Source organism: Mycobacterium sp. Root135 (assembly GCF_001426545.1).
In the GTDB taxonomy this organism is placed as follows: domain Bacteria; phylum Actinomycetota; class Actinomycetes; order Mycobacteriales; family Mycobacteriaceae; genus Mycobacterium.
Window position 1 is genome coordinate 283397 of sequence record NZ_LMEZ01000009.1, and the last position, 54533, is coordinate 337929.

General features: G+C 67.5%; 61 protein-coding genes (2 of these 61 running past the window's edge). 32 read left to right on the forward strand and 29 right to left on the reverse strand.

The window, feature by feature from the left end; all coding sequences use genetic code 11:
* The 3 genes in view from ASD37_RS27035 to ASD37_RS27045 are tightly spaced (at most 52 nt apart) and all read right to left on the reverse strand, a layout consistent with a single transcriptional unit that may run on beyond the window.
* Nucleotides 1-269 carry the 5' end (the start) of a penicillin-binding transpeptidase domain-containing protein gene (locus ASD37_RS27035; RefSeq protein WP_056559075.1) on the reverse strand. Its footprint begins 1525 nt before the window's first position, so only the first 269 of its 1794 coding nucleotides appear in the window; the start codon lies at nt 267-269; its stop codon lies beyond the left edge, outside the window.
* A 52-nt stretch (nt 270-321) separates the two neighbouring features.
* Nucleotides 322-1179 (reverse strand): LLM class F420-dependent oxidoreductase, encoded by an 858-nt coding sequence (locus ASD37_RS27040; RefSeq protein ID WP_056559979.1) that lies wholly within the window; start codon nt 1177-1179, stop codon nt 322-324.
* A 33-nt stretch (nt 1180-1212) separates the two neighbouring features.
* Complete coding sequence (locus tag ASD37_RS27045) at nt 1213-1533, reverse strand: hypothetical protein (protein ID WP_056559077.1); 321 nt, start codon at nt 1531-1533, stop codon at nt 1213-1215.
* 417 nt (nt 1534-1950) lie between these two features.
* Between ASD37_RS27045 and ASD37_RS27050 the strand changes: the two genes are divergently transcribed.
* Entirely contained in the window at nt 1951-2370 is a 420-nt protein-coding gene (locus ASD37_RS27050; RefSeq protein ID WP_235568571.1) for a DUF732 domain-containing protein, read from the forward strand.
* Nucleotides 2371-2380: 10 nt separating this feature from the next.
* Here the strand turns inward: ASD37_RS27050 and ASD37_RS27055 are convergent, their stop codons facing one another.
* A complete protein-coding gene (locus tag ASD37_RS27055) occupies nt 2381-3154 on the reverse strand; it encodes a DUF427 domain-containing protein (protein ID WP_056559080.1) in 774 nt (257 codons plus the stop codon).
* Nucleotides 3155-3212: 58 nt separating this feature from the next.
* Between ASD37_RS27055 and ASD37_RS27060 the strand changes: the two genes are divergently transcribed.
* Nucleotides 3213-3992, forward strand: coding sequence for an SDR family oxidoreductase (locus ASD37_RS27060; RefSeq protein WP_056559084.1), 780 nt, complete (start codon nt 3213-3215; stop codon nt 3990-3992).
* Here the strand turns inward: ASD37_RS27060 and ASD37_RS27065 are convergent.
* The gene (locus tag ASD37_RS27065) at nt 3989-4357 is read right to left on the reverse strand and encodes an SgcJ/EcaC family oxidoreductase (protein WP_056559087.1); all 369 of its coding nucleotides are present in this window, start codon (nt 4355-4357) and stop codon (nt 3989-3991) included. The two genes, ASD37_RS27060 and ASD37_RS27065, sit on opposite strands and share 4 nt — an antisense overlap.
* A 1-nt stretch (nt 4358) precedes the next feature.
* On the reverse strand, nt 4359-5072 hold the full coding sequence (locus tag ASD37_RS27070) for an SDR family NAD(P)-dependent oxidoreductase (protein WP_056559091.1): 714 nt from the start codon (nt 5070-5072) through the stop codon (nt 4359-4361).
* A gap of 154 nt (nt 5073-5226) precedes the next feature.
* Here ASD37_RS27070 and ASD37_RS27075 point away from each other — a divergent pair, with 154 nt between their 5' ends.
* Nucleotides 5227-6162: a LysR family transcriptional regulator gene (locus ASD37_RS27075; protein ID WP_056559094.1), complete on the forward strand. Its 936-nt coding sequence runs from the start codon at nt 5227-5229 to the stop codon at nt 6160-6162.
* Here ASD37_RS27075 and ASD37_RS27080 read toward each other — a convergent pair.
* Complete coding sequence (locus tag ASD37_RS27080) at nt 6138-7307, reverse strand: YbfB/YjiJ family MFS transporter (protein WP_200960007.1); 1170 nt, start codon at nt 7305-7307, stop codon at nt 6138-6140. The two genes, ASD37_RS27075 and ASD37_RS27080, sit on opposite strands and share 25 nt — an antisense overlap.
* 144 nt (nt 7308-7451) lie before the next feature.
* On the opposite strand from ASD37_RS27080, the gene ASD37_RS27085 reads away from it, so the two are divergent.
* The 3 genes from ASD37_RS27085 (at nt 7452) to ASD37_RS27095 (ending at nt 10142) form a co-directional block, all read left to right on the forward strand.
* Nucleotides 7452-8210 (forward strand): DUF3060 domain-containing protein, encoded by a 759-nt coding sequence (locus ASD37_RS27085; protein ID WP_162253322.1) that lies wholly within the window; start codon nt 7452-7454, stop codon nt 8208-8210.
* 525 nt (nt 8211-8735) lie between these two features.
* Nucleotides 8736-9752 carry a YncE family protein gene (locus ASD37_RS27090; protein WP_156721130.1) on the forward strand — a complete coding sequence of 339 codons (1017 nt, stop codon included), beginning with the start codon at nt 8736-8738 and terminating at the stop codon, nt 9750-9752.
* Between the two features lie 162 nt (nt 9753-9914).
* Nucleotides 9915-10142 (forward strand): hypothetical protein, encoded by a 228-nt coding sequence (locus ASD37_RS27095; protein ID WP_156721131.1) that lies wholly within the window; start codon nt 9915-9917, stop codon nt 10140-10142.
* A 64-nt stretch (nt 10143-10206) separates the two neighbouring features.
* Here ASD37_RS27095 and ASD37_RS27100 read toward each other — a convergent pair whose 3' ends face one another.
* Nucleotides 10207-10896, reverse strand: coding sequence for a response regulator (locus tag ASD37_RS27100; RefSeq protein WP_200960008.1), 690 nt, complete (start codon nt 10894-10896; stop codon nt 10207-10209).
* Nucleotides 10893-12464 (reverse strand): sensor histidine kinase, encoded by a 1572-nt coding sequence (locus ASD37_RS27105; protein WP_056559112.1) that lies wholly within the window; start codon nt 12462-12464, stop codon nt 10893-10895. Before ASD37_RS27105 ends, ASD37_RS27100 begins: the two co-directional genes overlap by 4 nt.
* A 135-nt stretch (nt 12465-12599) precedes the next feature.
* Here ASD37_RS27105 and ASD37_RS27110 point away from each other — a divergent pair, with 135 nt between their 5' ends.
* Nucleotides 12600-13967 (forward strand): cation:dicarboxylate symporter family transporter, encoded by a 1368-nt coding sequence (locus ASD37_RS27110; protein ID WP_056559114.1) that lies wholly within the window; start codon nt 12600-12602, stop codon nt 13965-13967.
* A gap of 62 nt (nt 13968-14029) precedes the next feature.
* Here ASD37_RS27110 and ASD37_RS27115 read toward each other — a convergent pair whose 3' ends face one another.
* Entirely contained in the window at nt 14030-14338 is a 309-nt protein-coding gene (locus ASD37_RS27115; RefSeq protein WP_056559117.1) for a hypothetical protein, read from the reverse strand.
* 40 nt (nt 14339-14378) lie between these two features.
* Nucleotides 14379-14708, reverse strand: coding sequence for a hypothetical protein (locus tag ASD37_RS27120; protein ID WP_056559120.1), 330 nt, complete (start codon nt 14706-14708; stop codon nt 14379-14381).
* A gap of 93 nt (nt 14709-14801) precedes the next feature.
* Here ASD37_RS27120 and ASD37_RS27125 point away from each other — a divergent pair, with 93 nt between their 5' ends.
* The gene (locus ASD37_RS27125) at nt 14802-16436 is read left to right on the forward strand and encodes a long-chain fatty acid--CoA ligase (RefSeq protein WP_056559123.1); all 1635 of its coding nucleotides are present in this window, start codon (nt 14802-14804) and stop codon (nt 16434-16436) included.
* Between the two features lie 79 nt (nt 16437-16515).
* On the opposite strand, the gene ASD37_RS27130 is transcribed toward ASD37_RS27125, so the two are convergent.
* Both ASD37_RS27130 and ASD37_RS27135 read right to left on the reverse strand, forming a co-directional pair.
* Complete coding sequence (locus ASD37_RS27130) at nt 16516-17715, reverse strand: lipid-transfer protein (RefSeq protein ID WP_056559126.1); 1200 nt, start codon at nt 17713-17715, stop codon at nt 16516-16518.
* A 48-nt stretch (nt 17716-17763) separates the two neighbouring features.
* The gene (locus ASD37_RS27135; protein ID WP_056559129.1) at nt 17764-19494 is read right to left on the reverse strand and encodes a serine/threonine-protein kinase; all 1731 of its coding nucleotides are present in this window, start codon (nt 19492-19494) and stop codon (nt 17764-17766) included.
* Nucleotides 19495-19678: 184 nt separating this feature from the next.
* On the opposite strand from ASD37_RS27135, the gene ASD37_RS27140 reads away from it, so the two are divergent.
* Complete coding sequence (locus ASD37_RS27140) at nt 19679-20734, forward strand: dihydrodipicolinate reductase (RefSeq protein ID WP_056559985.1); 1056 nt, start codon at nt 19679-19681, stop codon at nt 20732-20734.
* On the opposite strand, the gene ASD37_RS27145 is transcribed toward ASD37_RS27140, so the two are convergent.
* Entirely contained in the window at nt 20731-21774 is a 1044-nt protein-coding gene (locus ASD37_RS27145; RefSeq protein ID WP_056559132.1) for a zinc-binding dehydrogenase, read from the reverse strand. The two genes, ASD37_RS27140 and ASD37_RS27145, sit on opposite strands and share 4 nt — an antisense overlap.
* 77 nt (nt 21775-21851) lie before the next feature.
* Between ASD37_RS27145 and ASD37_RS27150 the strand changes: the two genes are divergently transcribed.
* Entirely contained in the window at nt 21852-22706 is an 855-nt protein-coding gene (locus tag ASD37_RS27150; protein ID WP_056559134.1) for a patatin-like phospholipase family protein, read from the forward strand.
* Here the strand turns inward: ASD37_RS27150 and ASD37_RS27155 are convergent.
* The gene (locus ASD37_RS27155) at nt 22695-23669 is read right to left on the reverse strand and encodes a patatin-like phospholipase family protein (RefSeq protein WP_056559987.1); all 975 of its coding nucleotides are present in this window, start codon (nt 23667-23669) and stop codon (nt 22695-22697) included. The two genes, ASD37_RS27150 and ASD37_RS27155, sit on opposite strands and share 12 nt — an antisense overlap.
* A gap of 52 nt (nt 23670-23721) precedes the next feature.
* Between ASD37_RS27155 and ASD37_RS27160 the strand changes: the two genes are divergently transcribed.
* Nucleotides 23722-24090, forward strand: a complete 369-nt coding sequence (locus ASD37_RS27160) for a VOC family protein (protein ID WP_056559137.1) — start codon at nt 23722-23724, stop codon at nt 24088-24090.
* Here the strand turns inward: ASD37_RS27160 and ASD37_RS27165 are convergent.
* Together ASD37_RS27165 and lpqV are read right to left on the reverse strand one after the other, a co-directional pair.
* Entirely contained in the window at nt 24087-24296 is a 210-nt protein-coding gene (locus tag ASD37_RS27165; protein WP_056559140.1) for a hypothetical protein, read from the reverse strand. The two genes, ASD37_RS27160 and ASD37_RS27165, sit on opposite strands and share 4 nt — an antisense overlap.
* Before the next feature lie 118 nt (nt 24297-24414).
* The gene (gene lpqV / locus ASD37_RS27170; RefSeq protein WP_056559143.1) at nt 24415-24849 is read right to left on the reverse strand and encodes a lipoprotein LpqV; all 435 of its coding nucleotides are present in this window, start codon (nt 24847-24849) and stop codon (nt 24415-24417) included.
* Nucleotides 24850-24974: 125 nt separating this feature from the next.
* On the opposite strand from lpqV, the gene ASD37_RS27175 reads away from it, so the two are divergent.
* Nucleotides 24975-25514 (forward strand): cysteine dioxygenase family protein, encoded by a 540-nt coding sequence (locus ASD37_RS27175; protein WP_056559146.1) that lies wholly within the window; start codon nt 24975-24977, stop codon nt 25512-25514.
* Entirely contained in the window at nt 25514-25927 is a 414-nt protein-coding gene (locus ASD37_RS27180) for a rhodanese-like domain-containing protein (protein ID WP_056559151.1), read from the forward strand. The genes ASD37_RS27175 and ASD37_RS27180 overlap by 1 nt, the downstream gene beginning before the upstream one ends.
* Here ASD37_RS27180 and ASD37_RS27185 read toward each other — a convergent pair.
* The 3 genes from ASD37_RS27185 to ASD37_RS27195 are packed head-to-tail and all read right to left on the reverse strand — an operon-like array spanning nt 25898 to nt 29426.
* Nucleotides 25898-27592 carry an alpha/beta-hydrolase family protein gene (locus ASD37_RS27185; protein ID WP_056559989.1) on the reverse strand — a complete coding sequence of 565 codons (1695 nt, stop codon included), beginning with the start codon at nt 27590-27592 and terminating at the stop codon, nt 25898-25900. The two genes, ASD37_RS27180 and ASD37_RS27185, sit on opposite strands and share 30 nt — an antisense overlap.
* A gap of 9 nt (nt 27593-27601) precedes the next feature.
* Nucleotides 27602-28375 carry an enoyl-CoA hydratase gene (locus tag ASD37_RS27190; protein WP_056559154.1) on the reverse strand — a complete coding sequence of 258 codons (774 nt, stop codon included), beginning with the start codon at nt 28373-28375 and terminating at the stop codon, nt 27602-27604.
* A gap of 7 nt (nt 28376-28382) precedes the next feature.
* Nucleotides 28383-29426 (reverse strand): enoyl-CoA hydratase/isomerase family protein, encoded by a 1044-nt coding sequence (locus ASD37_RS27195; RefSeq protein ID WP_056559157.1) that lies wholly within the window; start codon nt 29424-29426, stop codon nt 28383-28385.
* A gap of 171 nt (nt 29427-29597) precedes the next feature.
* Between ASD37_RS27195 and ASD37_RS27200 the strand changes: the two genes are divergently transcribed.
* Nucleotides 29598-30449 (forward strand): Bax inhibitor-1/YccA family protein, encoded by an 852-nt coding sequence (locus tag ASD37_RS27200; protein ID WP_056559991.1) that lies wholly within the window; start codon nt 29598-29600, stop codon nt 30447-30449.
* A gap of 229 nt (nt 30450-30678) precedes the next feature.
* Entirely contained in the window at nt 30679-31533 is an 855-nt protein-coding gene (locus ASD37_RS27205) for an endonuclease domain-containing protein (protein ID WP_056559159.1), read from the forward strand.
* Nucleotides 31534-31590: 57 nt separating this feature from the next.
* Here ASD37_RS27205 and ASD37_RS27210 read toward each other — a convergent pair whose 3' ends face one another.
* Nucleotides 31591-32808 (reverse strand): acetyl-CoA C-acetyltransferase, encoded by a 1218-nt coding sequence (locus ASD37_RS27210; RefSeq protein ID WP_056559162.1) that lies wholly within the window; start codon nt 32806-32808, stop codon nt 31591-31593.
* 36 nt (nt 32809-32844) lie between these two features.
* Nucleotides 32845-33810 carry an SGNH/GDSL hydrolase family protein gene (locus ASD37_RS27215; protein WP_056559165.1) on the reverse strand — a complete coding sequence of 322 codons (966 nt, stop codon included), beginning with the start codon at nt 33808-33810 and terminating at the stop codon, nt 32845-32847.
* A 194-nt stretch (nt 33811-34004) separates the two neighbouring features.
* On the opposite strand from ASD37_RS27215, the gene ASD37_RS27220 reads away from it, so the two are divergent.
* The 7 genes from ASD37_RS27220 to ASD37_RS27250 all read left to right on the forward strand — a co-directional run bounded on the left by ASD37_RS27220 (nt 34005) and on the right by ASD37_RS27250 (nt 39882).
* Nucleotides 34005-35057 carry an alpha/beta hydrolase gene (locus ASD37_RS27220; protein WP_056559993.1) on the forward strand — a complete coding sequence of 351 codons (1053 nt, stop codon included), beginning with the start codon at nt 34005-34007 and terminating at the stop codon, nt 35055-35057.
* Between the two features lie 29 nt (nt 35058-35086).
* Nucleotides 35087-36481 carry a cystathionine beta-synthase gene (locus tag ASD37_RS27225; protein ID WP_056559168.1) on the forward strand — a complete coding sequence of 465 codons (1395 nt, stop codon included), beginning with the start codon at nt 35087-35089 and terminating at the stop codon, nt 36479-36481.
* 176 nt (nt 36482-36657) lie between these two features.
* On the forward strand, nt 36658-36993 hold the full coding sequence (locus tag ASD37_RS27230; protein WP_056559171.1) for a CD225/dispanin family protein: 336 nt from the start codon (nt 36658-36660) through the stop codon (nt 36991-36993).
* Between the two features lie 11 nt (nt 36994-37004).
* Entirely contained in the window at nt 37005-37433 is a 429-nt protein-coding gene (locus tag ASD37_RS27235; protein ID WP_056559176.1) for a DUF2752 domain-containing protein, read from the forward strand.
* A 59-nt stretch (nt 37434-37492) separates the two neighbouring features.
* Complete coding sequence (locus ASD37_RS27240; protein ID WP_056559180.1) at nt 37493-38539, forward strand: hypothetical protein; 1047 nt, start codon at nt 37493-37495, stop codon at nt 38537-38539.
* Between the two features lie 87 nt (nt 38540-38626).
* A complete protein-coding gene (locus ASD37_RS27245; RefSeq protein ID WP_056559182.1) occupies nt 38627-39313 on the forward strand; it encodes an RDD family protein in 687 nt (228 codons plus the stop codon).
* Between the two features lie 68 nt (nt 39314-39381).
* A complete protein-coding gene (locus ASD37_RS27250) occupies nt 39382-39882 on the forward strand; it encodes an RDD family protein (RefSeq protein WP_056559185.1) in 501 nt (166 codons plus the stop codon).
* Here ASD37_RS27250 and ASD37_RS27255 read toward each other — a convergent pair.
* Nucleotides 39866-41032: an acyl-CoA dehydrogenase family protein gene (locus ASD37_RS27255; RefSeq protein WP_156721132.1), complete on the reverse strand. Its 1167-nt coding sequence runs from the start codon at nt 41030-41032 to the stop codon at nt 39866-39868. The two genes, ASD37_RS27250 and ASD37_RS27255, sit on opposite strands and share 17 nt — an antisense overlap.
* 56 nt (nt 41033-41088) lie before the next feature.
* Here ASD37_RS27255 and ASD37_RS27260 point away from each other — a divergent pair, with 56 nt between their 5' ends.
* Nucleotides 41089-42267 (forward strand): cystathionine gamma-synthase, encoded by a 1179-nt coding sequence (locus ASD37_RS27260; RefSeq protein WP_056559188.1) that lies wholly within the window; start codon nt 41089-41091, stop codon nt 42265-42267.
* Here the strand turns inward: ASD37_RS27260 and ASD37_RS27265 are convergent.
* From ASD37_RS27265 to ASD37_RS27275, 3 genes are all read right to left on the reverse strand, one after another.
* Complete coding sequence (locus ASD37_RS27265) at nt 42253-42915, reverse strand: GPP34 family phosphoprotein (protein WP_056559191.1); 663 nt, start codon at nt 42913-42915, stop codon at nt 42253-42255. The two genes, ASD37_RS27260 and ASD37_RS27265, sit on opposite strands and share 15 nt — an antisense overlap.
* Before the next feature lie 13 nt (nt 42916-42928).
* The gene (gene greA / locus ASD37_RS27270; RefSeq protein WP_056559194.1) at nt 42929-43417 is read right to left on the reverse strand and encodes a transcription elongation factor GreA; all 489 of its coding nucleotides are present in this window, start codon (nt 43415-43417) and stop codon (nt 42929-42931) included.
* A 217-nt stretch (nt 43418-43634) separates the two neighbouring features.
* A complete protein-coding gene (locus ASD37_RS27275; protein WP_056559997.1) occupies nt 43635-44057 on the reverse strand; it encodes a DUF4307 domain-containing protein in 423 nt (140 codons plus the stop codon).
* A 133-nt stretch (nt 44058-44190) separates the two neighbouring features.
* On the opposite strand from ASD37_RS27275, the gene mca reads away from it, so the two are divergent.
* From mca to ASD37_RS27295, 4 genes are read left to right on the forward strand one after another with little or no spacing between them, the layout of a single operon-like run.
* A complete protein-coding gene (mca, locus tag ASD37_RS27280; RefSeq protein ID WP_056559197.1) occupies nt 44191-45057 on the forward strand; it encodes a mycothiol conjugate amidase Mca in 867 nt (288 codons plus the stop codon).
* Nucleotides 45054-45338: a hypothetical protein gene (locus tag ASD37_RS27285; protein ID WP_056559200.1), complete on the forward strand. Its 285-nt coding sequence runs from the start codon at nt 45054-45056 to the stop codon at nt 45336-45338. The genes mca and ASD37_RS27285 overlap by 4 nt, the downstream gene beginning before the upstream one ends.
* Nucleotides 45328-47313: a thioredoxin domain-containing protein gene (locus ASD37_RS27290; RefSeq protein ID WP_156721133.1), complete on the forward strand. Its 1986-nt coding sequence runs from the start codon at nt 45328-45330 to the stop codon at nt 47311-47313. Before ASD37_RS27285 ends, ASD37_RS27290 begins: the two co-directional genes overlap by 11 nt.
* A gap of 10 nt (nt 47314-47323) precedes the next feature.
* Entirely contained in the window at nt 47324-47698 is a 375-nt protein-coding gene (locus tag ASD37_RS27295; RefSeq protein ID WP_056559999.1) for a nuclear transport factor 2 family protein, read from the forward strand.
* A gap of 23 nt (nt 47699-47721) precedes the next feature.
* Here the strand turns inward: ASD37_RS27295 and ASD37_RS27300 are convergent, their stop codons facing one another.
* Complete coding sequence (locus ASD37_RS27300; RefSeq protein WP_056559206.1) at nt 47722-48603, reverse strand: DUF559 domain-containing protein; 882 nt, start codon at nt 48601-48603, stop codon at nt 47722-47724.
* Between the two features lie 101 nt (nt 48604-48704).
* A complete protein-coding gene (locus ASD37_RS27305; protein WP_056559209.1) occupies nt 48705-49439 on the reverse strand; it encodes a hemolysin III family protein in 735 nt (244 codons plus the stop codon).
* Nucleotides 49440-49495: 56 nt separating this feature from the next.
* On the opposite strand from ASD37_RS27305, the gene ASD37_RS27310 reads away from it, so the two are divergent.
* From ASD37_RS27310 to ASD37_RS27325, 4 genes are all read left to right on the forward strand, one after another.
* A complete protein-coding gene (locus tag ASD37_RS27310; RefSeq protein WP_082570477.1) occupies nt 49496-50293 on the forward strand; it encodes a (2Z,6E)-farnesyl diphosphate synthase in 798 nt (265 codons plus the stop codon).
* Nucleotides 50294-50313: 20 nt separating this feature from the next.
* Nucleotides 50314-51681, forward strand: a complete 1368-nt coding sequence (locus tag ASD37_RS27315; protein ID WP_056559212.1) for a hypothetical protein — start codon at nt 50314-50316, stop codon at nt 51679-51681.
* A gap of 101 nt (nt 51682-51782) precedes the next feature.
* Nucleotides 51783-52193, forward strand: a complete 411-nt coding sequence (locus ASD37_RS27320; RefSeq protein ID WP_056559214.1) for a hypothetical protein — start codon at nt 51783-51785, stop codon at nt 52191-52193.
* Between the two features lie 104 nt (nt 52194-52297).
* A complete protein-coding gene (locus ASD37_RS27325) occupies nt 52298-52708 on the forward strand; it encodes a hypothetical protein (RefSeq protein ID WP_056559217.1) in 411 nt (136 codons plus the stop codon).
* Between the two features lie 73 nt (nt 52709-52781).
* Here ASD37_RS27325 and coaA read toward each other — a convergent pair whose 3' ends face one another.
* Nucleotides 52782-53720 (reverse strand): type I pantothenate kinase, encoded by a 939-nt coding sequence (gene coaA, locus ASD37_RS27330; RefSeq protein WP_056559220.1) that lies wholly within the window; start codon nt 53718-53720, stop codon nt 52782-52784.
* Nucleotides 53721-53750: 30 nt separating this feature from the next.
* Between coaA and ASD37_RS27335 the strand changes: the two genes are divergently transcribed.
* Nucleotides 53751-54533: the 5' portion of a hypothetical protein gene (locus tag ASD37_RS27335; RefSeq protein ID WP_056559222.1), read on the forward strand. 417 nt of this gene lie beyond the right edge of the window; the window shows 783 of its 1200 coding nt (coding positions 1-783); it begins with the start codon at nt 53751-53753; its stop codon lies off the right edge, out of view.

A 54533-nucleotide genomic window follows, 5' to 3' on the forward strand; every position in this document is an offset into this window, starting at 1 on the left:
GTCGCCGTCTTGTCGTCGTCGCCGGGCTGGCTCGTGTCGATCTTCAGCGTGGCGTCCTTGGCCATGCCGTTGAACATCGAGGTGATCGCGGCGGTCGCGGCGGTCTGGTCGTCGGTGACCGCACCGGCGGCAGCGGCGTCCTTGCGACCCAGTGCCTCGGCAAACGCGCGAAAGGCGTCTTGCGGGCTGGGGTCGGAGAACAGCGAACATCCGGTCGAGCCGAACAGGAGGGCGCAGAGCAGAATCCACGGTACGAAACGTCTCGTCATGACGTCCCGAGCCTAGCCGCGGGACCTGCCGAGGGCGCGCAACCGCGCCCGGCTACAGCGCCTCGGCGACCCTGGCCAGCACCTCGAGGTGGTCGTCGACGTGCGCCAGGCCCGAGCCCATCGTGTCGACCGACAGGTGCGACGCGCCCGCGTGCGACCAGGCCGTGATCTTCCCGGCGACGGCGTCGAGGTCGCCGGTCCATCTGACGCGCGCCTCCATGCCGATGGACGCGGGATCGCGGCCCGCGGCCGTGGCACCCCGTTCGATCTCGGCGAGCGCCTCGTCGAGCTGTGGACCCGGTGACATCATCGGGAACCAGCCGTCGGCGAGCCGGCCTGCCCTGCGGTATCCGGCGGCCGACGCGGCGCCGATCCAGATCGGGATGGGCCGTTGTACCGGCATCGGGGCGAGGCCGGCACCGGTGACCGTGTCGAACGTCCCGCTGAAGGTGACCGACTGCTCGGTCCAGAGGCGACGGAGCAGCTCGATCTGCTCGGCGGATCTCTTGCCCCTGGTGCCGAAGTCCTGGCCGAGTGCTTCGTATTCGACGGCGTTCCAACCTATTCCGACACCGAGTCGCAGACGTCCGCCGCTGAGCAGGTCGACCTCGGCGGCTTGTTTGGCCACCAGCGCGGTCTGGCGCTGCGGCAGGATGACGACGCCGGTGACCAGCTCCAGGGACGTGGTGATCGCGGCGAGGAAGCCGAACATCACCAGCGGCTCGTGGAACGTGGTGCGGATGTCGTACGGCTCGTTCCAACCGGCGTGGACCTCGGGGTCGGCGCCCACCACGTGGTCATAGGCCAGCAGGTGGGTGAACCCGAGTTCTTCGACGCGCTGGCCGTACGCGCGGACCGCTCCGGGATCCCCGCCGAGCTCGGTCTGGGGAAACACCACTCCAACGCGCACGTGCACTCCTTCGTTTGGGACCCACTTCGAACGCTAGCGGGACGAGCAGTCCAGCGACACCGTGACGGTCCTGGCGACCACGATGGGGACGACGCGGTCCCGGCCGCCGAACCGGTCGACGCGGACGAACTCGGTGCGCTCCTGTGGGTTGCGGACGTCGGTGACGTCGCACTGGGACAGGGGCGCGCTGCCAATGCGGTCGACCCGCACGTCGAAGCCCTGGGCCTTGAGTTGACCGATGGTGACGATCGCCGAGTCGGCGGCGTTGGCCGAGATGGGCGGCAGCGCAAGGGTTCCGATGGCTGCGGCGGCTGCAATGCTGGCGGCGGCGGTGATGATCGATGCGGTACGCATGACCGCTCCTTTCGTTCGTGTCACATCGGAGACTTTCCGATGTGGGGTGCTTCGTGACTCGAATGAATGGTGCTTGGCGGCGGTACCTCGGTGCTTGGAGGTTGTGTGGAGATCGCCTGGAGATCGCGGGTCGGTTTCCGGCCGCCGTGTCGCACTGCCGGTGAGGCCGTTGGCCAGGGTGCGGCGTGGCTCACACGCGATGGGCGTGGATGTCGTTGCGCACGAACCGGATTGGCGTCTTCTGGGAGGCCGCAAGCCGGGCCGGGCAGTGTCGCACCGACTTCGCGTGGACCCCGTACGCGAAACGCATCGCGTGCAAACCGTGGCCGCGTCGTGTTCTAAATGTTACAGAAGTAGAGCAGTGTTCCAGAAGTTACAGCAGTGATTCGCTTTCGTGATCAACCCTAGGGAGTACCCATGACGGTCATCACCGGCTTGATCGACGTATCGGCGAAGGCGTCGATGGCGATGGCCCTCTCCGTGGGCATCGTGGTCGCCGCCAGTGCTCCTCCCGCGCGCGCCGACACCGTGAGCGACAGCTTCCTGTCCGCGCTCACCAACTCCGGTGTCTCGGTCGCCGACCCGAACATGGCGGTGGGCATGGCGCAGTCGATCTGTCCCATGCTGGTCAAGCCGGGCGGAAACTTCGCCTCCATCGCCTCCCAGATGGGCGGCACCAACGGCGTGTCACCGGGGATGGCCAACCTGTTCACCAGCATCGCGATCTCCATGTACTGCCCGTCGATGATGGCATCGCTGGCAGGAGGCAACTGGCTCGGCCAGGGCGCTCAGATGGGCTTGCCCGGCCTGTCCGGACTCGGCATCCCCGGGCTCTGAGGGCCGTCCGTCATCCGAAGTGCGTGATCGGGCGCTCCTGAGGCACGCCGTCGACCACGACGTCGACCTTCTCGTCGTAGAACGCGACGAGGCCCGCGATCGCCGACACCGCGGGCAGTGGGTAGTGGTAGCTCCAGGCCAAGTCGGGGTGGACGTCCCCGCCCACGTTCACCGACCAGTACTCGGAGGTGGTGCCCTTGTAGGGGCACAACGTCTCGGTGTCACTGGGGGTCAGGCTGGCGAACGACACGTCGGTGCGATCGATGTAATACCGCGTCGGCAAACCGGTTTCGAACAGAAGCACCGGGCTGTGCGTGTCCGCGAGCAGGGTGCCCTCCAGTTCGACCCTGACGTGGCGGTGCGAGCGCAGGGCGTCGACCCGGGAGTACGGGTTGCGGGGGTGACCGAAGATCTTCTCGTCCTCTTCGAACCACTCGACGCTGTCCCATTCGAACCGGACTAATCCCGCCACCGGTCCGTCGCCGTCGGCGTCGAAGATCCGCACCGCGGGCTTCACATCCGATCCACCCGTGATCGAGTAGAGCTTCGACGGACCGAATTGCACTCGCTGAGAGTGGTTTTCGTCTGTCAGCAGGTCGAGGTCGACGTCTGCCAACGGGATGTAGTACTGCGGGTAGTACGGCACCTCCCACACGTAGCGCGCCGCGGTCGTGTCGAACAGCACGTGGCCCCCGACGACGCCGCGCACGCGGCGCGGAGCCGGCTCGGTTCGACCGCGCACCGCCGCCATCTGTGGGTAATCCGGAGCAGGTCCCGACGTCATATACCCACCATAGGATCGCTGTAGCCCCTCCGCCCCCAGACCCGCATGGAGATCTCACATGGACCTGAAGAACGACACCGCGTTGATCACCGGCTCCAGTGGCGGCATCGGCGAGGAGTTCGCGGTGCAACTGGCCAGGCGCGGGGTCAACCTCGTCCTGGTCGCCCGGCGGGCCGACAAGTTGGCCGCCCTTCGCGACCGGCTGCGCGAGACCCATCCCGGCCTGCAGGTCGACGTGGTCGCCGCCGACCTGGCCGCACCCGGCTCCGCCGCCGAGCTCGTCTCGAAGGTGGCCGACCTCGGACGCCGGGTCGACGTCCTGGTCAACAACGCCGGTGTCGGTCTGCACGGTGACTTCGTCGACCAAGACGTCGCCACCAACGCCGCTCAGATCCACCTGAACTGCGTGACGCTGACCGAGCTGACCGGGATCTACCTGCCTGCGATGACCAAGGCCCGCCACGGCGTGGTGCTCAACGTCGCGTCCACCGCGTCGTTCCAGCCGACCCCGGGGATGGCCGTCTACGGCGCCACCAAGGCGTACGTGCTCTCGTTCACCGAGGCGCTGTGGAAGGAGACCAAGGGCAGCGGCGTCCGTGTGTTGGCGCTGTGCCCTGGCGCCACCGACACCGAGTTCTTCGCCCGCACCGGCGAGGAGTTCCTCACCAGCGGCAGGCAGACGTCCAAGCAGGTCGTCGACGTGGCGATGGCCGCGCTCGACAAGTCGACGCCCACCGTGGTCTCCGGGCTGGCGAACACCCTTCTGGCCACCGGCTACCGGTTCACGCCGCGGCGGGTGATGCTCGAGGTGTCGCAGCGACTGCTGAAGGCGAACTAGCCGGCGGGCGCCGGGCTCACCTGATAGTGGGCGATCAGCCACCGGTCGTCGACGTTGGTGAGCAGCACGCCTAGGAGCGTCGGGACCGGTGCCCGGTCGGTGAAGGTGAAATCGACCGCGACGTAACCGAATACGACGCCGGGTGCGGGCTGACGGGTCTCGAGGACTCGATAGTCCGGCGACAACCCCACCGGCTGCCCGGCGTAGTACTCGGTGATGCCCTGGCGGCCAACGGCATAGGGCCGCAGCCCCTGAAAGATCGCGTCGTCGGCGAACAGTGCCGCGACCTCGTCGGGCCGCCGCGCCTCGATGGCCGCCTTCCACCGGTCGAGCACCTCGACCACGACCGCCTCTGCCGTCGTCATGTCAGTGCCCCGCGCTCTGGCCGCCGTCGACGTGCAGGATTTCACCCGTGACGAACGACGCCGTTTCCAGGTACATGATCGCGTCCACGACGTCGTCGACCTCGCCGAGTCGGCCGAGGGGGTGCATGGCCGCCATCGCGTCGTGGGTGGACGGGTCGTGCATCGGGGTGTCGATGATGCCCAATGCTACGGCGTTGCTTCGGATTCCGCGATCCGCGTACTCGACGGCCAGTGCCCTGGTGACCGCGTTGAGCCCGCCCTTGCTGAGCGACGCCAACGCCGCGGGCACCTTCGAGTTCGCCTGGTCGACCAGGCTGGTGGACACGGTGACGAGGTGGCCGCCGCCCTCCCGGGACGTCATGGCCCGCACCGCGGCGCGCGAGATTTCGAAGAAGCCGCGCACGTTGACGCCCATCACGGCGTCGTAGTCCTCGTCGGTGTACTCGGTGAAGGGCTTCGAGACGAAGATGCCCGCGTTGTTGACCAGGGTGTCGACCCGGCCGAATCGCGCGATCGCCGCGTCGACGACGGCCGCGCCCACGCCGGGCTGACCGATGTCGCCGGGTACCGCCAGCACCATGGGGTCGTCGCCGTCGGCGATCGTCCTGGAGTTGGCCACAACCGCGTAGCCGAGGCGTCGATATGCGGCCACCAAGCCCGCGCCGATGCCCTGCGATGCGCCGGTGACGATGGCTACCTTCTGAATTGCGTTCACGAGTGCCCATCCTTCTTTTTGGAGTCTTCTGATTCAACGGTTGTCGGAGTCTTCTGATTCAACGCCCAGTGCGAGGTATGAAAGTTCTCGACGACGCGACCGATTTGCTCGCTGCTGATAGGCGGAGCCTCCCACTGGATTACGATCACCGATTGTGGAGCTCAGGCAGCTGCGCTACTTCGTCACGGTGGCCGAGGAACTCAACTTCGGCCGCGCAGCCGAGCGCCTCCACATCGCGGGTCCCTCCCTCTCGCAGCAGATCAAGGTGCTCGAACGCGACCTGAAGGTCCGCCTCTTCGAACGAGACCGCCGGTCGGTGACGCTGACGCCGGCCGGGGCGGCGCTGCTGCCCGGTGCCCGCGCGTTGATCGCCCAGGCCGACGAGTTACGCAGGCAGGCAGGCGGTCTCGTCCGCACCGAGCCGGTCCGCATTGGTTACGTGAAGTGGTGTCCCCCCGACCTGTCCGAACGGGTCGCCGGGGTCGCGCGGCTGAGGCTCGACACCTGGGTGCTGCCGTCACACGCCCAGGCGGCCAGGGTCGCGGAGGGCAGCCTCGACGTGGCGATCTGTTGGGTGCAGAACTCGGACCTCGTCGAGCAGGGTCTGGAGGCGCGCCTCATCGGAGCCGACCGGCTGTACGCGGTGGCCTCCGGTACGGACAGCTCGCCGGTCGAGGCCAAGGACGTCGTCGTCCTGCTCGACGCAGACACCGCGACGTGGTCGTCGTCGAATCGCTACGGCGAGCAGTTCGCCCGCGACACCGGCGCGACGGCGCTGCGGGTCGACGACGGCGGCATCACCGGGCCCGCGTTCTTCGAGCACGTGCGCAGGCTCGGCCGGCCGCTGCTCAACTCGCCGAAGGGGCAGGGTGAGGTGCTGCCCGCCGGACTGGTCGCGCGTCCCGTCGTGAGCCCTGCGCCGTATTGGACGTGGTCGCTGGTCTCGCGCCGCGGCGAGGTCGACCAGACGGTGCGCGCAGTCGTCGACGTGCTGACGACCCGGGTGAGTGTCCCCGGGCTTGGCGACGACGGGTCGTGGGTTCCGACGACCGATCCCCATGCGCCTCAGTCGAATTCGAGCTCCGGATAGCCGGCCCGCAAGATGACGGCCGTTGCGGCAGCGCAGGCGACCACGCCGGCGCCGACGAGAAGGACGGTGTGGAAACCGCGGTGCAGCAGGGGTGCGACGAGGAGTGGGCCGACGATCTGGCCGACCGAGTACCCCGCGGTCAACAGGGCGACCGCCCGCGGAACGCCGAGGTGCGCGCCTGCGGCCAGCGCGATGGTGCTGACTCCGATGAACGTGACGCCGAACAGGATTGCGCCGACGAGCGCGGCAACCGGGCCGGGCGCAACGGCGGGAAGCGCGATGCCAGCGGCCTGTAGTGCGAGCGCCGCGGTCAGCAGGTCCGGGTGGGAGACCCGCTTGCCGAGCCACGCCCACAGGGCGGCCGACGGCGCGGCCGCCAGCCCGACCACGATCCAGGCGCTCTTGCCAAGCCAGCCGGGGGAACTCTGCTCGATGGCCGCGACGAGAAAGGTGCCCGCCACGATGTAGCCGACGCCCTCCAGGGTGTAGCAGACCAGGAGCGCGGCGAACCACCGTCCGGTCTTGCGTCTCGGCGACGGACTCCGATCCGTGGCGACCGCGACGGCGCCGGGATGGCGGTGTCGGGACCAGGCGCCACCGGCGAGGACCGCGGCCAACACCGCCATCGTCCACCAGGCGCCACGCCAGCCCACACCCTCGGGGAGCAACAACACCAGGAAACCCGATGCGGCGATTCCGACACCGACGCCGCTGAATCCCCAGCCGGCCAGGTGGGGGGAGTGGTTGCGCAGGCGATCGGTCATCAGGTTGACCGCGGTGACGAACACCAGCGCGCTGGCGAAACCCGCCACCAGTCGAGCGAGTGCCCAGTGAATCGGATTGTCCGACAACGGCATTACGAGAAGTGTCACCACCACCGCGACGAGGGACCACCGCAGAACCGCCGGAGAACGCGCCAGGCGTGGTGACAGCGTGGCGGCCACCGCTCCTGCGAGGTATCCGACGTAGTTGGCGGTGGCCAGAGTGGCGCCCGCCTCGGCAGTCAGCCCGGCTCCCGCGGTCATCATCGGCAGGATGGGCGTGAACGCGAAACGCCCGATTCCCATCGCCGCCCCCAACGCCGCCGCACCCCTCGCGGCATGCACCCATCCGGCCGTGCTGCGTTCGGCCACAATCTGATTCATCGATCCATCGTCGACGACCACCGTCACTGGTCGCCACGACCGAAATCCTCGCTGGTGAGAGTCAGCGGCTACCAGCGGTCGCCGCGGCCGGGCGATCCCGTCGACACCACGCCGCCGGTGCCAACGGTGTGCGAGCATCGGCGCATGAGCTCGCAAGACGACCCGGAGGCGCGCATCCGGGACCTGGAACGGTCCTTGAGCGAGCAGGCCTCAGAGCTGACGCACAGCTCATACGACACGACGGGCGCCGGCGGTCAACCGACGGCCGACGCTGGCCACTGGCCGCCCCCGCCGAACTACACCGCTCCGCTGTACGGCGCCCCGAACTACACCGCCCAGCACCAGCCATACGGGACCCCGTACCCGCCGACGATTACAACGTCGACCGGCGGTGGCAATCGCGGCTGGATCCTCTACGTGGTGATGGCGGTGGTGGTCGTGGCCATCATCGGCGGCGCCGTGTCGTTCTTGGTGAACGCGCTGTCCACCGTGAGCTCCGTCGTCGAGTCGTTCGACGCCAGCCCGTCGGCCGAGCCATTGGTCCCCGGTGGCGGCGGGCCGTTCGACGTGCAACCGAGTCGGAGCGGCGGAAACCGCCCACCCGCACCGACCATCACCTCCGTCGTGCCGCCAGCGCCCGGGGACGTCGTCAACGTGTCGGGAGTGGGCGAGTTCAAGACGATCGCCTGTAACGGCAACGTGGTGAACATCAGCGGGGTCGACAACACCGTCGTGATCACCGGGCAGTGCGCCAACGTCTCGGTGTCGGGTGTGAAGAATGAGGTGACCGTCGAAGGATCGGTGCAGATCAGCGCCTCGGGGATGGAGAATCGGGTGACGTACCTGTCGGGCACGCCGGTCATAGACAACTCGGGCATGTCCAACGTCGTCGTGCAGGGCTGAGAAATGCACTGCCGCAGTGGATTCGAGTGGCCGGTCCGTCGACCTCGGGGATGAAACGCCGACGGACCGAGCCTTCTGGTGTAACGCCGAGCGGGACGCGGTTATTCTCTTCGTTCCGTGCCACGCCCACGGCGGCCACATTGGCCTCACGAGCCACGTGCGCCCGTCGCGCCCAGTACGGCGACGAATTTGCTGGTCGTGTCGGATGTGATCTGCCGCTCACTTTCGGAACGAAAGCTAAGAACCCGTGACCTGAGCGACTGCTCGGGCTGTTCGGCATCCGATTGCCCTGACGTCAAATGTGCAGGTGGAGGCCAACTTCTACGTTGCAGATCAAAGATAACAATTGGATAACATCAGGTTTCTTAAGCATGTCCTGAGAGGATCCCGAAGGCGCCACCGAAGGCCCCGTTGCGTCTCCTGGGAACCGCATGTTCCGTCGCTACAATCGAGTGCGACCACGTTCCCGTTGGGAGCGTCAATCTATTGCCGGCCCCACGTGATGCCGGCGGAGGTGCCGAAGACATGGCTAATGCTAGTGCGCGCTCGAACAGCGTCACCGTGGAAAATCAGGACGTCGCCCTGCTGAAGTCGACGACGGTCGGGCGCGGCCCGATCTCCGACATCGCGGTCGACGGAGACACCGTCGTGACCACCAACTTCGGCGACGACTCGATCGCCGTCCTCGACTCCGACACCCTCGCCGTGCACGGCGGCGTGTTCGCCGGCCAGCCCACCACCGTCACGGTGGTCGGCGACCGCGCATTCGCGGCCGTGTCGTCGGCGAGTTACGACGCCATCGCCGTGATCGACACCGTCAGCGGCGAGGTCGTCAAGGAATACCCGCTGTCCTTCAACGTGACGGCCATGGTGACCAGCGCCGACGGAAAGCGCGTCTACGCGGGTCGGTCCGGGGAAGAGGGCGTCGACGTCGCCGTTCTCGACGTCGCCGCCGAGCGTGTCGGCACCATCTACGTCGCCAAGGCCGCGGACGCCACGATCGACGCGATGTGCCTCGACGCCACGGGCCGTCGGCTGTACGTCGGCGTCACGGACTCCCGCAGCAGCCGCCTGATCACCATTGACGTCGAAACCTCGCGCGTACGACGCACTTTGGAGGTTGGCGCACCCATCCGCGGGCTTGCCCTCGGCATGGACGGCGTCGGATACGTCCTGACCTCTGACATCGCCGACGGCGGCGTCCTGTATGTCGTCGACCTCGTCAACAACAAGATCACCGCGGACGTCGCGGTCGCCGCGACTCCCACGCAGCTGGTTCTCAGCGCGGACGGCACGCGCGCCTACGTCGTCGACTACGACCACGTCGCGGTCGTCGACACCGACAAGCGTGCGATCGTCGCCGAAGTGGCGGTCGGTGCGCGCCCGTCGTCCATCGCCCTTGGCGGCGATCGGCTGTACGTGGCCGACTACGACTCCTGCCTCACCGTCTACACCGTCGCAGCCTCGACGCCGATGCTGTACTCGCAGTTCGCCTCTGCGCTCGCGGTGCCCGCGCCGCGCGAGCTCCAGCCTGCTGGCTAGGCGCCACTGGTAACGGGTCTTAGGCCGGCCTCGTCGACCATCGTCTCGCTGAGGAATGTCCTGACCGCGGGTGTGATTTCGATTTAGGATCGGATCACCAATGCGGGAGGCATTCCAGTGGACCAGGCCCGACTTCGAGCAAATGCACGCGAGCTTCGCACCTTGCTGACCGAACTCGACGCTGCTGGTCGGGCGCATGGCGATCGGATCGTCGCCACCGAGCGTCCGAAGGTGCGTGATTCTGCGCCGACGGAGGACGAGCTGGCCAGATTGGAGAGCGCACGATTACGTCTCGTCGGACCTTTGGCCAGACACTTCCTCGCGCTCATCGAGGAACTGGCCGGTGACATCGACCAGGACGTGACGACCTGGAAGCCGCCTCCCGAGTGAGGAACCGTCGTCGCTGAATCAAGACCGGACAGTTGGCTGAATGGGCCCAGATCACCCGCCGCCGCTAGCGCCACTGATAGCGGGTCTTCGGCCGGCCTGCGCCGCCGTAGTCCGTCGTGCGTGTCACAGTGCCCTCGTCGGCGAGCCGTTCGAGATAGCGCCACGCCGTAACGCGTGACACGCCAACCCTTTTGGCGACCTCATCGGCCGTTGCTCCGTTGGTGTCGTCTCGAACCGCGCGCGCGATGTCGTCGTTGGTCTGCGGGGCCGCGCCCTTCGGTGCCACGGACTTGTCGGTGGCAACCCGCAATTCGGCCATCGCGCGGTCGACCTCTTCCTGACTAGCCGCGTCGACCCCCGCTGGCAGCGCGGAACGGTAACGCCGGTAGCGCTCGAGCCGGTCACGAAAGGCCGCGAACGTGAACGGTTTCAACAAATAGGCGAGCGCTCCGTGGGCCACCGCGGCGCGCACCATCTCGAGGTCGCGTTCCGAGGTGATCGCGATGATGTCCGGGGCGGGACGCAGACCGGCCAGCGCCGACGCCAGGCTGATGCCGCTGGCATCGGGCAGCCCAAGATCCAACAGCACCAGGTCGACGGGTGAGTCGGTCGCCGCCGCAGCAGCCGCGGTCTGCATGGCGTCGCGGGCCGTGTGCACCACCGCCACCGCCGAAAAGCCGTCAAGGCGTGACAGATACGTGCGATGCGCCTCGGCGATGAGGAGGTCGTCCTCGACGATCATCACCGAGATCACGAGCCGCCCCCGGGAACGAGCACCGTGACGACCGAGCCGTAGGTGACGTCGGCTGTCAGCGTTCCACCGTGGCGCCGCACCACCTGCGCAACAAGGGCCAGACCCAGTCCGTGTTGCCCCGGCTCGGTGTCGCTCTTCGTCGAATAGCCGCGTTGCATCGCCCGCTCGAACGCCTCGCCCGACATGCCACTTCCACTGTCGGCCACGCGCATCAACAGCTCGGGTTCCCCCAGCTCCGCCGCGCCTAGTGAAATAGTCACCTCCACCCAGGGATCGTCACGGTCGCACGCGTCCATCGCATTGTCGATCAGATTGCCGAGCACGGTGATCATCTCCTGCGCCGACAGCGGCACGTCGGTATCCGCGGGAAGGTGGGTGTCCTCGGTGATCGTCAGCGCGATGCCTCGCTCGTCGGCTTGGGCGGTCTTGCCGAGCAACAGGGCCACCAGGGCAGGCTCGCCAACGTCGTGCGACAGCCGGTCCACCAGGCGCTGCGACAGGGCCAGCTCCTCGGTGGCGAAGCGGACGGCGTCGTCGGGCTTGCCCATCTCGACCATCGTGATCACGGTGTGCAGCTTGTTGGCCGCCTCGTGAGCTTGGGCGCGCAGTGAATCCGTGAGGATCTGAAGCGAGCTCAATTCGCCCAGGGCACCCTGCAACTCGGTGCGGTCGCGCACCGTCACCACCTCCGAATGCGCGGAGTCGGCGACCCGAGACCGGTTGACGACCAGCACCCGGTCGTCGGTGACGTGCACTTCGTCGCGGGCGCCCGGCGCATACGCCCGCAAGAACTCCGGCAGATCCGCCTGCGTCACCCGCCCCGGGGACAACCCGAGCAGGCGGCGCGCCTCGTCGTTGACCAACATCACCCGGTCGCGGTCGAGCACCACGAGCCCCTCGGACACCGAATGCAGGATCGCGTCGTGGTGCTCGTACATCACCCGCAGCTCGTCGGGCCGCAGGCCGTGGGTCTGGCGCAGAAGGCGTCGCCGAATCGCCCAGACCCCGGTCATCGACAGAAGAAGTGCCCCGCTCCCGACACCGGCGATCATCGGCCACTGGTCACGCCACCGCTGAGCCAACGTCTGCTGCGTGATGCCCGCCGACACCAGGCCGATCACCCGGTTCGACGAGTCGCGCACCGGCGCCACGGCCCGAATCGACGGACCGAGGGTGCCCGTGTACACCTCGCTAAACGTCTCGCCGCGCACCGCAGGCTCGATGGTGCCCAGATAGTGGCCCCCGATCTGGCTGGGGTCGGTGTGGGTGAACCGGGTTCCGTCGGTCGACATGATCGTGATGAACGCGATCTCCGTATTCGTCCGCACCGCCTCGGTCACCGGTTGCAGGATCTGCGTCGCGCGGCCGGACTCGATCGCCTGCGCGGTCGACGGCGAATCGGCCAGCGCCGTCGCGATGCTCACCACCTGCTGACGGGCAGCGGAGTCGCCGTCGCGCCGGGCGTCGAGAAGGGCCAGGACGCTGCCCACCAGCACGACCACGGCGATCACCCCGATCTGGAGCGCGATCGCCTGGCCGGCCAACGAACGCGGCCACCATTGGCGCATCTGATCTCCGGACCGTTTCGAGGTGAACACAATGAACTAAAGCGTGACCTGGGTCACGTGAGGGAACATGATCCTTACAAATCGCTTTCGAACCAACTCGCAGACCCAGGCCGACCGCACCAAGGAGCCCCCGCCATGACCGACCAAGTCGACACCTCCTCTCCACCCAAGAAGCGTGATCGCACGCACTGGCTGTACATCGCCGTGATCGTCGCCGTCGTCGCAGGCGTCGCCGTCGGCATCCTCGCACCAGACGTAGGCAAGAGCGTCGGCGTGCTCGGCACGATGTTCGTCAGCCTGATCAAGATGATGATCGTCCCGGTCATCTTCTGCACCATCGTGCTCGGCATCGGCAAGGTGCGGGCCGCCGCCACCGTCGGCAAGGTCGGCGGTCTGGCATTCGTCTACTTCCTCGCCATGTCGACGGTCGCCCTGGCCATCGGCCTGGTCGTCGGCAACCTGCTGAGCCCGGGCACCGGCCTCAACATCGAGTCGACGTCCAGCAAGGGCACTGCGCTGGCCGAGACCGCCGAGAAGGCGGGTGGCCTCATGGAGTTCGTCCAGGGCATCATCCCGACGTCGCTGTTCTCGTCGCTGACCGAGGGCAACGTGCTGCAGGCACTGTTCGTCGCCCTGCTCGTCGGCTTCGCGCTGCAGTCGATGGGTACCGCAGGCGAAGGCGTCCTGCGCGGTATCGAAGCCGTCCAGAAGCTGGTGTTCAAGGTCCTGGCGATGATCCTGTGGTTGGCCCCGATCGGTGCCTTCGGCGCCATCGCCAACGTCGTCGGCCAGACCGGCTGGAGCGCCGTCACCCAGTTGCTGACGCTGATGCTCGGCTTCTACGTCACCTGCATCATCTTCGTGTTCGGCGTGCTCGGCGTGATCCTCCGCGCCGTCGCCGGGGTGTCGATCTTCCGACTGGTCCGCTACCTGGCCCGCGAGTACCTGCTGATCTTCGCGACCTCGTCGTCCGAGTCGGCCCTGCCGCGCCTGATCGCCAAGATGGAGCACCTCGGCGTCGAGAAGACGACCGTCGGCGTCGTCGTCCCGACCGGCTACTCGTTCAACCTCGACGGCACGGCCATCTACCTCACGATGGCGTCGCTGTTCGTCGCCGACGCCATGGGCAAGCCCCTGGCGCTGGGTGAGCAGATCTCCCTGCTGGTGTTCATGATCGTCGCCAGCAAGGGCGCAGCGGGCGTCAGCGGCGCCGGGCTGGCCACGCTGGCCGGCGGTCTGCAGAGTCATCGCCCCGACCTGCTCGACGGCGTCGGCCTCATCGTCGGCATCGACCGGTTCATGTCCGAGGCTCGCGCGGTGACCAACTTCTCCGGCAACGCCGTCGCGACGATGCTGGTCGGTTCCTGGACCAAGACGATCGACAGCGAACAGGTCGAGCGAGTGCTCAGTGGCAAGGACCCGTTCAACGAGTCGACGATGGTCGACGATCACGGTTCAAGCGCCGAAGAGCCGGCGCAGGCGAAGCTCCCTACGCCGGCATAGGGCGCAACATGTGAAGAGCCCGGTCGGTTTCCCCGACCGGGCTCTTCCATGTGTGCGTGGGGTCAGCGCGTGCAGTCCAGCGACACCGAGATGGTCTGGCTGGTCTGCTGCTGCACCAGGATGCGGTCGCCGTTGTTGCCGGGGCCGACGAAGGGAACGAGCTGCGAGGTGCTCTGCGGGTTACGCACGCTGGTGACCTGGCACTGCGAGATCGGTGCTGTACCCAGCTTGTCGATCGTGACGGTGTAGCCCTCGGACTGGAGCTTGCTGATGGTCTCCTGCGCGGTCTCGGCGCTCGCCAGCACCGCCGGTGCCAACGCGGCCCCGCACACTCCGATTGCTGCCGCGGCGATCGTCCACTTCGTGCGCATGAGGCGCCTTCCTGTCAGGTTGCTGGCAATCATCCACTGATCACTTGCTGCAGTCCAGCGACACCGAGATCGACCGGCTGACGACGACCTCGACGATCCGGTACTTGCGGTCGCCGTTCGCATCGCGCGGACCGTAGTAGTCCCGGACGTTGCGGGTCTGGGACTGCGGGTTGCGCACGCCGGTGACGACGCAGTTCTCGATCCGCCCGCTGCCGACGCGGTCGACGTTGACCGTGAAGCCTTCGGACTGCAACTGGTTGATCGTCTCCTGGGCGGTCTGGTCGGCACTGGCGACCGCCGGTGCGACGAGCGAGGTGGTGGCTACTGCGGCACAAGTGACGAATGTGGAAAGAATCAATGATGGACGCATCTGCGCCCCCTATCTTTGGAGGAAATCCTTCACCCATACATCGCCGTGCGGGGGCATTTCGTTCCACTCGCGGCCGACACCGGGAGATTTCGCATGCAGAGCACGATGCAGGACGTTCCCCTGACCGTCACCACGATCATGCGGTACGCCTGCGAGGTCAACGGCGACCGCACCGTGACCACCGCGATGGGGGAGGGCCGCTACCGGTCCGTCACGTACCGCGAGCTCGGCGAACAGGTCGGCCGGCTGGCCAACGCGCTGCGCGAGATCGGCGTCACCGGCGACGAACGGGTCGGCACGTTCATGTGGAACAACGCCGAGCACTTGGCCGCGTACCTGGCGGTGCCGTCGATGGGTGCGGTGCTGCACACGCTCAACATCAGGCTCTCGCCCGAACAGATCGCCTTCATCGCCAACGAGGCCGAGGACAAGGTGATCATCGCCGACGTCTCGCTGACCGCGCAGCTGGCGCCGGTGCTGCCCTTGTTGAACACCGTGCACACCGTCGTCGTGGTCGGTGACGGCGACGTCGACGAGCTGATGGGCTCGGGTCCGGCCGTGGTGCGCTTCGACGAGGTGTTGGCCATGCAGTCACCCGAGTTCGACTGGCCGGCGATCGTCGAGACCGACGCAGCCGCGATGTGTTACACCAGCGGGACGACGGGAAACCCGAAAGGCGTTGTCTACAGCCACCGTTCGAGTTACCTGCACGCCATGAGCACGTGCTCGGCGAACACCTTGGGTATCGGCGCGGAGGACTCGGTGCTGCCAATCGTGCCGATGTTCCACGCCAACGCCTGGGGGTTGCCCTACGCCGCGCTGATGGCAGGCGCCGACCTGGTGCTCACCGACCGCTTCCTGGATGCGACGTCGGTCGTCGACGTCATCGAGACGCAACGGCCCACGGTGGCGGGCGCCGTGCCGACGATTTGGAACGACGTCATGCATCGGTTGGAAAACTCACCGGGACACGACATCTCGTCACTGCGGCTGGTGTCGTGCGGCGGGTCGGCGGTGCCGGTGTCGCTGATGAAGGCGTTCGAGGCGAAGTTCGACGTCCAAATCCGGCAGTTGTGGGGGATGACGGAGACGTCGCCGGTGGCGACGATGGCGTGGCCGCCGCCCGGCGCCTCCGACGAGGAACACTGGGCGCTTCGCGCCACCCAGGGCAGGCCGATGTGCGGCGTCGAGGTCCGCATCGTCGACGACGCCGGCGAGCCGATGCCCAACGACGGCAAGGCCGTCGGCGAGCTGGAGGTCCGCGGCCCCTGGATTACCGGCTCCTACTACCAGAACCGCGACGACTCCAAGTTCGCCGGTGGCTGGCTGCGCACCGGCGACGTCGGCCGCATCGACTCACTGACCTACGTCACCCTTACCGACCGCGCCAAGGACGTCATCAAGTCCGGTGGGGAGTGGATCTCCTCGGTCGATCTGGAGAACCACCTCATCGCGCACCCCGCCGTGCTGGAGGCCGCCGTCGTCGGCGTGCCCGACGATCGCTGGCAGGAGCGTCCACTGGCGGCGGTGGTGCTGCACGAAGGCGCGGAGGTGACGCCAACCGAGCTGCGAGAGTTCCTCGCCGACAAGGTCGTTCGCTGGTGGCTGCCCGAGCGCTGGACGTTCGTCGACGCGGTGCCGAAGACCAGCGTCGGCAAGTACGACAAGAAGACCATCCGAGCCCGCCACGCCGACGGCGTCTACGAGGTGCTCGAGGTGCGCGACTAGCCTGCATCTCTCGCCGAGTGCACGCTTGTTGACGGTCCCTCTCGGGCGATACGTACAACAAGCGCGCGCTCGACGCTGATCAGCGTTCGGCGCGCTGGTAGGCCGTGACGACGGCGGCCCCGCCGAGCCCTATGTTGTGCTGAAGGGCGGCGGTCACACCGTCGACCTGACGCTTGTCGGCGGTACCGCGCAGCTGCCACGTCAGCTCGGCGCACTGCGCCAACCCCGTCGCGCCGAGGGGGTGGCCCTTCGAGATCAGCCCGCCCGAGGGGTTGACCACCCAGCGGCCGCCGTAGGTGGTGTCGCCGTCGTCGATCAACCGGGGCGCCTCACCGTCCCCGCACAACCCCAGCGCCTCGTACAGCAACAGCTCGTTGGCGCTGAAGCAGTCGTGCAGTTCGATGACCTGGAAGTCCTCGGGGCCGAGCCCGGATTGGTCGTAAACCTGTTTGGCCGCTTGGACGTTCATGTCGTGGCCGATGATGTTGGCGGCGCTGCCGTCGAACGTGCTGGCAAAGTCCGTCGTCATCGACTGACCGACGATCTCCACGGCCTGGCCCGCGAGCCCGTGGTCGTCCACGAACTGCTCACTCACCACGATCGCCGCGCCAGAACCGTCCGAGGTCGGCGAGCACTGCAGCTTGGTCAACGGGTCCGAGATCATCCTGGCGCCGAGGATGTCGTCGAGGCTGTACTCGTCCTGAAACTGTGCGTACGGGTTGTTCACCGAATGCTTGTGGTTCTTGTAGCCGATCTTCGCGAAGTGCTCGGCGGTGCTGCCGTACTTCTTCATGTGCTCGCGCCCCGCCGCGCCGAACATCCACGGCGCCACCGGGAATGCGAACTCGTCGATCGCCGCGAGTGCCTTGACGTGGTTGCCGAGCGGTGACTCGCGGTCCTGGGCGCCACCGCCGAGCGAACCGGGTTGCATCTTCTCGAAACCAAGGGCGATGGCGCAGTCGGCGAGACCGCCGCGGATCGACTGCGCCGCCAGGTACAGCGCCGTCGAGCCGGTGGAACAGTTGTTGTTCACGTTGACGATCGGGACGCCAGTCATGCCGAGTTCGTAGAGCGCCCGCTGACCGGATGTCGAGTCACCCGAGCAGTATCCGACGTAGCCCTGCTCGACCGCGTCGTAGGAGATGCCCGCATCCTCGAGAGCCTTGGTGCCCGACTCCTTGGCCATCTGCGGGTAGTCCCACCCCTCCCGTGAGCCGGGCTTTTCGAACTTCGTCATCCCCACCCCGACGACGAAAACCCTGTTCTTGCTCTTGGCCATGGACTTCTCCTTCGCGACGCTGCGTTTCTCGCAACATAACAGCGCGGCTCAGCTGTAGTTCAGCCACCAATCGTGAAGGCCGCTCATGTCACCGCTCTGGATGTCGGCCAACAGCAGGTCGTCGTCCTGCGTCCACACGATGTCGGCGTTGCCCTGATACGTGCCGCAGGCCAGCGATCCGGCGACCACGTCGGGGCTGGCCTGGTAGTGCCAGGTGATCGGCGACTCGGCGTCCGCACCAGGGCAGCGCTGCAGTTCGTCGTTCTCCTGGATCGAAGACTCGAACTGCCGGCTCAGCGAGTTCTTGTTCGGGAAGATCGAGTACCGCGCGGCGGCGGGGCCGCCCGATTGCGCGGACTCGCGGCAGTCGACGGTCGCCAGCGCACCCGGCGCAGGCGGAATCGCCTTCTCGCACACGCTCGTCGGGTATCCGGGCGGGAGTAGGGCCATCAACTGGGCGTCGAAGCCGCTGGGGTCGCCGGCATCGGTCGTCCTCGGAGCCGTAGTGCGTGACGTCGACGGCCGCTCGCGTGCCGTCGATGTCTTCTTGGACGTCGTGGTCGTCGGTCCGTCCGCGGTGTCGGATCTGGTCAGCATGAACGTGCCGATCGCACCGAGCACGAGGACCGCGACGGCGGCCGCGACGGCGATCGGAACCCACGGAGTCTTCCTGCGGCCCAACGGGTTCTGGCCAGGGGGTGGTTGCTGCCACGGCGGTAGGCCGCCGGGCGGCGGGGGTGGCGGACCGCCGGGATAGCCGTACGGGGGAGGAGGCGGTGGCGGGAAGGAGCCGGGCGGCGGCGGTGGAAAGGGCGTCGCCCCGTACGCGCGCGGGTAGGGCGGTGGCGGCAGCGGGGCGGCCATCGTGGCCCCCTGGCTGGGCGGCACGTCACCCGGTCTCGAGGCCTCGCTGCGTTGCAGGATCGACGCCGCCTGATCCTGGTCGCGCAGCGTCAAGGCGTCGGTGGCCGCGGACGCGAGATCGCCTGCGGTGGTGAAGCGTTCGGCAGGCTTCTTCGCCATACCGCGGGCAATCACCTGGTCGAAGGTCGGCGGAATGCCGGGCCGCTGAAGGCTGGGCCGGGGGATCGGTTGCACGAGGTGGCCGGTGATGACGACGCTGACGCTGTCCCCGGCGTACGGCGGTGAGCCGGCGAGGCATTCGTACAGCACGCAGGCCAGCGCGTAGACGTCGGCGCGGGAGGTGACCTCGTCACCCGAGAAGCGTTCCGGCGCCATGTAGGCGTAGGTGCCGACCGCCGTGCCGAGTTCGGTGAGCTTCTCGTCGCTCTTGGCGCTGGCGATGCCGAAGTCCACCAGGTAGGCGAAGTCGTCACCGGTGATCAGGATGTTCTCGGGCTTGACGTCGCGGTGCATGATGCCGCTCGCGTGGGCGGCGTCGATGGCCGAGGCGACCTGGCGCACGATCGCGACCGCGCGGGCCGGCGTGATCGGACCGAAGTTCTGCAGCAGCCTGCGCAGATCGGACCCGGTGATCATTCGCATGTCGACGAACAGCACGCCGTCGATCTCGCCGTAGTCGTGGATCGGCACGACGTGCGGCTCCTGAAGGCGGCCAGCCGAGTGCGCCTCCCGCTGGAGACGCTTGCGGAACACCGGATCGTGAGAAACGCCCTCGGGCAACAGCTTCAGGGCCACGATGCGGTCCTTCTCGGTGTCCTCGGCCTCGTAGACCTCGCCCATCCCGCCCTTGCCGATCAGCCGCAGCAGGCGGTAGTGGCCAAACATCGTGCCTTCGCGCGATTTCGGCTCGGTCATCTGCTGTCTCCTTGCGCCACGAACTGGGCACCCCGCGTGCCAGCAGTCACCCTAATGCCTGGTGAAGGCGGCTACCGGGAAACCCAAGCCCGGCCGTCACCGGCAATCCGGCAATGTCGCGGGACGGCGTCGTGTACACCTAAATGGAACGTGTTCTAGTTTTTGGGCGACGACGGGAGTGGCGATGGCGTTGCGAGTGGTGCAGTGGGCGACCGGCGGTGTCGGCGTCGCGGCGATCAAGGGTGTGCTCGAGCATCCCGACCTCGAACTGGTCGGTTGCTGGGTGCATTCGGAAGCCAAGAGCGGCAAGGACGTCGGCGAACTCATCGGCGTCGACCCGCTGGGAGTCACGGCGACCAACGACGTCGACGCGATCCTCGCCCTCGACGCCGACGCCGTGATCTACTCGCCGCTCATGCCCAACCCCGACGAGGTCACGGCGTTGCTTCGCTCGGGCAAGAACGTCGTGACGCCCGTCGGGTGGTTCTACCCCGGGGAGAAGGAGGCCGGTCCGATGCGGGCCGCCGCCCTCGACGGTGGCGTCACCCTGCACGGCACCGGCATCGCGCCGGGAGGCATCAGCGAGAAGTTCCCCCTGCTGTTCTCCATCATGTCGACCGGCGTGACATTCGTTCGCGCCGAGGAGTTCTCGGACCTGCGGACCTACGACGCCCCCGACGTGCTGCGCTACGTGATGGGGTTCGGCGACACGCCGGAGAAGGCGATGAGCGGCCCCATGCAGAAGCTGCTCGACGGCGGATTCATCCAGTCCGTCCGGATGTGCGTCGACGAATTGGGCTTCGCGGCCGACCCGCAGATCCGGGCGACCCAGGAGATCGCGGTGGCGACCGCTCCCATCGATTCGCCGATGGGGCCCATCCAGCCGGGGCAGGTGGCTGCGCGAAAGTTCCACTGGGAGGCGCTCGTCGGCGACGAGGTCGTCGTCCGCGTCACCGTCAACTGGTTCATGGGACAGGAAAACCTCGATCCTCCATGGACTTTCGGCCCTGCGGGGGAGCGCTACGAGATGGAGTGCAAGGGCAACCCCGACTTCACCGTCACCGTAAAGGGCTTCCAGCCCGACAGCGTCGAGGAGGGGCTGGAGAGCAACAACGGCATCGTCGCGACGGCAGCCCACTGCGTGAACTCGATCCCGGCGGTGTGCGCTGCCGCACCCGGCATCGCCACGTACCTCGACCTGCCGCTGATCAGCGGCAAGGCGGCGCCGCACCTGCGCTAGGGCTGGACGAGGATCCTGATCGGGTCGCCGTCGGCGTTGTCGAGCTTCTCGATGCCCCTGGCGACGTCCTCCAGCGGCACGATGTCGCTGATCGAGCGGGACAGGTCGAGACGGCCCATCGACACCAAGGTGGCGAGCGTGCCGATGTCGGCGTTCTGGTAGCCCAGGTGGCCAAGCACTTGCCATTTGAGCAGGTTGAAGATCGCCGTCGAACCGATCGACGGGGCGTCGCCGCTCATCCCGATTCCCACCAGGCGGCCGCCGACGGTCAGGTTGCCAAGCGCCTGCTCGAACGTGGACTTGAGCCCGACGGCGTCGAACGCCACGTCGAGCTGGCGGCCACCGGTCGCGTCCCGAATCTTGTCGTGCAGCGCGTCGTCGCGCGCGTCGAACGCGAAGTCGGCGCCGACCGCCAGGGCGCGGTCGAGCACCGCCGGCTTGACGTCGACCGCGATGATCGGCGCCGCGCCGACCAGCCGGGCCAGTTGCACCACGTGCGTTCCGAGGCCTCCGACGCCCCACACGCCCACCGACTCGCCGATGCCGACCTTGCCGGTCCGCACGACGGCCCCGTACGGAGTGGACACCGCGTCGGCGAGGATCGCGGCCTGCTCGAGTGAGACGTTGTCGGGAATCCTGGTGAGCCCGAAGGCTTGTGCGACGGTGTACTCCGCCCATGCGCCGTCGTAGGCGAACGCCATCAGCCGGATTTGCAGGCAGTTGGAGACGTCACCGCGTCGGCAGTTGACGCACTCGAGGCACGGCCGGCCCGCGGCGACCACCACGCGGTCCCCCTCGGCCCATCCCGTCACACCCGGACCCAGCGCGGCAACGGTGCCCGACGCTTCATGCCCCTGGGTCACCACCGCCCGCTGCGAGGGAAAGGTGCCGTTGATCAGGCTGAGGTCGGAATGGCAGATGCCGCAGAACGCGACCTTGACCAGAACCTCGCCCTGGCCCAGTTCGGGGATCGGGACGTCCTCCACCGCAATCTCTTTGGTGTCGGCGTAGAAGCGTTGCGCCCTCATCGTCTCAACCATGTCGTTCCCTTCGCCAGAGGTCTGGTACCAGAGGGTACCAGGACTGGCTCGAACGCCACCTGGCACACTCGGCACCCGTGACGAAACGTGGGCTCGTGTTGGCCGGTGGCGGACTAGCGGGCATTGCCTGGGAAACCGGCGTGCTGCTGGGAATCTCCGACGTGGCGCCCGAGGCGGCGCGCGCACTGCTCGACGCCGACGTCCTGCTCGGCACGTCGGCCGGGTCGACGGTCGCCGCGCAGCTCGGCAGCGGCACCAGCCTCGAGACGCTGTTCGACGCCCAGGTCGCCGCCGAAACCCACGAGCTCGTCCCCGGGGCGAGCATCGACGACGTCATGCAGCTCTTCGCCGGGGCCATGGCGTCACCCGACGCCACGCTCGAGGAGAGACTGCGCCACATCGGCGCCGTCGCGGTCACCGCCGACACCGTCCCGGAACCCGTCCGCCGGGCCGTCATCGGACATCGCCTGCCGTCGCGGGAGTGGCCCGACCGGGTGCTGCGGGTCACGGCGATCGACGTCGAGACCGGCGAGCTGGTGATCGTCGACCGCGACTCGGGCATCGGACTCGTCGACGCCGTCGCCGCGAGCTGCGCGGTGCCCGGGGTATGGCCACCCGTGACGGTCGGCGACCGCCGATTCATGGACGGGGGCGTCGGCAGCACCGTCAACCTGACCGCCGCGACGGACTGCGACGTGGTCGTCGTCCTGGTGCCGTCGAGCGAGTCGGCGCCGACGCCGTTCGGCGCGGGCGCAGCGGACGAGATCGCGGGCTTCCCCGGCGAGACGCTCGCCGTCTTCGCCGACGACGACTCGATCGCCGCCTTCGGTCCCAACCCACTCGACCCGGCCTGCCGGATTCCGTCGGCGAACGCCGGTCGCGCGCAAGGGCGCAGGCGCGCAGACGCGGTCGCGCGGTTCCTAGGCGTGTGAGGTTCGGGGCGCCAACGTGTCGAGCGCGGCCGCGGCCAACTCTTGACCGATCTCGATGACTTCCTCGGCGCGGTGGAACTCCAGGCTTCGCGCGACGGTGCGGGGCACCTCGATCAGCAGGTCCGGGGGATACGCCGCAAGGGTGTGTCGCATCAGCGCCGACTGCGCGATGTCGATGGCACGGTTGAGCACCTCGAAACCACCGAGTCGCGGCACCACCGTCTCGGTGTGATCGTCGTGGTCGTCGACCTCGACCCCGTCGTTGGCGAACCGGCTGAGCACAGTCTTGGCGGCAGGGGTGTCGAGCAGTGAGCGGGCGGTGGTCGTGTCGAGCAGCGCCGTCGTGTTGCGCCACATCCGGCTGAGACGTTCGGTTGCCGGACCCGGCCCTGGGATTGGTTCGGGGGCGGCCCGGGAGGGATCGTCGCCGCCCAGACTGACCGCGATGATCAGATCGGCGTTGACCGCGGCCAGCGGCGCCATCGGCAGCGGGTCGAGGATGCCTCCGTCGGCCAGAAGTCTGCCGTCGAGCACGTGCGGCTTGATCACCCCCGGGATCGCGATCGACGCCCTGATGGCCGCGTCGACCGGCCCGCGCTGCAGCCACACCGACTTGCCCGCGATCAGGTCCGTGGCGACCGCCGTGAACGGAATCGGGAGATCCTCGATGGCGGCGTCACCGAGGATTTCGCGAACGGCGTCGAGGATCTTGTCGGCGCGCAGCACTCCCGCGGACGTCAGCGACGGGTCGAGCAGGCGCAGTACGGCCCGCTGGGTCAGGGACGTCGCCCACGCGGTGTATTCGTCGAGTTTGCCGGCGGCTTCGAGGCCACCCACCAGCGCTCCCATGGACGATCCCGCGATGCCGACGACGTCGTGACCGCGGTCGCGCAGTTCGTTGATCACCCCGATGTGCGCGTACCCCCTGGCACCGCCGCTGCCAAGACTGAGCGCCACTCGCATCGATCCATTGTCACCGGGTTGGTTCGCCGCGAAAACGGCAACCCCGTCGAACATGATCGGACGACTTCGCTCCGTGGTGCTCGACACCAAGGATCCGCGGCAATTGGCAGCGTTCTACGCCGGTGTTCTCGGCGGGGACATCGAGGCGCAGGACGACACGTGGGTGGTGCTCACCGTCCCGACCCACGGGCGGTTGGCATTTCAGCTGGCACCCGACCACGAACCGCCTCGGTTCCCCGATCCGCAGGGATCACAGCAGTTTCACTTGGACGTGGAGGTGGACGACGTCGACGACGCGGAGTCAAAGGTGTTGTCGCTGGGCGCGACTCGCGTCACCGATGCGATCGGCGAAGACGACTTCCGGGTTTACCGGGACCCGGCAGGACATCCGTTCTGCCTGGTGTTCAACGAGGCGGGTTAACAACCCACCCTGGCGAAGAAGGCGGCCGCGACCAGTCCGATGATCAGCGCGATGGTCGGTTGTCCGCTGGAGAGCGCCACGATCACGCCCGTGACGGCGCCGACGGCGATGGCCAACAGCAACAGGCCCATGAGGATCCGCATGCCGTTGATCGAGCCACCGGCCGCGCGAGGCGGTGCCAGCTTGGCGTTGTCGTGTCCGAACATGGGCCCTCCCAAAGTGATGAGGGACACATAGTACCGAACTTTGTGATCGGCGCCACAATCGTGTAGATCGGCTAACCGTTTGCGTGCCTTGGCTTTCGGACCCGCGTGATTAAAAGGCTCAGCCGCAGAGGTCGTCGGCAGCCGCCTCGGCCGCCACGATGACCGCCGACTGCCTGGCGGGGGTCAACCCGGACCACGGCGTGCCGAACGTGCCGGGCCCCGCCGCATCCGACTTCTGCACGCTCTCCAGGTACGGCTCGAATTGCGTCTTCTGGTCACCGCCGCGCTCCTGCATCCACACCTTCGCAGCGTGACAGGCCTGGAAGTACTCGTCCTCCGTCGACTCCGCGGGGGCGCCGACGGCGGTCGTGACGCCGTTCGCGGACACTCCGGTGGCGCCGGGCTCGGCTGTGTGGGTCTGCAGGCTCGTCGTGGTCGTCGCACTGGCGGCCGCCGTCGACGACGGTGCCGAAGCGGCGCCGTCGGAACCGGACGAGCAGCCGGCGAGGAGGGCCGCGACGGCTGCCACGGCGAAAGTCGGGTAGCTGCGCATGCTGCCAATCTATGCAACACTCGCCAACGTGCTGGAACGGACGAGCTGTCGGGAGTGTTGTCGGGCGTAACGCCTGACCCCCCAACCGTCCCGTAAATCCTGGTCCACCCTGGAGCTTCCCTCACATGTCTCTTGCCTTTCAGTCCGTCGTCGCCCCCACCCGACTTCGCGTCCCCGATCTGCTGCAGGCCACCGACGTAGCCGCCGACCACGTGTTGTCCGGTCGCTACGACCACGTCCTGCCCGTCGGTGGCCCGCCCACCGACGAGCGCTGGTTCACCCGCCTGCACGGCGACGACGAGCTGGACGTGTGGCTCATCAGCTGGGTGCCCGAGCGGTCCACCGAACTCCACGATCACGGCGGTTCGCTTGGCGCCCTCACGGTCGTGTCCGGGGCGCTCGTCGAAACCCGTTGGGACGGCGGCGCACTGCGGGAGCGCCGTCTCGACGCCGGGGACCAGGCCGGGTTCCCGCTCGGTTGGGTGCACGACGTCGTCTGGGCGCTGTCCAAGCCCGCGCGCATCGCCCGTCCAGCCCCGACGCCTACCCTGAGCGTGCACGCCTACTCGCCCCCGCTGACCGCGATGTCGTACTACGAGGTCACCGACCGGAACACCCTGCGGCGGGACCGGACCGAGCTGACGGACAAGCCCGAGGGGGACTAATGCCGAGCCGAATCGACGCCGTCCTGCACTCCGCGCGCGAGAAGCTGACCCGGATCGAGGCAGCCGACGTGCCGGCCGCCCTGGAGCGTGGCGCGTTGCTCGTCGACATCAGGCCGGCCGCCCAGCGCGCGGCCGAGGGCGACGTCCCCGCCGCCCGGCTCATCGAGCGCAACGTCCTCGAGTGGCGCTGCGACCCCACCAGCGACGCACGCCTGCCCGAGGCCGTCGGCGACGACGTCGAGTGGATCGTGCTGTGTTCCGAGGGCTACACCTCGAGCTTGGCCGCAGCCGCCCTCGTCGACCTTGGTCTGCACCGCTCCACCGACGTCGTCGGCGGCTACCACGCGCTCAAGGCGGCCGGGGTGCTCGAGTTGCTCAGTGAGTCATTCGTCGGAGCGCAGCAGCGGCCGTAGCTTCTCGGTCTTCTCGGGAGTCCAGTTGGGCGGCTGCATGATCGCCGCCCATGCGTTCGCCACGTCCCGCACGTAGACGTGGCCGTGGCCGTCGGGCACGTCGACCGCCACCGCCATGTCGGCGGAGACCTGCAGGAACGTCACCACCGGTATCCACTCCATCTCGGGCGACACGTCGTCGCCCCGTGGTTCACGCAACCAATCCGGTTTCGAGAACAGCAGATCGGGGTTCCACCACGCGATGGGGTCGGAGGCGTGCTGCAGGTACACCACCCGTGGCTCACCCCAGGGGGCTTGCGGCCGTTGAAGATTGGCGGCGTCGGCGGCAAACCTGACGTTCTCGCCCTTGTCGTAGATGGGCAACCACTCGGGTGACCCCTCGTCGCGCTCGGCCGTCAGCGTGGTCCAGATGGTGTTGTTGAACGTCGGGCCGGAGAACAACGCACCGTCGGTGCGGGCGATGAGGTTGTTCAGCGACAGGAACGGGGCCTCACCGCCGAAGGAGCCCAGGCTTTCGCCGAACACCACCAGCTTGGGCCGACGGGCCTCGGGCATCGCACGCACCAGGGCGTCGACCGCCTCGAAGAGCGCCTGACTCGACTGACGCGCGTTCTCCCTGTCCACCAGGAACGACAACCAACTTGGCAGGAACGAGTACTGCATCGACACGATGGCGGTGTTGCCGTTGTACATGTACTCCAACGACGCCGCCTCGGCCTCGTTGATCCAGCCGGTGCCCGTCGTGTTGGCCACCGCGACCACCGCACGGTCCAGACCACCGGTGCGCAGCAGTTCGCGGGCGGCGAGTTCGGCGGTCGCCTTGAAACCCTCGGCGGAGTTGAGTCCGGCGTAGACGCGGATCGGCTCGATTGCCGTGGCGCCGTTGAATTTCGAGAGGTCGTCCACCGACGGACCGCCCGCCATGAACATGCGGCCTTGATGCCCGAGGGAGGACCAGCTGACGAATGACCCCGGCCCACCGGATCGGAGCGCCGTGGTCGGTGCGGCGGTGTCGGGATCTTCCTCGTTGTTGGCTGACTCGAAGGTGTCGTTCAGCGTGCTCATGGCGAACCGCACCACCACGCCGTTGAGCAATGCGACGGTCAGGACGAGAAGTAGCGTCACCACCACGACGGCCGAAACACGGGGTGGCGCAATCCGATCCAATTGCCTGACCAGAAACCGCACCAACTTGCCGACCAGCTGGCCCAGCTCGACGAAGACGAATAGGAAGACGATCGACAGGACCGCGGTCAGCGGGTGGTCCCAGAAGTCCAGCCTCGGCACGCCCATGTAATCCCGAACGTCGTCCTGCCACACGTGGAACCCGATGACCGCAAACGTCTGGCCGATGACCCCCGCCACGACGAGGGCGATCCAGGCCTGCCGCGGCGCCGCCGGGCTGGTGTTCACCGATCGCAGGTAGCGGACCAACCAGACGCCGAACACGCCGATGCCGTAACCGATGCCGCCTGCCGCGCCGCTGACCAGGCCTTGGAACAGCGGTCCGCGAGGGAGCAGTGACGGCGTCAGCGACAACCAGATGAACACCAGGCCCAACGCGGTGCCGAAGAACGTGTAGTGACGCACCCACCAGTCCGGCTTCGGGGCAGGCTCGGTCGCGACGGGAGGTCGCTCGTCGGTGGTGGTGTCCGTCTCGGTCACCACCGCACCTTAACGGTGCGTGAAGTTCGGTGGGCGCTTCTCGGTGAAGGCTGCCATGCCCTCGGTCTGGTCGTCGGTGGCGAAGGCGGAGTGGAAGAGTCGCCGCTCGTAGAGAAGCCCTTCGGTCAACGAGGATTCGAACGCGCGGTTGACGGCCTCCTTGGCCATCCGCGACGCCGACAACGACATGCCCGCGATGACGGCGGCGGTGGAGTTCGCCTCTTCGAGGAGCGTGTCGGCGGGGACGACGCGCGACACCAGGCCGCTGCGGTCGGCCTCGGCGGCGTCGATCGTGCGGCCGGTCAGAATGAGGTCCATGGCCTTGGCCTTGCCGATGGCGCGGGTGAGCCGCTGCGATCCGCCCATTCCCGGGAGCACGCCGAGCTTGATCTCGGGCTGACCGAACTTGGCCGTGTCGGCGGCAATCAGGATGTCGCACATCATCGCCAGTTCACATCCGCCGCCCAGGGCGTACCCCGCGACGGCGGCGATGGTTGGCGTCCTGGTCGCGGCAAACTTCGACCAGGTCGCGAAGAAGTCGCCGGCGAACACGTCGGCGAACGAGAGCTCTGACATTTCCTTGATGTCCGCGCCCGCCGCGAACGCCTTCGCGTTACCCGTGACGATGATCGCACCGATACCCGCATCCGCGTCGAATTCGGCTGCGGCGGTGGTCAGTTCGACCATGACCTGACTGTTGAGGGCGTTGAGCGCCTTGGGGCGGTTCAGTGTGATGGTTCCGACGCGGCCCTCGCGGGTGACCAGAATCGTCTCGTAGCTCATGGGTTCTCTACTCCTCGGGCAGTGTCAGGTCGGGGTCGGCTGATTGGAAGTACGCCTCGACGGCCTCTGGTGAGCACTCTTCCAGGCTCGACGGCGACCACTTCGGATTGCGGTCCTTGTCGACGAGCAGCGCACGAATGCCCTCCACCAGGTCGTGGGATCGCAATGCCGCGCACGCCGTTCGAAACTCTTGCCGCAGAACGTCTTCGAGCGTGTCCAGGGTTGCCGACCGTCGCACCGCCGCCATGGTCACCGCCACCGCGATGGGGGAACGGCCCGCGATCAGGTTCGCGGCGTCGTCGGCGGGCCCGGGGCCCTGCGCCCGCAGTGCGGCGACGACGTCGAGGGCGTTCTCCCCGGCGTAGCACTCGTCGATCCAGTGCCGCTGTGCCAACAGGGGACTCGCGGGAGGCTCGACCGCGAAGGAGGCCAGTGCCGCGTCGACGCCGTCGGCGACGAGGTTGCTGGTGAACGCGTCCAGTTGGTCGTGGGGGACGAAGTGGTCGGCGAAACCCATCGCGATGGCGTCGGCCCCGGAGAATGGTGCGCCGGTGAGTGCGGCATGCAACCCGAGGCGCCCCGGCGCCCTCGACAGCAGGTAGGTGCCCCCGACGTCGGGAATGAAGCCGATGCCGACCTCGGGCATGCCCATCTTGGTGGTGTCGGTGACGACGCGCACGCCGCCATGCGCGGCGACTCCCACGCCGCCGCCCATCACGATGCCGTCCATGATCGCGACGTAGGGCTTGGGGTAGCGGGCTATGTACGCGTTGACGATGTATTCGTCCTGCCAGAACGACCGGGCTTCACTGCCGTCGGCCTTTGCACTGTGATAGATCGCGACGACGTCGCCGCCAGCGCACAGTCCGCGTTCGCCAGCGCCGGTGAGGAGCACGGTGTGCACGGCGTCGTCGGTCTCCCAGTTCCTGAGAGCGTTCTCAAGATCAGTGACCATGCCGTGGGTGAGTGAATTGATGGCCTTTGGCCTGTTCAGGGTAACGACGCCGACGCCGCCGTCGACGTTTACTAGGAGGTCCTCGTGTTCGGCCACGGTGTGCAATCTAGATCGTGACCCCAGGTCGGAGCGACACGGGTAACCTTTCCCAAGAAGTTCACAGTTAGACCGACGAGGCCGGGAACCGGTCCGAGTCGCCAGACGTTGACTCAATGTTCGACGACGTTCGTCATCCCGACGGACCACAGCACACGAGAGGAACCGACGGTGCGCGAGAGCAGCAACCCGGTATTCCGTTCCCTGCCCAAGCAGCAGGGCGGCGGATATGCCCAATTCGGTGGCGGAGCCGCCGGTTACGGCGCGGCAGCAACACAGGCCGACCCGTACGCGGCTCAGCCGTACACCGATCAGTCCAGCCAGGTCTCCCGACCGCTCACGATCGACGACGTCGTCACGAAGACCGGCATCACGCTCGCCGTGCTGTCCTCGGTCGCCGTGGTGTCGTACTTCCTCGTTTCGCAGAACGTCGGGCTGATGATGCCCTTCACGCTCGTCGGCGGCCTCGGTGGCCTCGCGCTCGTGTTGATCGCGACGTTCGGCCGCAAGCAGGACAACCCGGCGATCGTCCTGAGCTACGCCGCGCTTGAGGGCCTGTTCCTCGGTGCCGCGTCGTTCCTGTTCGCGAACCTCGTCTCCACGGGTGGCCCCGGCATGATCGCCCAGGCGATCGTGGCCACGTTCGGCGTGTTCTTCGGCATGCTGGTCGTCTACAAGACGGGCGCCATCCGCGTCACGCCGAAGCTCACCCGCATGATCATCGCCGGCCTGTTCGGTGTGATGGCCCTGATGCTGCTCAACGTCGTCCTCGCCCTCTTCGGCGTCGGTGGCGGCGAAGGCTTCGGCCTGCGTAGCGGTGGCCCCATCGCGATCGGCTTCTCGCTGCTCTGCATCGCGCTGGCCGCGTTCAGCTTCCTCATCGACTTCGACGCCGCCGACCAGATGGTCCGCGCCGGTGTCCCGTCGAAGGCTGGCTGGGGCATCGCGCTCGGCTTGACCGTCACGCTGGTGTGGCTGTACCTCGAAATCCTGCGTCTGCTGAGTTACTTCCAGAACGACTAGCAGTCGCTACCCCGGGAAGCCCGTTCGCGTATTGCGAACGGGCTTTCTGCTGTTCGGGTGTCCCGGGTGTCCCGACTCTGCGTGTACTGCGACCGCTACTCGTACTTTGTCGCAGTAGCCGCAGAGTCGGTGGATCCGGGTAGTCCCCAGACGCGAGTTGATCCACAGTCGGCCGTCACCCGGCAGTGAGCACCCCGCTGTCGTCGGCGTGGCTCGGCAGTCTGCCGGCATGGACGACGGCACGCCCTTCATCGGGTCGGAGGCGTTGGCGTCGGGCGCGCTGACGCCATACGAGCTACGCCGGCACTACCGCGCGGTGATGCCGAACGTGTACATGGATCGGCGGATCGAGCCCACGCTGCGGCAACGGACGCAGGCGGCATGGTTGTGGTCGGGTCGCTCGGCGGTGGTCGCCGGGCTGTCGGCGTCGGCGCTCCACGGTGCGAAATGGGTCGGCGACGGCGCCCCAGTCGAATTGATCTGGGGCAACGCACGATCCCCGCGCCAGGTCGTCACCCGCGCGGATTTCCTTGCGGCGGGGGAGACGCGTCCGATCGCAGGCATGTCGGTGACGACGCCAGCGCGAACCGCCTTCGACATCGGTAGGCGCGGGCCGCTAGGGGATGCCGTGGCGCGGGTGGACTCGCTGCTGTCGACCACCCGATTCGCGGTAGACGACGTCATCGCCATGGCCGGGGAGCATGTCGGCGCCCGCGGATTGGGGCAACTCCGAAGGGTTCTCGACCTGGCCGATGCGGGCGCTGAATCGCCGAAGGAAACGTGGCTACGGCTGTTGCTGATCGGGGCGGGCTACCCGCGGCCGCGCACGCAGATTCCGGTGATCAGCCCCGACGGGCGCCGCCGGTACTACCTCGACATGGGGTGGGAGGAACGTCGGCTCGCCGTCGAATACGACGGTGACCACCATCGATCGGACCCGGTTCAATTCGCGGGAGACATCCGACGATTGGCCGACATCGACGAGCTTGGTTGGGGTTTGGTGCGGGTCGTCGCCCGCAATAGTCGCGACGACGTCCTACGACGGGTGCAGCGAGCGTGGGACCGACGCTCGACTCTGCGCTGACTGCGATGGCTACTCGAACTTCCTCGCAGTGAGCGCAGAGTCGGCGACTTCGACCGGTTAGCTCAAGCGCTCGATGACCATCGCCATGCCCTGGCCGCCGCCAACGCACATGGTCTCCAGGCCGAACGTCTTGTCGTACGTCGTCAAGTTGTTCAGCAGCGTCGCGGTGATGCGGGCACCCGTCATGCCGAACGGGTGGCCAAGCGCGATCGCGCCGCCGGAGACGTTGAGCCTGTCCTCGTCCATGCCCAGTGCGCGCGCCGAGCCAAGCACCTGCACGGCGAACGCCTCGTTGATCTCGTAGAGGTCGATGTCGCCGATCGACTTGCCGGCCCGTGCCAGCGCCTGCTTGCACGCCTCGATGGGGCCGAGGCCCATGATCTCCGGCGACAGCCCCGACACACCCGTCGACACTATGCGCGCCAGCGGCGTCAGCCCCAGCTCCTTGGCGCGTGCGTCGCTCATGATGACGACGGCAGCCGCGCCGTCGTTCAGTGGACACGCGTTGCCTGCGGTGATGGTGCCGTTGGGTCGGAAGACGGGCTTCAGCTGGCTGATCTTCTCGTAGGTGGTGCCGGCGCGCGGGCCGTCGTCCTTCGACACGACCGTGCCGTCGGGCAACGTCACCGGCGAAATCTCGCGCTCGAAGAAGCCGCTGTTGATGGCCTCTTCGGCCTTGTTCTGGCTGCGGACGCCCCAGTGGTCCTGATCCTCGCGGCTGATGCCGGTGAACAGCGCGACGTTCTCCGCCGTCTGCCCCATCGAGATGTACACGTCGGGGAGCAGGCCGTCTTCGCGCGGGTCATGCCATTCGGTCGCGCCGGCCGCGGCCTGATCCGAGCGGGACTGCGCGTCGGCGAAGGCGCCGTTCTTGACGTCCGGCCAGCCGTCGGCGCTGCCCTTCATGAAGCGCGACACCGTCTCCACACCCGCGGAGATGAAGGCGTCGCCCTCCCCGGCCTTGATCGCGTGGAACGCCATCCGGGTGGTCTGCAGCGACGACGAGCAGTAGCGGTTGACGGTCGTGCCGGGCAGGAAGTCGTAGCCCAATTCGACGGCGACCGCGCGCCCGATGTTGAAGCCGGCCTCACCCGCGGGCTGTCCGCAGCCCATGATCAGATCGTCGATGTCGCGCGGATCCAGTCCGGGGACCTTGTCCAGTGCCGCCTTGACCATCTGTGCCGCCAGGTCGTCGGGCCGCATGTCCACCAGCGAACCCTTGTTGGCGCGGCCGATGGGGGAACGAGCAGTTGAGACGATGACGGCTTCGGGCATGTGCGAACTCCTAGGTCGGTGGCTATCCAACCGAATTTAACCCGTGACCGTGGCGACGATCGGTGCGGGTACGCCCGTCGTGCGCCGCCAGAACCGCGTGACTCCGCCGAGGCGGGCCAACAAGGAGTCGTCGCCGGCCCGCGCCTCGAGTGCCGGTTCGACGTCGGCGTCGGTGCTCCACTCGCCGAGTTGCTTGCACAGGGCGGGCAACAACTGCTGGGCAGCAAGGGCATAGCCGACCGCCGACGGATGGAACATGTCGTCGGAGAAGAACTCCTCGGGCGCCTTCTGAAACTCCGGCGACAGCAGCGCCGAAAACGGGACGGGCACCCCACCCGCGGCGCGTACGGCGATGGCCTGTGCGCGGGCCAGTCGGAGTCCGATCGTTCGGGCCACCGTGCGCAGCGGCTGCGGAATCGCGGTGATGACGCCGAAGTCCGGGCACGTGCCCACCACGACGACGGCGCCACTGCCGCGCAATCGGCTCACCGCGGCCCCGACCCGGCGAGCCGACTGCCCGATGCCGTTGAGCGCGGTGACGTCGTTGGCGCCGATCATGACCACCGCGGCGTCGGGTGGTGCGCCCGCCACGAACATGGCGTCGATCTGCCCCGAGAGCCCCTTCGACGTCGCGCCGACGATCGCCTTCGTGCTCAACCGAATCCGCTTGCCGGACTGCTCGGCGAGGCCGCGGGCGATCAAGACGCCGGGCACCTCGTCGGCGACGACACAGCCGTAACCCGTCGCGGTCGAATCGCCGAACACCATCAGATGAATGTCGAACGGCACCCCGCGGTGCCACTTCTCGAACGGACCGCCACCCGCGACGTAGACCCCGTCGGCACGGGGAGGGACGTCCCACGACTTGGGGATCACCTGGCGGGCCTGATCGGCTTGACCGTGCAAGAGGTTCCGGACTCCGACGTACGCCGAACCCGTCGATGCGAGCGTGGCAGCCGCTGCCAGGGCAATGGCCGACCTACGCGGTGCACGATTGACCACGCGATCAGTTTAAGGGCGATTTCGCGGGATACACGTGCGGCAGAGGTGACGGCCGGTCACGGTGCGGTATCAAGTGCGGTACGAAATCAAGTTGTTTGTTCGTTGAACATTTTGCAAGTGTCAAGCTAAGTTACCTGGGGTTGGCTAAGCATTAACCGCACCGGGCACTACATTGGCGTAGGGAAGTGGTGATCATGACCGCACCAAGCGACGTTTCCAGGTCGTACGGACCCGGTGTAAGCGGTGGTAGAGCACGTAAAGTCCGCCGATTCCCCGTTAGCGACGGCGCCCCGGTCGAAGTGGTCGAAGACGGCCCGAGCATAGCCGGGCGATTGTTTGCTCTTGGCGCAATGATGACAATCAAGCCAACGCTGGCCGTCGGCAGTTACCTACCCCGGATGCCCTGGCCGTTTGGTGTCGTCGACTTCGCTGCCCGTGTGCTGCGGCCTGCCCCCGGCACCGTTCGCGCCACCATCGGCCTCCCGAACTGCACGGCTCAGCTGGTCAGGGCGGCAGGTGTATTGCCGGCCGACGGCAAACGCAGCGTCATCCTGTACCTGCACGGCGGCGCCTTCCTCACCTGCGGAGCGAACACGCACGGCCGCCTGGTGACCGCACTGTCGCGGTTCGCCGACAGCCCGGCGCTGGTCGTCAACTACCGGATGATCCCCAAGCACTCGATCGGCGAGGCCGTCGACGACTGTTACGACGCGTACCGGTGGCTACGGCTCAAGGGATACGACCCGTCGCAGATCGTGCTGGCGGGCGATTCGGCGGGCGGCTACCTGTCGCTGGCGCTGGCGGAGCGGCTGAACCTCGAGGGTGAGTTGCCCGCGGCGATGGTGACCATGTCACCGCTGTTCGAAATCGACAACGAGGGCCGCGCGCACCACCCGAACGCGCACTCCGACGCGATGTTCCCGTCGAAGGCCTTCGACATGCTGGTCGACTTCATCGAGCGCGCGGCTAAGCGTCACGTCGTCGACGGCAAGGCCGAGGAGGTCTACGAACCGCTCGACCACGTCGAGACCGGACTGCCGAGGACGCTGATCCACGTGTCGGGCTCGGAGGTTCTACTCAACGACGCGAGAAAGGCCGCCCACATGCTCGCCGCGGCGGGCGTTCCGGTCGAAGTGCACGTCTGGCCTGGTCAGATGCACGTGTTCCAGTTGGCGGCGCCGAGTGTGAAGGAAGCGACCCGGTCGCTGAAGCAGATCGGCGACTACATCCGAGAGGCGACCTGGTAACCCGAACGCGCGCCTGACACGATGGACGCATGCGAATCGCGGGTCATATCAGTGAGCTCATCGGAAACACGCCTCTCGTTCGGCTGAACTCCGTTGTGCCGGATGGAGCCGGGCTCGTAGCGGCCAAGATCGAGTACCTCAATCCGGGTGGCAGTTCCAAGGACCGCATAGCGATCAAGATGATCGACGCGGCCGAGGCGAGCGGTGAGCTCAAGCCAGGCGGCACGATCGTCGAGCCGACGTCCGGCAACACCGGGGTCGGGCTGGCCCTGGTGGCGCAGCAGCGCGGTTACAAGTGCATCTTCGTGTGCCCCGACAAGGTCAGCGAGGACAAGCGAAACGTGTTGCGCGCGTACGGCGCCGACGTCGTCGTCTCGCCGACCGCGGTGCCGCCCGACCATCCGGACAGCTACTACAGCGTCTCGGATCGTCTGGTGCGCGAGATCGACGGCGCGTGGAAGCCCGACCAGTACTCCAATCCGAACGGCCCCGCCAGCCACTACGAGACGACGGGTCCGGAGATCTGGGCCGACACCGACGGGAAGATCACCCACTTCGTCGCAGGCGTCGGCACCGGCGGCACGATCACCGGCGCAGGGCGCTACCTCAAGGAGGTGTCCGGCGGAGCCGTGAAGATCATTGGCGCTGACCCGGAGGGCTCGGTGTACTCGGGCGGAACGGGCAGGCCCTACCTCGTCGAGGGAGTGGGGGAGGACTTCTGGCCGTCGGCCTACGACCCCACCGTCACCGACGAGATCATCGCGGTGTCCGACGCCGACTCCTTCGAGATGACGCGCCGCCTCGCCCGTGAAGAAGCGCTCCTGGTCGGTGGGTCGTGCGGAATGGCCGCCGTGGCCGCGATCCGGGTCGCCGAGAAGGCCGGACCGGACGCCGTCGTCGTGGTTCTCCTGCCCGACGGCGGAAGAGGTTATCTCTCAAAGATTTTCAGCGACACCTGGATGTCGTCCTACGGTTTTCTGCGGGACAGGCTCGACGGCTCGCTCGAACACACCACCGTCGGAGACGTGTTGCGGGGCAAATCGGGTGCGCTGCCCGACCTCGTCCACACCCACCCTTCGGAGACGGTGCGCGACGCCATCGGAATCCTCCGCGAGTACGGCGTCTCCCAGATGCCGGTCGTCGGGGCGGAACCGCCGGTCATGGCAGGTGAAGTGGCGGGAAGCGTGTCCGAGCGCGAACTGCTGTCAGCGGTATTCGAGGGCCGGGCGAAGCTCGCGGACGCGGTGTCGCAGCACATGAGCCCGGCCCTGCCGCTGATCGGCGCCGGTGAACTAGTCAGCACTGCCGCAAAGACATTGCGTGAAATCGACGCCGTGATGGTGGTCGAGGAGGGCAAGCCCGTCGGCGTGCTGACGCGGCACGACTTGCTGGGGTTCCTGTCGAACGGCACTGCTCGCCGGTAGGAAGGCTGGCACCGGCGGCTTTAGGCCGCCGCCAAACCGTTAGCCGAGGCAAGGATTTCAGGTTTACCCGGTCGATGGATCGGGTAATCAGATCGGCCTTTTGGCCGTCATTTTCAGCAAGTTCTCGGGTAGGGTAACAGCGCTCAGACCCCGCAACTGTTCACTGGAAGGCGTTCATGACCGAGTATCCGCCGCCGCCTCCGGGCAATTACCCGCCTCCGCCTCCCGGGAACTATCCGCCGCCCGGGCCTGGAGTCCCGATGGCGCAGCCGAACAACTACTTGGTCTGGGCGATCCTGGTGACGGTGTTCTGCTGCCTTCCACTGGGAATCGTGTCGATCGTCAAGGCCACTCAGGTGTCTGGGCTATGGGGTCAAGGCCGCTACGCCGAGGCGCAGAAGTCGGCTGACGATGCCAAGAAGTTCGCCATGTGGGGCGCGATCGCTGGCGTGATCTTCGGTGTCATCTACGGGATCTTCACGGTGGTCGTCGGCGCCGACGCGTTCTCGTAACCAACGAACCGATGCTTGAGACGCGTCAACCAAAGGCTCTGACGTCACTGAGTCCACCGCTAGGGGTGGCTGTGGTCGCCGGGTTGGCGTGCTGCGTCGTTTGGGTGGGCGATCCGCTGACACCGGGCGGAATGCTCCCCGTATGTCCCACGAAGGCGTTGTTGGGCATTGACTGTCCGGGATGTGGAAGCCTGCGCATGATTTACTCCCTGCTACACGGTGACGTCCTCGGCGCACTTCGCTTCAATGCCCTCGGGCTCGTCTCGGTGTTGTTCTTGCTCTGGGCCTTTGGCGCCTGGACCTACGGTCGTGTCGTCGGTCGACGCATCAATAGTTGGCAGCATCGACGCTGGGCGGCCGCCGTGGCATTGGTGCTGGTGTCCGTCTGGTTCGTCGTCCGCAATGTACCGAGCGCGCCGTTTACTTCGTTGTATGTCTAGTTCACAACGGGTTCCGAACAGCGAGCCCGAACTGAGTTCAGCCGAAAGGTAAGTCGACCATGACCAACCCGCCTCCGCCCGAGGGCAATTACCCCCCACCCCCGCCCGAGGGCAACTACCCGCCACCTCCGCAGGGCAACTACCCGCCGCCGCCTCCCCAGGGTGGCTACGGAGCGCCGCCTCCGCCCCCACAGGGTGGTTATGGAGCGCCGCCTCCGCCGCCGCATGGCAATTACCCACCCCCGCCGCAGGGCAACTACCCGCCGCCACCACCGCCGCAGGGCGGCTACGCACCGCCTCCTCCTGGCAGTTACCCACCGCCGCAGGGCGATTGGGGCCAGCCGCAGGGCGGCTACCCGCCGCAGGGCGGTTACGGCGGCTACCCGCCGGCCGGTAACTCCGGGGTCGACATCGGCGAGACGTTCGGCTGGGCATGGAACAAGTTCAGCAAGAACGCAGTCGTGCTCATCGTCCCGACGCTGGTCTACGGGCTCGTGCTCGGCGCGCTCTACGGGATCATCACCGTCGCCTCGGGTGCACTGGCTCCGACGTCCGAGAGCAGCTACGACTCCTATGACGGCGGAGCGAGCTACTCCTTCAGCGCAGGCCTCGGCGTGGCAAGCATCATCACGATGCTCCTCGGCTACCTGGTGCTGTTCGTCGTGGGCGGCGCCATCTCGTCGGCCTACTACGGCGGCCTGCTGGACATCGCCAACGGGACACCGGTCGAGATCGGCTCGTTCTTCAAGCCGCGCAACGTCGGCAGCGTGCTGATCGCCAGCCTGCTCGTCGGCATCGCCAGCTCGATCGGCTCGTTCCTCTGCGTGATCCCGGGTCTCATCGTCACGATCTTCACGCTCTTCACGACGGTCTCGATCGTCGAGCGCGGGTTGTCGCCGATCGACGGCATCAAGGCGAGCATCGACATCGTCAAGGGCAACTTCGTTCCGGCGCTGCTCACCTGGCTGATCACTCTCGTCATCGTCGGTGTCGGCGCGCTGCTCTGCGGTATCGGCCTTCTGGTCGCAGCTCCAGTGGCCGCACTGTTCCTCGTACACGCATACCGGAAGCTGACCGGCGGACAGGTCGCACCACTGACCCCGTAGCGAACCTCGGGCGTTGCAGCAAAACGACGACCTGGTGGATCGTGCCCTCGTACGCTGCCCTCAACGCCAACGAAAGTTAGGACCGAGATGACGAATCCATCGCCGCCTCCTGGTGACTTCCCGTCCTCAACCCCTCCCGGTGGCAACTACCCGTCGCCGCCGGAGGGTGGGTATCCGGCGCCCCCACCTCCCGGCGGCGGATACGCTCCTCCGCCTCCCGGTGGTGGCTACGCGCAGCCCGGTGGGTACGGGGTCGGCGGTGGATACGGCACCGGACCCGAGCAGTACACGCCGTGGCTCACGCGCGTGCTCGCGTGGTTGATCGACTGGGCTCCGGTCGCGATCCTCTCGGGCATTGGCTCGATCTTCCTGGTCACCCTTCAGAAGGTCGAAACCGTCTGCATCACCGACGATTCCGAGTACCAGCTCGGCGACTTCTGTGCCACGGGCAGCAACGGTCCTTCAGGCGTGGCCTGGGCGATATACGGGGTGCTTGAACTGATCTCGCTGGCCTACCTGATCTGGAATCTCGGCCTGAAGCAGGGCAACACGGGCTCCAGCGTCGGGAAGGGCATCATGAAGTTCAAGGTCGTCGGCGAGGAGACGGGCCAGCCGATCGGCTTCGGCAAGTCCGTCGTGCGCGAGCTGATCTACATCGTGGCCAACGTCGTGTGCTTCGTCCCCTGGCTCCTCGCCGTGCTGTTTCCGCTGTGGGACCAGAAACGTCAGTCGTTGGTCGACAAGCTGATCAAGACGGTCTGCGTTCCGCTCTGATCCGGTCGACGATGCCGCCTGTCCGCCGTGCGCGGGCAGGCGGCATCGTCGTTCGGTAGCGTCGAACCGTGAGTCGTCCGGATCTCGAGCAGAAGTCGAGCCTTGCGTCGTGGCCGCGACGGGTCGCGGCGGCCGTGGTGGACTGGATCCCCATCGTCGCGCTGGCGCTTCTGGCCGTCGCGCTGGTGTGGGTGACGAGAAACCCGCTGTGCGACGGGGATCCGTCAGTGCGCGATCTCGGCCCGCAGTGTGGCGATTCGGGCGCGACCACGGTGGGTTGGTGGTGCTTCGTCGCCTGCTGGCTGGCGGGGCTCGGTTACGCGCTTTGGAACTTTGGCCTACGTCAGGGTCGCACGGGTGCGAGCGTCGGCAAGGGCCTGTTGGGCATCCGGGTGCTCGACGCGATGACGCTTCAGCCGATTGGCTTCTGGCGGTCGGTGATTCGCCAACTCGTCCACGTCGTCGACGTCGTGACCCTTGGGTTGGGCTTGCTGTGGCCGCTGTGGGATCGCAAGCGTCAGACCTTCGCCGACAAGCTGTCGTCGACGGTGGTCAGCGGAACGCGCTGACGCCCGTCAGTGCCTCGCCGATCACCAACTGGTGCACCTCGGAGGTGCCCTCGTAGGTCAGCACCGACTCGAGGTTGTTGGCATGGCGGATCACCGGATACTCCAACGTGATTCCGTTGGCGCCCAACAGGGTTCGGCACTGACGGGCGATCTTGATCGCCTCACGCACGTTGTTGAGCTTGCCGAAGCTGACCTGTTCGGGCTTGATCTTGCCGTCGTCCTTGAGCTTGCCAAGGTGCAGCGCCAGCAGTTGCGCCTTGCCCAATTCAACTGCCATGTCGGCGATCTTGGCTTGAGTCAACTGGTACCCGGCCAGCGGCTTGTCGAAGACCTCCCTGGTGCCGACGTAGTCCAACGCCGTCTCCAGGCAATCCCTTGCCGCGCCCACCGCGCCGAACACGATGCCGAACCGCGCCTCCGACAGACAGGCCAACGGGCCCGACAAGCCCCGTGCGCCAGGAAGTTTCGCGTCATCCGGCAGGCGGACGTCGTCGAGGCTGAACTCCGAGGTGACCGACGCCCGCAGCGACATCTTGTGGGTCATCTCCCGGGCGCTGAAGCCCGGCGTCGTCGTCGGGACCGCGAACCCGATGACGCCTTCGTCGGCGCGGGCCCACACGATCGCCACGTCGGCGATGGAGGCGTTGGTGATCCACATCTTCGACCCGTTGAGGATCCAGTCGGATCCGTCGCGCCGCGCGGTCGTCCGCATGCCACCGGGGTTGGAGCCGAAGTCCGGTTCCGTCAGCCCGAAGCAGCCGATCAGTTCGCCCGCGGCCATGCCTGGGAGCCAGTGCTCGCGCTGCTCCTCGCTGCCCCAGCGGTGAATGGCGAACATCGCGAGGGAGCCCTGCACCGACACCAGGCTGCGAAGGCCGCTGTCGACGGCCTCCAGCTCCTGGCACACCAGCCCGTAGGCGGTGGCCGACGACCCGCTGCAGCCGTACCCCTCCAGGTGCATGCCGAGCAGTCCCAGCTTGCCGATCTCGACGGCCAGGTCGCGGACGGGGACCTCACCGGTCTCGAACCACTCGGCGATGTGCGGGCGCAGGCGGGACTCGCCGAACTGCCGGACCATGGTGCGCAGCTCGAGGTCCTCGGGCGTCAGCAGCGTGTCGAGGTCGAGGAGACTTTCGATCGTCGTGGACATGCAGTTCGTTCTACACCTGCGCTCGCCGCCACTCGGCACCGTTACCCTGAACGGTGATGAGTGAGCAGCGTTCCAAGGCAGATGCGTACCGCGCCTACGGTCCCGCGACCAGGGCCATCCATGCCGGTTACCGGCCCGATCCGGCGACCGGCGCGGTCAACGCGCCCATCTACGCGAGTTCCACCTTCGCGCAGGACGGCGTCGGCGGTCTCCGTGGCGGCTACGAGTACGCCCGCACCGGCAACCCGACGCGTGCGGCGCTCGAGGCGGGCCTGGCGGCAGTAGAGGGTGCCACGTTCGGGCGGGCCTTCAGCTCGGGCATGGCGGCCACCGACTGCACGCTGCGCGCCGTGCTGCGGCCCGGCGACCACGTCGTCATCCCCGACGACGCGTACGGCGGCACGTTCCGGCTGATCGACAAGGTGTTCACGCAGTGGGGCGTGACGCACACTCCCGTCGCGCTGACCGATCTCGACGCGGTACGCGCCGCGATCACCCCCGCGACCAAGCTGGTGTGGGTGGAGACGCCCACCAACCCGCTGCTGTCGATCGCCGACATTGCGGGAATCGCCCAGCTGGCGTCGGACGCCGGTGTGAAGGTGTTGGTGGACAACACCTTTGCCTCGCCGGCCCTGCAACAACCGTTGGCCCTCGGCGCCGACATCGTGCTGCACTCCACCACCAAGTACATCGGCGGACACTCCGACGTCGTCGGCGGCGCACTGCTGACCAACGACGAGGAGCTCGACGACGCGTTCGCGTTCCTGCAGAACGGCGCTGGCGCGGTGCCCGGCCCGTTCGACGCCTACCTGACGATGCGCGGGTTGAAGACGCTGTCGCTGCGGATGGAGCGACACAGCGCCAACGGAGCGCGGGTGGCCGAATTCCTCGCCGAGCACGCCGCCGTCGACGCGGTGCTCTACCCGGGCTTGGCGAGCCACCCCAACCACGACGTCGCGGCCCGTCAGATGTCCGGCTTCGGCGGCATGGTGTCGGCCCGGCTCAAGGGCGGAAGGGACGCCGCGCACCAACTGTGCGCGCGGACAGAGATATTCATCCTCGCCGAGTCTCTCGGCGGGGTGGAGTCGCTGATCGAGCATCCCGGCGCGATGACCCATGCGTCCACGGCGGGTTCGCAGCTCGAGGTGCCCGACGACCTGGTCCGGCTGTCCGTCGGCATCGAGGACGTCGCCGACCTGCTCGGCGACTTGGAACAGGCCCTAGGAAAGCGCTGAGCGCAACGCGGAGGCGGTGACGGCGAGGTTGACCTCTGGCAGCGCCGTCGGATACTCGTCGACCCAACTGCCACTGGCGATTTCGGTGGCGCGCGAGTGCACCCAGCGCCACCCGCGGTCGTTGAGGCTCAGCAGTGCCCCTAGTCCGTCAGCGGCGTGCAGCACGGTCACGATGGCCGCCGTCGCAGGTGTGGGCGGACGACGGTCGAACAGCGCCGCCAACAGATCGGTTCTGGCGGCGGCGACCCGCTCGCGACGGGTCAGCGGCCAGGCGTACACGGGATTGAAGCGCGACGACGGCACCCGAACGCGGCTGATCTGTCCGAGTCGCTCGAGGTGCAGTGCCACGTTGTCCTGCGCGTTCTTGCTCACCTTTGCGACGGCGCGCGACGGTGACAGCGGCTCCTTCTGAAGCAGCGCAAACGCCGGCTCGACGACGGGATCGGTGGCACGGCCTGCCCGAAGCGCCACCAGCCGGCCCGGCTGGACGGCGTCACCGGGGGCGGACGGCCGAACCCGGCATGCCAACGCGAGGTCGAGCAAGACGGCAGCCGCCAACGCCCGTTCCCGCCGCTGGGGGTCCAGCGCGGGTTGGGCGGTGGCGTTGTCGACGAGCAGGAGAAAGAGATCTTCGGCGATCTGCGCCATGAACGACTGCGGGCTAGGAGTGGTACGGCTCCGCGCTCATCAGCTCGACCTCGATGGTGCTGCCGTTGGGCACGACGAAGCTGCGCTTGTCGCCGACCTTCGCGTCGATGATCGCGCCACCGAGTGGCGACTTCGGCGAGTAGACCTCGAGCTTCCCGTCGGTCACGCCTTCCTGGCGGGTTCCGATAAGGAACGTCTCGGTGTCGCCGTCCGCGAACTTGACTTTGACGACCGAGCCGGGCAGCGCGACGCCGGACTGCTTGGGGGCCTCGCCCACCTTGGCGTTGTTGAGCAGCTCCTGGAGCTGACGAATCCGGGCTTCCTGCTGCCCCTGATCCTCACGCGCCTGGTGGTAACCGCCGTTTTCGCGGAGGTCGCCCTCTTCGCGTCGATCGTTGATCTCGGCGGCGATGATCGGTCGGTTCGCGATGAGCTGGTCGAGCTCGGCCTTCAGCCGGTCGAATGCGTCTTCGGTGAGCCAGGTGACCTGGGTATCCGTCATGTCGTGGCGCTCCTGTCCTTGTGTCGCGCTGTCAGCGGGATCAGTCGGCGTGTGCCGCAATCGCAGGCGCTGAGGGCGCATTAAAGCAGCAATACACGGCTCCAGTAGGAACCGTGTACGAGGTCCATCTTAGCACCGCCAGGACAGCCGTTTTTCATGTATTGGCTGTTCGGCGTTCTCCGGACGGTTGCCCGACGCCCCCGTCGGCCAAACCTCGTCAGGGTGCCCGGAGGTAGGCGGGGACGTCGGTGCCGCAGCCGTAGACGTCGCCCACGACGGGCTGCCGGGTGGCCTTGACGATCGTCGACACCACCACCGTGTCGGCGGTCGACGGTGGCACGAGAACCTCGCGCCGACCGATCTCGGCGCCGTCGACAGACCTGGCGCGGACGATGCACACCACGGGGCGCGACGGGTCCTCACGGGTGACGCTGATGGTGATCTCGACGGTGTCCGAACCGAGCAGCTTGTAGCCGCCCAGTTCACCCTTGACCTCAGCGGTGCCCAGCCGCTGGTAGCCGACGAATGCCAACGCGACACCCGCCGCCACGATGACGACGAAGAGCACGGCAACCAGCCGGCGGCGAGAGCTGCGGGCCAGCCGTTGGCGCCCGTAGCGGGCGGCGGGGCGCTCGATCACGAGGTGCTTCACCCCTCCGTAGGACGGTCAGCGTGGGTCTGAGTTCGGATGGTTGGACTAGGACTGGAACTATAGGGGCACCCAAACTGGTTGAACCGTGACGACCATGGCGAGAGATCAAGATAGGCACAGCGTGAGCGAACTGCGTTTGATGGCGGTCCACGCCCACCCCGACGACGAGTCGAGCAAGGGCGCCGCCACGATGGCCAAGTACGTGGACGAGGGCGTCCGCGTAAAGGTGGTGACGCTGACCGGCGGTGAGCGGGGCGACATCCTGAACCCCGCCATGGACCTGCCCGAGGTGCACGGCCGGATCCACGAAATCCGAATCGACGAGATGGCGCGCGCCGCGGAGATCCTCGGCGTCGAGCACGAGTGGCTCGGGTTCGTCGACTCCGGTCTTCCGGAGGGCGACCCGCTTCCGCCGCTGCCCGAGGGCTGCTTCGCGTTGGTTCCGCTGGAGGAGTCCACCGAGCGTCTGGTGCGGTCGATCCGCGAGTTCCGGCCGCACGTGCTGACCACGTACGACGAGAACGGCGGCTACCCGCACCCCGACCACATTCGCTGCCACCAGGTGTCGATGGCCGCCTACGAGGCCGCCGCCGACTACCGCCTGTTCCCCGACGCGGGTGAGCCGTGGGCGGTCACGAAGGTGTACTACAACCACGGGTTCCTTCGGAAGCGCATGCAGGCGTTCCAGGACGAGTTCGCCAGGAACGGTCAGGTGGGTCCGTTCGAGAAGTGGCTCAAGGACTGGGACCCGGAGCTCGACGTCACGGACAGCCGGATCACCACCAGCGTCGAATGCGCGAAGTACTTCGGTCAGCGCGACCAGGCGCTCCTGGCGCACGCCACGCAGATCGACCCGAAGAGCTTCTTCTTCACCACTCCGATCGAGTGGCAGGAGCGCCTCTGGCCGACCGAGGAGTACGAGTTGGCGCGGTCCCGCATCCCCGTGACGCTGCCCGAGGACGACCTGTTCGCCGGGATCGAGCCGTGACCGACAGCCTTCTGCTCGTCGTCGGGCTGCTTGCCGACGACGCGCCGCGGGACACCGGTCCCGACTTCGGCAAGGCCAGTCCGTTCGGCTTGGTGGTCATCGTGATCCTGCTGATCGGTACGTTCCTCCTCGTTTGGTCGATGAACAAGCACCTCAAGAAGCTGCCGGAGTCATTCGACCCCGAACATCCCGAACCCGATCAAGCCGTCGACGACGGAACCGTCGTGGAGCCCGGTGATCCCGGCCTGGCCAAGGGTGGGCGTCCAGACGGTGGCGGTTAACGCCCTCGGAGAGGCCACCAGCCCCTACCTTCGCCAGCACGCCGACAACCCCGTGCACTGGCAACAGTGGACTGCGGGGGCACTCGCGGAGGCGGCTGCGCGCGACGTGCCGATCCTGCTGTCGATCGGTTACGCGGCCTGTCACTGGTGTCACGTGATGGCGCACGAATCGTTCGCCGACAACGACGTGGCCGCGGTCATGAACGCCAACTTCGTCTGCATCAAGGTCGACCGCGAGGAGCGCCCCGACCTCGACGCGGTCTACATGTCCGCGACGGTCGCGATGACGGGTCAGGGTGGGTGGCCCATGACGTGCTTCTTGACGCCGGACGGGCGGCCGTTCTTCTGCGGCACGTACTACCCGAAGGACGGCTTCCTGCAGCTGCTCGACGCCGTCGCCGACACGTGGCGGCACCGCCGCGCCGAGGTGGAGCAGGCCTCAGACGAGATCGCCGGTGAGCTCGCCTCGATGGCGTCCGGTCTGCCCGGCGGGGGTCCCGCGTTGGAGCCCGCGGTGTGCGATCACGCCGTCGCGGCCGTGCTGGCCGACGAGGACGTGGCGCGCGGCGGCTTTGGCGGCGCCCCGAAGTTTCCGCCGTCGGCGTTGCTGGAGGGACTGCTGCGCAGCTACGAGCGCACGGGTGACCCCCGCGTGCTCGCGACGGTGGAGCGGGCGCTCGACGCGATGGCGCGGGGCGGAATCTACGACCAGTTGGCAGGCGGCTTCGCCCGCTACAGCGTCGACCCGTCGTGGGTGGTGCCGCACTTCGAGAAGATGCTCTACGACAACGCATTGCTGCTTCGGGTGTACGCCCATTGGGCGCGCCGCTCCGGAGAAACGATGGCGCGCAAGATCACCGACGAGACGGCGGCCTTCATCGTGCGCGATCTCGGTGAGGGCGGAATGTTCACCTCCTCGCTCGACGCGGACGCCGACGGGGTGGAGGGGCTCACGTACGCGTGGACGCCCGCGCAACTGCGCGAGGTGCTCGGCGACGACGACGGTGCTTGGGCGGCATACATTTTCGGGGTCACCGACGCCGGAACGTTCGAGCACGGCACCTCGGTGCTGCAGCTGCGGGACACCCCCGACTCACTGTCCCGTTTTGTGAGGGCGCGCACGATATTGCTCGCCGCGCGGCTCGGACGACCGCAACCCGCGCGTGACGACAAGGTCGTGACGGCCTGGAACGGCTTCGCGATCACGGCGCTCGTCGACGCCTCCGTCGCGCTGGACCGTCCCGAATTCCTCGACGCTGCAACGCAATGCGCCCGATCCATCCTCGAACTCCATGTCGTCGACGGCCGTCTTCGGCGCGCCAGTCTCGGCGGCCGTGTCGGTGACAGCGCGGCCATCCTCGAGGACTACGCGGGGCTGGCCACCGGGCTGATGACGCTGCACCAGGTGACCGGTGACCCGGAGTGGCTGACTGCGGCGACCGGGTTGCTCGACGTCGCGCTCGACCACTTCGCCGATCCCGACCGGGAGGGACGCTGGTTCGACACCGCCGACGACGCGGAGCGACTGATGGTCCGGCCGTCGGATCCGCTGGACGGCGCCACCCCAGCGGGGGCGTCGCTCATCACCGAGGCCCTGCAGCTCGCCGCGCATCTGACCGGGTCCGAGCGGTACGCGTCGGCGGCCCGCGCCTCACTCGCGGCGGCGACCCCGATCCTGGTCAAACTGCCACGCTCGGGCGGTCATTGGCTCGCCGTGGCGGAGGCCGCCGTTCGTGGACCGCTGCAAATCGCGGTGGCGTGCGACCCGCTCGACTCCGAACTGTTGAACGCCGCGCGCCTGCTGGCACCCGGCGGGGCGATCGTCGTCGGGGGAGCGGTCGACTCGTCTGCGTTGCTGCGCGGCCGCGATCGGATCGGTGGCCGCGACGCCGCCTACGTCTGCCGCGGCCACGTATGCGACCTGCCGGTCACGACCGCCGAGCATCTCGCTGCCGCGCTCCGGACGCCCGTGTAGCGTGCGGCACATGCCGAGTGCCGACCTGATCAAGCAGACCGTCAATCGCTACCTGGAACTGGTGTCCGAGGGCAACCCCGAGGCGGTCGCCCAGCTGTACACCGACGACGCCACCGTGGAGGACCCGGTCGGCGGCGAGGTGCACATCGGACGTCAGGCAATCCTGGGCTTCTACTCAGGTGTCATCGGCGCGAAGGCCGAGACCGAGATCATCACGCTGCGGGCGCTCGGGCACGAGGCGGCCTACCTGTGGGCGCTGACCATGGATCTCGGCGAGGGCGCGAAGATGCGCATCGAGATCCTCAGCGTCATGTCGTTTGACTCCGACGGCAACATCACCGCGATGAAGGCCTACTGGGGCCCGGAGAACATCAGCCAGCTCTAACCCCCCCTTCCGATTTCGGCGCGCTAATCCGCGGTGGCCGCGGAGGAACGCGCCAAAATCGCCCGGCGGATCTCGGCGATGACTCGATCGGGATATTCGGTCAGGTCCAGCCAAGTGAAGCGGAGCACCTGCCACCCGGCAAGGATGATGGCGTTCTGTCGCTTGCGGTCGTGGTGAAAGTCGTCCGAATCCGTATGGAAGGCCAAACCGTCCACCTCAATGGCGACCAAGCACCCCGGAAAGCCGACGTCGACGAGGTATCCCGCGACCGGATGATTGGCGATCCAGCCCTCGATGCCTGCTCCCTCGAGCAAGCGAATCAACAGGCGTTCCGCAGCGGATCGGGCTCCGCTCTCCGCCGCCTGCAGCAGTCGCCGGGAAGCGGGCGCGCCATACCGCCCCTTGTTCCGAAGGTGAGCCGCCCACAGCGGACTCAGCTCGACGTGACGTTGCAGCGCGGAGTCCATCAGCTTGGGTCCGCCGCCCCGTCTGGTGGCGGCCTCGACCACCGTGAGTTCGAGGGCAGTGACCTGGAGTCCGCGCCGCTCGACGACGTCCTTGGCCGGAAGTTCGCGGCGCCGCACGCGCGACCCTTCGTGGCGTCGGCCGTGGCTGTTGCGGGGCACCGTCACCTCTACGACGGCGGGCGCGTACTTCGTCACGTCGTGCCACCAGGCGGCCGCCAGTCCACTCGCGACTGCGTGCGGGCCGTGGCCCCACACCGCGGCCCTGATCCGCGCCGAATCGGTGAACGGTCGGTCGTCGACGAAGTAGACCCCTTGCGAGCATCGGCGCCAATGTCCGGAGCGCGCACGGCGTTCCACGGCGTCGTTGCTCATCCCCAGAATGCGGGCGTGCGACGTCGTGATGACGCCGTCGTGAGAGCGGAGGAAGTCGTCCAGCATTCTTAGTAGACGGTGCGACCCCCGCGAACGGTTCCACTCCCAGGATTTCGGCGCGCAAATCCGCGGTGGCCGCGGGGGAGCGCGCCGAAATCGCCGAGGGGCTAGTTGCTGAAGACCGCGAACCACATCGCGATGTAGTGGCAGATCGCCGCCACCGCGGTGCACGCGTGGAAGAACTCGTGGTGACCAAACGTCGTCGGCCATGGGTTGGGCCACTTGAGGGCGTAGAGCACCCCGCCGACGCTGTACAGCGCTCCACCGACGACCAGCAGCACCAGCGCCGCCACGCCCGCGCCGTGCATGATCGGCACGATGAAGAATGCGGCCACCCACCCGAGCAGCAGGTACAGCGGCACGCCCACCCACGCCGGCGCCGACGGCCAGCACATCTTCAGCAGCACGCCCGCCAGGGCACCGGCCCAGACGATCCAGAACAGCATCATGCCCTGGCTGGACGGCAACGCCAGCAGGGCGAACGGCGTGTAGCTGCCCGCGATGAACAGGAAGATCATCGAGTGGTCAAGGCGCTTCATCCACTTGCGCTTGACCGGCGACACCCACGTCACCCGGTGATACGTCGCGCTGACGGCGAACATCGCCACGATCGTCAACGTGTAGAGCAGGGTGGCGAGCCCAGCGCGGGAACCCTGCAGCGCCCAGGACACCGACACCAGTGCGGTGCCCGCGACGGCGGCGACGATCGCCGAATAGAGGTGAATCCAGCCGCGAGCGCGTGGCCTGCCGAAGAACTGCGCAACGGCTTCGGGCAGATCCTCTGCCTCGTGGTGCTCGACGGACGGCGGATCTGAGTCGGTCGTATCGATCGAAGTGGCCATGTCGCCTCCGCTATCTGGCATGGGTGGACCCGATCGTCACAGTAGTCTTGATCCTCGTGGAACTCATTCCCCCGCGACTCAAGGAACCGGCCTACCGGGTCTACGAAGCGCGGCTGCGACACCAGTTGGCGAGATCGAAATCCCAACTGCCAAGGCACATCGCGGTGCTGTGCGACGGAAACCGCCGCTGGGCGCGTGACGAGGGTCACGCCGACGTCAGCTACGGCTACCTGATGGGCGCTGCGAAAATAGCCGAGATGCTCCGCTGGTGCCAGGAGACCGGCGTCGAGATGGCGACCGTGTACCTGCTGTCCACCGAGAACCTGCAGCGCGACCCCGCCGAGCTGGCGTCGCTGATCGGCATCATCACCGACGTCGTCGAGGAGATCTGCGCGCCCGCCAACCGCTGGAGCGTCCGCACCGTCGGCGACCTCGAGTTGCTCGGGCAGGAGTCGGCGCGACGGCTTCGCGACGCCGTGGACGGCACCGTCGCCACGGCACCCGCGGGCGCCTTCCACGTCAACGTCGCCGTCGGTTACGGCGGACGCCAGGAGATCGCCGACGCGGTGCGCGCCGTGCTGAGCAAGGAACTCGCCAACGGAGCGACGGCCGAGCAGCTCGTCGAGTCGGTCACCGTCGAGGCGATCTCCGAGAACGTCTACACCTCCGGCCAGCCCGACCCGGACCTGGTGATCAGGACCTCCGGCGAGCAACGGCTGTCGGGCTTCCTGCTGTGGCAGAGCGCGTATTCGGAGATGTGGTTCACCGAGGCGCACTGGCCGGCCTTCCGGCGCGTCGACTTCCTGCGCGCGCTGCGCGACTACACGCTGCGAGACCGCCGCTACGGGCACTAGTCCCGTGACAGACTGAACCCGTGGCTGCGATGTCCGCAGTGGTGTTCGGCCTGAGCTGGTGGCTCGGGCTGTACCTGCTGGCCCGCGATCCGCGCAAACCCGTTCTGGTGCTCGCCGCCGTCGGGCTGACCAGCTTCGCTGTGGTGGTGGCGCTGGACGCCGTGCGTCATCTCGGCTCGTCGCTTGCGGGGACGCTCAGCCACCTCGAGGTGTACCTCGTCGTCGTGCCGGGTGTGGCGTGGTTCGCGGTGCTTCTCGAGCTGACGCGTCCCGGCGACACGTGGCGTGGTCGCATCGGGGAGGCCTCGGCGGTAGCGCTCGTCGCCGCACTGGCCCTGCTTGGCGCGTCGATGGCGGGTTCGGTCGACGGTCCGCTTCGCCCGGGTCACTGGGTGATGTTCGCCGTCGTCTCGTTGGCGACGCTCGGGGCGATGGCCAGGATGCTCGCCGCGGGACGACGGCCCCGCTCGGTGACGGGCTCGGTCGTCCTCGCCACGTTGTTCTTCGCGTTGGGCAACGCGATCCTGGTGATTCCGCTCGGCTTGGTGCCGAGCTGGTTGGCGTTGGCGTCCACGGGTTTCGACGTGCTGCTTCTCGGTGTCGCGGTGGCGCTGTGGGATTCGTTCGACGAGGGTCAGGCGCTGCGGGCGGACATGTTGCGGTCGTTCACGGGAAGCGTCGTCGTCGCCGTGCTCTTCGGCGGGCAGGTGCTCGTCGGGATGGCTGTCACCGACGAACATGCGGCGCTCTCGGTGCTGTTGTTCACCAGCCTTGCGGTGGCGATCGGCATCAACGTGATGGCCGATCCGTTGGCGGGCGTGCTGGACCGCCTCGCGTTCTCCAGGTCGCCGACCCTGCGGGCCGACCGGGCCGCGCTGCGTCGCACCGAGGCCGCGCTGCCGCTGCGGTCGGACAATCCGCTGGACGGCGTCGACGACGAGACGTTCGTCCGGTTGACCCGCCGGGCGCTCGGCCACTACGGCGACTTGTCGAAACTCGTCGCCAGCCCGCTGACCGCGTTGCCGGTCCTCGACGAGCGGCTTGCTCGCCGCGGCGCGCCCGATCAGCCGCTGGAGCGAGCCAACGAATTACGGGCCCTGCTCGCCGACCGGATCGCGGCGTTGAGACCGCGTGACGGCGGGGAGTTCGGCACGACCGAGCAATGGCGGCACTACAACTCGCTGTACTTCCCGTACGTCGTCGGGGTGCGGGCGTACGCGCAGAACGCGACGGCCGCGGGGCTGGACCCCGTCGCCAAGCGGGCGTGGCAGTGGTTCGTGACGGAGGTACCGCAGCGGTCGCTGCACAACTGGCAGAACGCGGCGGCCCGCGTCATCGCCGCTGATCTGCGCGGCAGTCGGGTGACGGCGGTCGACCACACGTCCTGACCTGCGGTTGGCAGTGTTTGGCAGCGTTCGGCGTCGATCTGGCAGTGGCTCCCGAGCATCGTTGGAGGCGTCCAGAAACCTCAACGTCGAGGAGCCCCCCAATGACCGCCACCATCTCGCATAGACCCCTGTCCGACAGTTCTGACAGCCTCCTGCGCTTTGCCATGCGGGCCGACGCCACCCTGTGCGCGGCCCTTGGCCTGCTGCTCGCGATGGCGGCCGATCCGCTGTCGCGACTCTCCGGGCTCTCCGCCACCTCTGAATGGTTGGCCGGAGCCGCGCTCGTCGTCTACGGCGTGACGCTCTACGTGATGGCCGCCGCGCCCTTCGTGCGGCGCATCGGCATCGGCATCGTCGTGGCCAACGTGGTCTTCGCGGTAGCCGTCGTCGCGATCGTGGCGGCCGGAGTCTTGCCGCTCACCGGGATGGGCGTGGCCATGACGCTGGCCACCGTCGCCGCCACCCTCGGGCTGGCGTACCTGCAGTACCTCGGAGTCCGCCGGCTGGCGTGACCCCGCGGAGAACCGGTGCGCGGCCGCCCGAGGCGAGAGGTCACCGCGAGTGGCCCGCACCGGCCATCGGATGTTTCGAAAATTCAACCAGGAAGGGAAGATTCATGACCACCATCACCGCCACCGCCCACACCGGGACCAAGGACGCGTTCCTGAGGTTCGCCATGCGGCTCGACGCCGTGCTGACCGGCGTCATCGGAGCCGCGGGTCTCGCGTTGGCGCCACGCATCGCCGAGCTGTCGGGCACCACGCCGGCGACCGAGTACGCGCTGTCCGCCTTCTTCGTCACTTACGGAATCGCCGTGTACGCGCTGTCGCGACTGACGCACGTCCGCACGCCGGGCCGCCTCGTGGTCGCGGGCAACGTCGTGTTCACCGTCGCTGCGGTGGCCGTCGTGCTTGCGGGTGTCTGGCCGCTGACCACCATGGGCGTGGTGCTGACGCTCGGCAGCGGCGTCTACACGTTGGTGATGGCCGACCTGCAGTACCTGGGTCTGCGCCGCCTGCGCGCGTAGTCCACATGAGATTTGGGCGCGTTCATCCGCGGTGAGCGCGGGTGAACGCGCCGAAGTCGCGGGGGTGAGGGGGCTAGAGCTTGCGCAGGCGCAGCCGGTTGATCGCGTGGTCGGCGTCCTTGCGCAGCACCAGCGTCGCGCGCGGCCGGGTGGGCAGGATGTTCTCGATCAGGTTGGGCCGGTTGATCGAATGCCAGATGTCGCGCGCGGCGAAGACGGCCTGCTCGTCGGTCAACGTCGAGTAGTGGTGGAAGTGCGACTGCGGGTCGGCGAACGCGCCGGCCCGCATCGCCAGGAACCGCGACACGTACCAGCCTTCGATGTCCTCGATGCGGGCGTCGACGTAGACGGAGAAGTCGAAGAGGTCGGACACCATCAACGCCGGGCCGGTCTGAAGGACGTTGAGGCCCTCCAGAATCAGGATGTCGGGGTGCTTGATGGTCATCTGCTCGTCGGGGATGATGTCGTAGAGCAAGTGCGAATACACCGGCGCGGACACGTGATCCGAGCCCGACTTCACCGCCGTGACGAATCGCATCAGCGCCCGCCGGTCGTAACTTTCGGGAAAGCCCTTGCGGTGCATCAGGTTCCGACGTAGAAGCTCGGCGTTCGGGTAGAGGAAGCCGTCGGTGGTGACCAGGTCGACGCGGGGGTGGTGCTCCCAACGGGCGAGCAGGGCCTGCAGCACGCGGGCGGTCGTCGACTTCCCGACGGCCACGCTGCCCGCCACGCCGATCACGAACGGCACCGGACGGTCGGGGTTCTGTTGCGGTTCACCGAGGAACTCGGCGGTCGTCGCGAACAGACGCTGACGCGCGGCGACCTGAAGGTGGATCAGCCGGGCCAGCGGGAGGTAGACCTCTTCGACTTCGAGCAGGTCCAATTGTTCGCCGAGACCGCGAAGCCCGAGGACTTCGCTCTCCGTGAGTTTCAACGGTGTCGACATCCGTAGCGAACGCCATTGACTCCGGTCGAACTCGACGTACGGACTCGGCTCGCTCGTCCGCGCCATGGAGCCAGTGTTGCATTTACGGTTGGGACCATGGACGCCACCACCGTCATTCGCGAATATCTGCTCCTCGGTCTGAGGTTCGACCGCATCGAGGAGGGCTACGTCGACTCCTACACCGGGGACCCAACACTGCGTGCCGTCGTCGGTGCGGAGCCGCCGCCGGACCCCGCCGAGCTCGCGCGCCAGGCGACGCGGTTGATCGCCGAACTGCCGGGCGCCGACGGTCTCGACGGCCAGCGCGCCGACTACATCGCGGCGCACCTGCGGGCGTTGGCCAGTGCGGGCCGCAAGTTCGCGGGTGAGGACATCGGGTTCGTGCAGGAGGTGCACGACTACTTCGACGTGGACATCGTCAAGGGCGACCCCGACAAGTACCGCGAAGCGCACCGCAAGCTCGACGAAGCGCTGGGCGGCACGGGCGATCTCGCCGAGCGGATGCAGAGCTACCGCAGTGGCGAGGAGATCCCACCGGAGCGGCTCGAGGAGTGCATCCACGCGTTCTCCAGCGCCCTCCGCGACAAGGTGCGTGCCGACTTCCCGTTGCCCGACGCCGAGACGATCAACTACGAGATCGTCACCGACAAGCCGTGGTCGGGGTTCAACTACTACGAGGGCGACTACCGCTCAACGGTCGCGGTGAACGCCGACCTCAAGCAGCAGATGTCGGGGCTGCCGCGGCTCGTCGCGCACGAGTCCTATCCCGGTCACCACACCGAGCACTGCCGCAAGGAGTTCGGCCTGGTTGCCGGCAAGAACCAAACCGAGCAGACCATCTTCTTGGTCAACACGCCGCAGTGCCTGATGGCCGAGGGC

What these genes read in the sequence shown, in the direction of transcription:
- ASD37_RS27045 (WP_056559077.1), bottom strand. Translation starts at nt 1,533, where the DNA reads ATGCGTACCGCATCGATCATCACCGCCGCCGCCAGCATTGCAGCCGCC.
- ASD37_RS27050 (WP_235568571.1), top strand. Translation starts at nt 1,951, where the DNA reads ATGACGGTCATCACCGGCTTGATCGACGTATCGGCGAAGGCGTCGATG.
- ASD37_RS27055 (WP_056559080.1), bottom strand. Translation starts at nt 3,154, where the DNA reads ATGACGTCGGGACCTGCTCCGGATTACCCACAGATGGCGGCGGTGCGC.
- ASD37_RS27060 (WP_056559084.1), top strand. Translation starts at nt 3,213, where the DNA reads ATGGACCTGAAGAACGACACCGCGTTGATCACCGGCTCCAGTGGCGGC.
- ASD37_RS27065 (WP_056559087.1), bottom strand. Translation starts at nt 4,357, where the DNA reads ATGACGACGGCAGAGGCGGTCGTGGTCGAGGTGCTCGACCGGTGGAAG.
- ASD37_RS27080 (WP_200960007.1), bottom strand. Translation starts at nt 7,307, where the DNA reads ATGAATCAGATTGTGGCCGAACGCAGCACGGCCGGATGGGTGCATGCC.
- ASD37_RS27085 (WP_162253322.1), top strand. Translation starts at nt 7,452, where the DNA reads ATGAGCTCGCAAGACGACCCGGAGGCGCGCATCCGGGACCTGGAACGG.
- ASD37_RS27090 (WP_156721130.1), top strand. Translation starts at nt 8,736, where the DNA reads ATGGCTAATGCTAGTGCGCGCTCGAACAGCGTCACCGTGGAAAATCAG.
- ASD37_RS27105 (WP_056559112.1), bottom strand. Translation starts at nt 12,464, where the DNA reads ATGCGCCAATGGTGGCCGCGTTCGTTGGCCGGCCAGGCGATCGCGCTC.
- ASD37_RS27110 (WP_056559114.1), top strand. Translation starts at nt 12,600, where the DNA reads ATGACCGACCAAGTCGACACCTCCTCTCCACCCAAGAAGCGTGATCGC.
- ASD37_RS27115 (WP_056559117.1), bottom strand. Translation starts at nt 14,338, where the DNA reads ATGCGCACGAAGTGGACGATCGCCGCGGCAGCAATCGGAGTGTGCGGG.
- ASD37_RS27120 (WP_056559120.1), bottom strand. Translation starts at nt 14,708, where the DNA reads ATGCGTCCATCATTGATTCTTTCCACATTCGTCACTTGTGCCGCAGTA.
- ASD37_RS27125 (WP_056559123.1), top strand. Translation starts at nt 14,802, where the DNA reads ATGCAGAGCACGATGCAGGACGTTCCCCTGACCGTCACCACGATCATG.
- ASD37_RS27130 (WP_056559126.1), bottom strand. Translation starts at nt 17,715, where the DNA reads ATGGCCAAGAGCAAGAACAGGGTTTTCGTCGTCGGGGTGGGGATGACG.
- ASD37_RS27135 (WP_056559129.1), bottom strand. Translation starts at nt 19,494, where the DNA reads ATGACCGAGCCGAAATCGCGCGAAGGCACGATGTTTGGCCACTACCGC.
- ASD37_RS27140 (WP_056559985.1), top strand. Translation starts at nt 19,679, where the DNA reads ATGGCGTTGCGAGTGGTGCAGTGGGCGACCGGCGGTGTCGGCGTCGCG.
- ASD37_RS27145 (WP_056559132.1), bottom strand. Translation starts at nt 21,774, where the DNA reads ATGGTTGAGACGATGAGGGCGCAACGCTTCTACGCCGACACCAAAGAG.
- ASD37_RS27155 (WP_056559987.1), bottom strand. Translation starts at nt 23,669, where the DNA reads ATGCGAGTGGCGCTCAGTCTTGGCAGCGGCGGTGCCAGGGGGTACGCG.
- ASD37_RS27160 (WP_056559137.1), top strand. Translation starts at nt 23,722, where the DNA reads ATGATCGGACGACTTCGCTCCGTGGTGCTCGACACCAAGGATCCGCGG.
- ASD37_RS27165 (WP_056559140.1), bottom strand. Translation starts at nt 24,296, where the DNA reads ATGTTCGGACACGACAACGCCAAGCTGGCACCGCCTCGCGCGGCCGGT.
- lpqV (WP_056559143.1), bottom strand. Translation starts at nt 24,849, where the DNA reads ATGCGCAGCTACCCGACTTTCGCCGTGGCAGCCGTCGCGGCCCTCCTC.
- ASD37_RS27175 (WP_056559146.1), top strand. Translation starts at nt 24,975, where the DNA reads ATGTCTCTTGCCTTTCAGTCCGTCGTCGCCCCCACCCGACTTCGCGTC.
- ASD37_RS27180 (WP_056559151.1), top strand. Translation starts at nt 25,514, where the DNA reads ATGCCGAGCCGAATCGACGCCGTCCTGCACTCCGCGCGCGAGAAGCTG.
- ASD37_RS27190 (WP_056559154.1), bottom strand. Translation starts at nt 28,375, where the DNA reads ATGAGCTACGAGACGATTCTGGTCACCCGCGAGGGCCGCGTCGGAACC.
- ASD37_RS27205 (WP_056559159.1), top strand. Translation starts at nt 30,679, where the DNA reads ATGGACGACGGCACGCCCTTCATCGGGTCGGAGGCGTTGGCGTCGGGC.
- ASD37_RS27210 (WP_056559162.1), bottom strand. Translation starts at nt 32,808, where the DNA reads ATGCCCGAAGCCGTCATCGTCTCAACTGCTCGTTCCCCCATCGGCCGC.
- ASD37_RS27220 (WP_056559993.1), top strand. Translation starts at nt 34,005, where the DNA reads ATGACCGCACCAAGCGACGTTTCCAGGTCGTACGGACCCGGTGTAAGC.
- ASD37_RS27225 (WP_056559168.1), top strand. Translation starts at nt 35,087, where the DNA reads ATGCGAATCGCGGGTCATATCAGTGAGCTCATCGGAAACACGCCTCTC.
- ASD37_RS27230 (WP_056559171.1), top strand. Translation starts at nt 36,658, where the DNA reads ATGACCGAGTATCCGCCGCCGCCTCCGGGCAATTACCCGCCTCCGCCT.
- ASD37_RS27235 (WP_056559176.1), top strand. Translation starts at nt 37,005, where the DNA reads ATGCTTGAGACGCGTCAACCAAAGGCTCTGACGTCACTGAGTCCACCG.
- ASD37_RS27240 (WP_056559180.1), top strand. Translation starts at nt 37,493, where the DNA reads ATGACCAACCCGCCTCCGCCCGAGGGCAATTACCCCCCACCCCCGCCC.
- ASD37_RS27245 (WP_056559182.1), top strand. Translation starts at nt 38,627, where the DNA reads ATGACGAATCCATCGCCGCCTCCTGGTGACTTCCCGTCCTCAACCCCT.
- ASD37_RS27255 (WP_156721132.1), bottom strand. Translation starts at nt 41,032, where the DNA reads ATGTCCACGACGATCGAAAGTCTCCTCGACCTCGACACGCTGCTGACG.
- ASD37_RS27260 (WP_056559188.1), top strand. Translation starts at nt 41,089, where the DNA reads ATGAGTGAGCAGCGTTCCAAGGCAGATGCGTACCGCGCCTACGGTCCC.
- ASD37_RS27265 (WP_056559191.1), bottom strand. Translation starts at nt 42,915, where the DNA reads ATGGCGCAGATCGCCGAAGATCTCTTTCTCCTGCTCGTCGACAACGCC.
- greA (WP_056559194.1), bottom strand. Translation starts at nt 43,417, where the DNA reads ATGACGGATACCCAGGTCACCTGGCTCACCGAAGACGCATTCGACCGG.
- ASD37_RS27295 (WP_056559999.1), top strand. Translation starts at nt 47,324, where the DNA reads ATGCCGAGTGCCGACCTGATCAAGCAGACCGTCAATCGCTACCTGGAA.
- ASD37_RS27300 (WP_056559206.1), bottom strand. Translation starts at nt 48,603, where the DNA reads ATGCTGGACGACTTCCTCCGCTCTCACGACGGCGTCATCACGACGTCG.
- ASD37_RS27305 (WP_056559209.1), bottom strand. Translation starts at nt 49,439, where the DNA reads ATGGCCACTTCGATCGATACGACCGACTCAGATCCGCCGTCCGTCGAG.
- ASD37_RS27320 (WP_056559214.1), top strand. Translation starts at nt 51,783, where the DNA reads ATGACCGCCACCATCTCGCATAGACCCCTGTCCGACAGTTCTGACAGC.
- ASD37_RS27325 (WP_056559217.1), top strand. Translation starts at nt 52,298, where the DNA reads ATGACCACCATCACCGCCACCGCCCACACCGGGACCAAGGACGCGTTC.
- coaA (WP_056559220.1), bottom strand. Translation starts at nt 53,720, where the DNA reads ATGGCGCGGACGAGCGAGCCGAGTCCGTACGTCGAGTTCGACCGGAGT.